Here is a 54,778-nt window from a genome sequence, read left to right as displayed (position 1 = left end):
CCGACAATAGCTACTGATACTCAGAGGACACCGAGTTAATTAGCGGCTTCCTAACGCCCCGATCAAACAGTGAACGTGTTCTCGAGCCAACCGATTCCCTCGATCCCGCTGCGCAAACTGTCGTCGACCGTGATGAACCTCTTTGGAGTGCGAGCATTGCCGATGCCAGAAGGCGTGCCGGTGAAGATGATATCGCCGGGTAGGAGCACGCACACGCGGGAGAGCTCGTAGATCAGGTCGGCTACGCCATAGATCATCGCCGAGGTGCGTGAATCCTGCATCACCTCGCCAGAGAGCGAGCAGGTGATGGCAAGATCGTCAGGGTCTTCGAACTCGTCGGGCGTGACGAGCCACGGGCCGGTGGGGCCGAAGCCCGGGTACGACTTGGCTAGGCTGAACTGGGGGCGCTGGCCCGCAAGCTGGTCCTCGCGTTCCGACAGATCCTGGCCGACCATGAGACCCGCGACATGATCCCAGGCCTCCTCTTTTCTCACGTGGTGGGCGCGACGCGAAATGGCGATGACAAGCTCCACCTCCCAGTCGACAGAACCCGGCGGCAGCTCGACGACGGCGTCCGGTCCTGTCAGGCAGGTCGGAAATTTGGTGAACGTCACTGGCAGCGAACCTTCGGGGTACCCGGCCTCGGCCTGATGCTCCCGGTAGTTGATTCCAATTGCGAAGACCTGTTGCGGCCGTGGGACTGGCGGGCCGAGCAGCGAGCGGTCCACCGGCTCGCCACCGCCTTCGACGGATTCTGCCCAGGCGACAAACGCGGCCCAATGCTCGAAGAGAGCCTGTGGGTCCGACCCGAACGCACCGCTACTCGCCCGCTCGACATCGACCGCGCTGTCGCCGAAAACCAGCACAGCGCGGCCAGAGAGGTTGGCCAGTCTCACCAGTCGACCCGCTCGGGCGCCGGCTCGCCGTGCGCCTCTTCCCAACTGACGACGTGGTTCTTGAGCGTACCGATCCCCGTGATCTCCGCCTCGATCTGATCGCCGGGCTGGAGGTAGAACTCGAACGGGTTCGTCTGCACTGCGGCAACACCTGAGATGGTACCGGTGGTGATGATGTCGCCTGCGCTGTAGATCTGCGGGGAGTGATATGCCACAAGATGCGGGAACTGGATGCGCGTCTGGTTCGTGTTGCCGTTTTGGCGTACCTCTCCGTTGACTCGGAGCTGCATGGGAAGCTCGTGCATGTCGGGGACCTCGTCGGCCGTGACGATCCACGGCCCGATCGGGCAGAACGTGTCGATGCCCTTACTGAACGAGAACACTCCTGACTCCATCTCCTTGCGCTGGATGTCCCGCGCAGTTATATCGTTGAACACCGTGAAACCGGCGATGTAGTCGACGGCTTCATCGGGGCCGAAGAACTTGCCAGACTTGCCGATGATGATCGCGAGCTCCAGCTCATAGTCGAGCTCTTTCGTGAGACCCTCCGGGTAGACGATGGCGTCATCTGGCCCGATGATCGCGTCGACGTTTTGAAAGAACACGATTCCTTTGTGCACGGGGTGCGACCAGTCGACCGCAGCGAGTTCCTTGTGGTGATCGGCGAAGTTCCCGGCGGTATGGAAGAACTTCTTGGGCTGGATGGGCGCGCGTAGCCGCACATCGCTGTACCGGAGCCGCTCGCCTGTCTCTGTGACGTCGCCGCCGCGCTCGAAGTACTCGCGGGTCGAGGGTACGTCGAGTTCGATGACCACGCCCTCTTCGAGTTCGAGGCGACCAACGCGCCCGCTGTCGAAAGTGATGAGTTTCATGTCCTTATGCTCCTACCATATTGAATCCGCCATCGGCGAGCAGATAGCCGCCGGTCAAGTGTGCCGCTTCGTCGGTGGCCAGCCAGAGGCACGTCCCCGCGACGAACTCGGGAGGGGGAATGACGCCCATTGGAGTTTGGGAAATGAGTGTCTCGCGACGCCCTGACTTCCAGTCTGCGCGGTTCAGCAGTCGCTCGGTCTCCATGAAACCGGGGGCGAAGGTGTTCACTCGTACCGCGGGGGCGAGAACCTTGGCGTACGACTTCGTGATGCCGAGGATTGCGTATTTGGCTGCGGCATACTGCGGGGCGCGGGGCGAGCCGCGCACGATCACGGTCGACCCGACGTTGATGATGTTTCCGCCAGTGGGCTGTTCGAGCATCCGCTCACCAAATTCGTGGGTCATGAGCAGCGTGCCCTTGACGTCGATGTCGATGACCGAGTCGAGAGCCTCTTGTGTGAGGTCGCGCCACGACATCTGTTCGCTGGAGACGTCCCCGACATTGTTCACGAGCACGTCGAGGGTGCCGAAGGCTGCCCAGACCTCGTCAGCCATCTTCTTGATGGCATCCCAGGTGCCGATATCAGCCTGAACTGTGATCGCCTCGCCGCCAATCGCCTCAATTCGCGCGACCGTCTGCTCGGCACCAGTCCTGGATGACCGGTAGTGCACTGCAACCCGGGCTCCTTCTTGCGCGGCTCGAAAGGCGATCTCTGCACCGAAACCGGTGCCAGCACCGGTGACCAGCACGGCCTTACCTGCGAAGCGGGGATAGATCTGTGGTTCTGTCGACATCGTTGGAACTCCTACGGTTCTGTGGTTGAGGCTAGATAAGTGTGCGGCCACCGTCGATGTACAAGACGTGCCCAGTGATGAACGACGCTCGCTTCGACGAGAGAAAGAGGGCGGGGCCGACGATGTCTCCAGGAGATCCGAGTCGGCCTGCAGGCACCAGGTTCTCCAAGCCATCACGCACGCCGGGCCTGGCAAGGTAATTGCTGGTGAGTGCGGTCTCCACATAGCCGGGAGCGATTGCATTCACGCTGACTCCCGAGCTCGCCCACTCTGATGCCATGACGCGCATCATCTGGTTGAGCCCGCCCTTCGATGCGGCATACGGCGCGTGATTCTTGTGGGCAAGAAGGCCGGAGACAGAGGAGAGCACGACTATTCGACCAGCCCTCTCGGCGACCATGTGGCGACCTGCTGCCTGTGTGACGGCGAAAGCGGTGAACAGGTTGACCTTCATGACGTTCTCCCACTCGTCTTCGCTGAATTCGAGAACGGGACGACGGTCGTTGATGCCGACGCAGTGCAGAAGAATGTCGAGCCCACCCATAGCCGCAATGGCTTCGGAAACAACCTCGGCGCCGGCGCCGGGCTGAGTGAGGTCTGCCGTGCGGGTGATCGGAGGCCTTTCGAACTCCGGCTGCGCCGCAAGCTTCGCGAGAGAGTCAGCATCGCGATCGACGATCATCACGGTTGCCCCGGCAGCAGCATAACCCTTGGCGCATTCGCTGCCGATGCCTCCGCTACCGACGACGAGAACTCTGGCGCCGCACAGCCCCAGCCAATCGGAGCCTGTTGGCGACTCGAGCGTGAGTTCATCAGACAGAGGCACGGATGATTCCTTCCTGGGGGGCCTTGGAGCCGGTTATCCACCCGACGACAGAATCGTTGTCGGTTTCATTTGTAGCAATGTCGGCGACCTTGCGACCGCGGTTGAGCACGACGATTCGATCGGCGACCTCGAAGCAGAGGGGCAGATTGTGCGTGACGACGACGACAGCAATCTTCCTGGTGGCCATGCGCTTGATCAGATCTTCGACCTGGCGGGTTTGCGCGTAGCCCAAGGCCGCAGTGGGTTCGTCAAGAAGCAGTACACCTTTGCCCGAGGCATGGGCTCGAACAGCACTTCGCGCGAGCGCGACCACTTGGCGCTGCCCCCCCGACAGCATCTCCACGGGCCGAGAGACCGGAGCAGTGGTTACACCGAGCGCCTCGAGTTCGCTGGCCGCTTCGCGGCGCATCGCCTTCTTATCAAGAATTCCCAGCCAGCCGAGCGGCCCCTTTCGCACCGGCTCGCGCCCCAGCGTCAGGTTTGTGGCGACGTCTGCGGCATCAATCAGGGCGAGGTCCTGGTAAACCATTTGAATCCCCGCGTCACTGGCGTCGCGAGGCGACCGCAGGTCGACGAGCTGACCATCTACCTCGATGGTGCCCTCGCTGGGGCGGTGCGCCCCAGACATGACCTTCAAAAGTGTCGATTTTCCCGCACCATTGTCGCCAAGTACAGCCACAATCTCGCCGGCGCGCACGGTGAAGTCGACGCCATCGAGGGCCTTCACGAAGCCGTAGTTGAGTCCGATGCCGGTGAGCGTCAGGCTTGCAGTGGTGCCTGGCATGTCAGGCCTCCTTCGTTTTGGACGTACGCGGAACGGTGAAGGACGCTGTGGGTGGCGCACCCGTGTCCAGAGTCGCGGTGGGTGCTGGGGCGAGACGTTTGGCAACGGCCGAAGACATGAGCTTCTCGAACGCAAGGGCAAGCACGAGGAGCACACCCGTCACGATCGTGGCCCAGTAGGGCGGGATACCCCTGATGATCAGGGCGCTCGAGATGCTCACGATGATCAATGCACCAACCAGCACCCGTGGCAGGCTGCCGCGGCCACCAGTGAGGGGCATACCCGAGAGGGCAACCGCCGTGAGTGCCGAGAACAGCAGGTCCACGCTGGGATTCGGAGATGCCTGTGTCGTAGTGGCCATGACCAGCAGTCCGCCGACCGCGGCAAAAATCCCCGAGAGAACGAACCCGAGGATTCGATAGCGATCCGCGTTGACACCGGCGCGGCGCACGGCCTCAATATTGCCGCCAACACCGAGAACTCGCGCCCCGGCCCGGGTCTGGGTGAGGAATAGCCAGCCTGCTATGAAGACGATCGCAACCACGAAGACAGGAGCAGGAATACCCAGGTAGCTGGTGCTCCCCATCCACTTCAGCTGGGTGATTCCGGTAACAGGAACGCCTCCCGAGATGACCTGGGCAAGACCTCCCAGCGTCGTCAGCATGGCGATTGTGACGACCAAGGGATTGAGGCCTCGTTGCACGAGTAAGCCGTTGACGATGCCGACAGACGCACCCACCAACAGGGCAATGACGATGCAGAGCCAGGCAGGCGCGCCGGCTTTGATCGAGATCGCCCCCACGACAGCGGCGATGGTCGCCGAACCGGGGATCGAGAGGTCAAGGGCTCCGCTCAGGATGCCGATACCCACCGCCGCACCGAAGATTGCCGCGAGAGCCGCAGCATTGGCAATGAGCCCCGCATTGGCAAGAGTGAAGAAATACGGGCTCGCCCAGAAGGCGAAGAAAATCACCAGAACGATCCAGAGTACGATGATGCCTCGGTCGCGGAGGAAGATCAGCAGCCTGACATTGGAAGATACTCCCGCATCGTCTGCGGAGTTCGCCGCTGTGATCTTCGGTGCCGAGGTCGTAGTGTCAATTCTCATCATCGTGCTCCTTGCGTACTCCGCGGACTACTTCGTGTTGACCTTGATGGGCGTGACCAACTGCTTGCCGGGTGCACTGGGATCGGTCGCCATTTGCTTCAGCGTCGAGTAATTCTGCATGAGGTCGGCCTGGAAGTCGAAGGCGACGTCGGCATAGACCGTGCCGGCCTTGACTGCCGCAAGTGCTTCATCGTTTCCACCGGCCCCCGTGATGCAGGTGGACGAGGTGTCTTTGCCGGCCTGGCCGAAGGCATCGACCGCGCCGAGAGTCGACTCGTCATCTGCGCCTACTACGACGTTGGCTCCTGGGTTGGCCTGCAGTGCGGTCAACACTTGCTGCTGGGAGCCCAATCGATCCTTCGCAACCAGCGTGCTGACAATCGTTGCCTTGGGTGCCCCTGCTGTGAGCGCCGCTTGGAATGCCTTATTTATTGCATCGGTACTCGCTGAACCAGAAGGGCTCTGCTGCCACACGATCTGCCCACTTCCTCCGAGGTTGTCGGCGATGCACTTAGCTGTCTGCTCGCCGAGCGCCTTGCCGTAGGCCGCATTGTCGACGTTGCTGAAGGCGATCCCGGCTTGGCCGTCGTTCATGCCGTAGTCGGCGGGAACGCCCGATGCGAGGACAACGATGCCAGCTGCTTGCGCTGCCGTCAGGGCTGGAGCTACGACGTTGGGCGCCTGAGGGATGACCCAGATCGCCTTGATCTGACCGAGTGAGACCCAAGCTTGAAGTTGCTGAAGCTGAGAAGACGGGTCGCCCTTCGGATCGGCGGTGAGGACGCTGTCGCCCTGTGACTGAGCGACCCCCGTCAGGCCTGTCGCCAATCCCTGAAAGGCGGGAATCTGCAGATTGAACGGTGAGAATCCGATCGCGAGCGGAGCTGCTGAGGTAGATGCGCCTCCCGAGGAGCTGGAGGGCGAGATGCTGGCCGAGGCCGCGCATCCCGAGACCGTGGCGACCAAGCCGAGCGTGGCAACGACGGCGACGGCTTGAAGTGGACGGAGGATCTTCTGGTGTGGAACGTTCATGGGCGGGCACCTTTGCTTCGCTGAGCGGCCTTCTGCTGCTCGTTTGGTAAATGTTTAGCACACATTTCGCCCAATGAAAAATAGTTTTGTCTAGTGAAAGTCTTGAGGCGAGAGGTTGATCCGATTTGGATTGGAATTCACAGCCACGGCGATCTGTCAACGACGTCTGTCATGAATGGCTCCTCTCCGGTGGGATGATGTTGCGTGCACCCGGGTCGATCATTAGACTTTCATTGATCGAAAGTTATTTTCATATATTGAAGCGTAGCGACGACCGGTTGTGGCTTCATCGAACGAAGGCGGCGATTCTTGGCCCCTTTTGGAAGGAACACGCGATGAATTCTTTGACCAACCGCTCAGAGAAAGCGGCAAACCAGTACCGCATCGAATCGCTCTCGAAGGGCTTGCTCGTGCTCCGGCTCTTCAACGAAAGCACAGTCTCGCTGAAGCTCCGCCAGATCTGTGATCTGACGGGCATTCCGATGCCAACAGCGTTCCGCATCGTCGCGACACTCGAAGAAGACGGCTTTCTCGAGCGTTCCGCTGACGGCTCGGTGCAACCGGGGGTGGCCGTGCTCTCCCTGGGTTCGGCAGCACTCCGTGGGTCGAACCTCGTACAAGTCAGCGAGAGGCCCCTGAGGCACCTTGCAGAGACGACCGGTGAAACGGTCAATCTCGGTGTGCTTCTCGGCGACCAGGTGCTCTACCTCGCGCGCATGCGCAATGCCGACCTCGTCACCGCAAACATCCAGGTCGGCTCGACGTTGCCCGCCGCCTACACATCTATGGGCAAGCTTCTGCTCGCCTGGCTGAGTCCAGTTGAACTCGACGAACGCCTCACTACGCAGTCATTCAGCCCCGACGCAGGGCCGAATGCGGTGCGCACCCGCAGTGAATTGGATGCCCGTCTCGAACTTATCCGCAGAGAAGGTTTCTCCATTCAGGATCAGGAACTCGCACTGGGACTCAGGTCCGTCTCGGTTCCCGTCTTCGGTCGAGCACCCGCGCCGGTCGCCGCGATCAACATCGCGGTGTCGTCGGCCCGTCACGATGTGGCATCATTGCGGGGAGTTCTTCTCGATCAACTGCGCGAGACAGCCGACGATATCTCGCTGAGGCTCAGAGCGCTGTGAGACTTCCCCGCCTAACCCCAGACGAGCTCGATAGCGACCAAGCGGAACTCTATTCCGAGATTGTTGGCGGCCCCCGATCGAAGGGCCCGCAGCACTTTCCCCTCAGCGCGCGCGATGGCACCCTCAACGGCCCATTCAACGCATTTCTGTACGCACCAGCACTTTCTCGACCGTTGCAGGCGCTCGGCGCTGCGATCAGATTCGAGACGACCCTCACCGCCCGCGAACGCGAGACAGCGATTCTGATCGTGGCTGCTCGCTGGAACAGCGCGTTCGAGCGCGCTTCACACGAGGCCGTCGGCCGAGCGGCGGGGCTGACCGCCGACGAAATGCTTGACGTTCAGAGTGGTCGGGTGCCGACCCTCATCGACGCCCACGAGCAGGCCGTCGCGACCGCGACGTTCGCGATCGCTCACGGCGACCTGGACGACACGGGGTGGGCCGCAGCATCCGCATATCTTCAAGCCCACGAGCTCGTTGAGCTCACCACCTTGGTGGGTTACTACGCGGCACTGGCATTGCAGTTACGCGTCTTCCGTGTCGACCCCGCACCGACGACGAGCTCCGCGTGATCTTCGGGTGCGTGAGAACCCCTGGCCACGCGCCTAGTCATACTGCGTTCTAATTAGGCGCGTGTAAAGAAGAAGTGCTCACCCGCACGTACTTCGTGCGTCTACCCGTCAGGCATCGTGAGCTTATACGTGGTGCCAGCGGGCACGACGATCCGGATTCGGAAGATGCCGCCAGCGAGCGTCCACGAGCTGATGATTTCTCCGTGTGGCGTCTCAAGGCGACCTTTCGCACTGCTGAGGCCGCCACCCAGGCTGGGCGAAATCTCGAACCGTCGATACCCCGTTCCGTCTACAACGGGGCGGATGCCAGCCACATGCCGGTGCAGGAACGTGATGACGGCGCCCTTCGAGAAGTCGTTGTGCGATTCGTACGGGAGACCGTCTGCGTCCCAGCCCTCCCAACGCTCCCACATCGACGTCGCTCCTTCGTCGAGCAGTGCCAACCACGATGGACGGGTGCGTTGCAGCAGGACGAGCTTCTCGGCTGGGGTGACGCGAACTCTCTGCGGCTATTCGAACTCGGTCTATCCAGCGCACCTTATTCGGCCAGAACTTCTCCAGCACCCGGATGTCGCCGTATGCCTGGTACTGCTCCCAGGGCACCAAGACAATCGCGTCGCCCCAACCGGATGAGCCGTTGTGTGCCGCGCCAGGGCCGTCCTTCAGCTCCGAACGTGGAGCCGGAGCCTGGTTCAGAATCAGCCCGTCGTCGTTCTGATTGACCGCGACAACCCTCATCCGTTGTGTGGAGAAGCCGGCGACGTCGTACAGGTAGGCGGCCGTTGTCACATAGATCTGCCAGTCGCCCGTCCAGCCTGCCCGTTCGCGCACGGGACAGTCAGTCGTCGCGCGTACCCACGATCTCGGTCGAGCCGTCAGCTAACTCAAGGATCAGTTGCGCCAACAGGGCGACCTGGTCGGACACGAGAAAGATCCCGACGCTACCACGGGACCAGCCATCCGACAGCTCGACAGTGAGTGAATTCAAGCCCGCGAACACCTGGTCGGTCACGTCCCAGGTCTGGACCTGCAATCGTTCTCCGTACTCCGGGTACCCGGGTACCCGGGTGTCAATTCGGCGTCACCCGCCCTCTCTATGTCGAGCCAAGCCAAAACACGTCCATACTCGTACCCGCCACTCGATGCGCTGGTAACGATCCGGCAGCGGACCGCTCCAGGGCACGAACGCACACTCCGCCGACTCCACCCGGCCACTTGAACACCGCCGATCCGACAGGGTGGACTGGATTTCATGAGCGAGTTGGGTATCCTCGCCGCCAATCAGCCATGACACACGGGGCGGTTCGGGTCCGACGCCGATAGCCTCATCGAGGTTGTCGTAGCGCAGGCGCGTAGGGGCTGGAATCACGGTGTCTGTGCGATGACCAGCTCCGCTACATAACGTGCATAGACGCGAGCACTCGGCTTGGCGGTGCGTACGAAGGTCTCACGATCAACTTCGTACAGTCCGAAGCGCGGTCCGTAACCGAAGATCCACTCGAAATTGTCGAGCAGTGACCAATGGCTGTAGCCGATGACTGGTACGCCCTCTGCGATCGCCGCTCGCAGCCCGTCGAGGGAAGCCGGGATGAAGTTGGCCCGAATGGAGTCATCGTCGGTACCGACCCCGTGTTCGGTGACGAACACCGGTCGACCGCTCACCTGGTGGGCATACTCGACCGCTCCCCGCAAAGAGCCGGGCTCGACCTCAGCGCCACTGAAATTGCGGACGCCTCCCTCAGCGATGGGGAGGGCGCCATCGGGCCCGTAGTAGATGCGTTCATAGTTCTGCACTCCGATGAAGTCGTCGTCGGCAGCCAGCTTCAACCAGTGGTCATAGAGTTCGGCTCGCTGACGAGCGACATGATCTTCGCCGCCGGCGCGCGACACGTCGTCGACCATGGCGATTGAGACTCCGACCCGAATGTCGGGACGGTGGCGTTTGATCTCGTTCCGGGCGGCAACGTGAGCACTCGTCAAACCACGTTTGAGGGCCGGGAAGTCTTCGGAGTTTGCCACATTGGATGCCACGTAGTGCTGCGAACCCGTCGCTACCTGGGCGGCTTCAAGAGTTGCTCGCGTGAGATCGGAGACAAACGCGGGGAGGTTGAGCGATGCGAGCAGCTCGGGCAGGTTCGGCTCGTTGAGCGTGACAGCAACAGCTATGCGGTCGCCGAAGCGTTCCATCACAACAGAGCAGTACCGTGCGAACAGCACCGCACCCTCGGGGTCGAGCCAGGCCCCGCGCATGGCGAACCAGTGCGGAGTAGTGAAGTGGTTGAACGTCACCACTGGAGCGAGGCCCCGGGCGAGGCATCCGTCTACCAGTGCTTCGTAGTGGTCGAGCGCTTCAGCGGAGAACTGCCCCTCGACCGGCTCAATACGGGCCCACTCCACGGAGAAGCGGTACGCGTTCAGCCCCAACCCTTGTACAAGGTCGAGATCGGTCTCCCACAGCTCATAACTATTACAGGCTGCTCCAGACGGCTCTCGGAAGACGGTGGGTGTGACGTTCTCCAGAAACCAGGTGTCGCTCGTGGTGTTGTGGCCCTCGACCTGGTGACCGGCGGTGGCGACTCCCCAGAGAAAGTCGGATGTGAGGTGATCTTGTGTCATGCAACCATGATGCACCATAATTACACATTGTGAAAGCAACTTTCAATGACAGAAAGCTTTGGATCGCTTCAGACCTGAGCGACGAGGCGGCCCCGCTGTTGCGGACGGAATTCGAACTCGAGAGCGGGCACGGCGCTGTCATCCGAGCGACGCTCGAATTGAGTGCACTCGGCCTCGTCGAAGCGACCATGAATGGCAGGCCGACTGCCGACGAGCTCCTGATCCCCGGGTGGACCAGCTATGAATGGCGGGTGCGGGTGGTCGAGCACGATGTGACTGCGCTGCTCGAGCAGCGTTCCACCCTCGGGCTCACCCTAGGCAACGGTTGGTATCGCGGCAATCTCGGCTTCACCGGTGCTCGTGCTCTGTACGGTGACGAGCGGGCGGCCCTCGCTTCGCTCCGCATCGAGTTCACCGACGGGTTCGTGCAGTGGGTGAACACCGACCGGACCTGGCGCGCGTCGACCGGCGCAACTCGCACCGACGATCTCTACAACGGGCAGACCGTCGATCTCCGGGCACATCAGGAGGGCTGGGACATGCCTGGGTTCGACGATTCCGGATGGGCGGGGGTTCACGTCGTAAACACAGAAGCCGAGCTGGTCCCGCGAACCTCACCGGCGGTGCGACGACTCGCCGAGCTGGCGGCGCATGAGGTGATCACCTCCGCCAGCGGCACAACGATCCTCGACTTCGGTCAGAATCTTGTCGGGTTCGTTCGCGTTCAGGCGCACGGACCTGCCGGAACCGAGCTCACCGTGCGTCACGCTGAAGTCCTCGATGACGGCGAACTGGGTACCAGGCCGCTCCGGCGTGCTCAAGCCACCGACCGATACCTCCTCGATGGTCAGGCCCGAGTTCTCGAACCGACTCTCACTTTTCATGGTTTTCGGTATGCAGAGGTCACCGGGTGGCCGGGCGACGTGGATCCGGCGGCCTTCACCGCGGTCGTCGTCGGCACCGATCTCCACTGGATCGGCGATTTCTCGTGCTCCGATTCCCTTCTCAACCAGTTGCACAGCAACGTTGTCTGGGGAATGCGCGGCAATTTTCTCAGCGTGCCGACCGACTGCCCCCAACGCGATGAACGTCTCGGCTGGACGGGCGATATCAGCGCATTCGCACCAACCGCGACCTACCTGGCTGATGTGCGGACGTTTCTCGGCGACTGGCTCGTCGACGCCGAAATCGAGCGGAGCCACGGTTCCGGCAGGGTACCGGTCGTGGTACCCGACGCGCTCAAATTCCTTGATACTGGCTTTCCGACGCCTCCGGCCACTGCGATCTGGGGCGACGCGGGCGTGTGGGTGCCTTGGGCCCTGTGGCAGGCCTACGGAGATCTGGCAGATCTTCGCGACAACTACAACCTCATGACCTCACATACTCGTGCGGTTGCAGCGGCGCTCTCGTCCGACGACGTCTGGGACACGGGTTTCCAGTTCGGTGACTGGCTCGACCCGGATGCTCCAGCATCAGCACCGGGCGACGCCAAAGCCGATGTCGGCGTGGTGGCAACGGCCTGCGCCTTCCGCACCGCTTCGACCATGGCCGCTGCCGCCGCACTCCTCGGACGAACAACAGACGCCGCCGAATTCGTGGCGGTACGCGACCGCATCCGGGCCGGATTCCATGCCCGATACGTCGATGGCGGTCGCGTGTTCAGCGACTGCACAACCGTCTACGCGCTCGCCATCACGTTCGGGCTTCTGCACGGTGAAGAGACAATCATGGCCGGCGACCGCCTGGCCGAGCTCGTGCGCGAGTCGGGGTACCGCATCAGCACGGGGTTCGCAGGTACGCCCTACATCTGCGATGCGCTGACGACGACCGGCCATATTGAGGAGGCATACGGACTCCTCCTTGAGCGCTCGATGCCTTCTTGGCTCTACCCTGTCACAATGGGCGCGACGACAATCTGGGAGCGCTGGGATTCCATGCTTCCCGACGGCACGATCAACCCTAACGAGATGACGAGCTTCAACCACTATGCGCTCGGCGCCATCGCTGATTGGATGCACCGTACCGTCGGAGGGCTGAGCGCGGGCGAGCCGGGTTTTCGTCGCATCCATATCGCCCCGCGGCCCGGCGGTGGGCTCACGCAGGCGCGAAGTGCGCTTCAGACGCCGTTTGGCCTGGCATCCGTGGAGTGGACGACGAATGGCGCGACCCTCGAGGTCATCGCGGTCGTTCCCGACGGCGTGACCGCGACAGTCGACATACCTGGATTCGACAAGCGTGACCTCGGCCCGGGACGGCACATTCTGAAATCGACCGGCTAAACGAATCGGCCGTCCCGCACATATTGGAGGACCGTCAAAGTCGAGTTGGGATGAATCGGTGACAAGTTTTGCCAAAAGTGCAGCATTCGATCAGGCTATCGCCAACTACCGAAGGAGCGTTTTTCGTGACGAGCATCAACCGCCCCGCGATCAGCGGATTCCATCCCGATCCCACCCTGTGTCGAGCAGGGACCAGGTACTTCCTGGCGAACTCCAGCTTCGAGTACTTCCCTGGAGCACCCATATTCGCGAGCGACGATGCACTCGCGTGGGATCAGATCGGCAACGTTCTCACACGGCGCACTCAGTTCGCCCGAGGTGACGGCAGACCATCCGGCGGGATCTTCGGGTCGACACTGAGATATCACGACGGCACTTTCTGGTTCATCACCACGAACATGAGCGACTTTGGCGCCGGGCACCTCGTGGTGCACACCGACGACCCGCGCGGACCATGGAGCGAACCCGTATTCATCTCTGGGGCGATCGGGATCGACCCAGACATTGCCTGGGACGATGGTGGCACATGCTATCTCACCTGGTGCGGTTTCGGCCCCACGCCCCAGCAATCGGGCATCGTGCAGGCGCGGGTCAATCTAGAGGAGGGAATTCTGCTGGAGCCGCCGTACCGCGTCTGGCAGGGCACAGGGCTCGCGTACCCCGAAGGTCCACACCTATATCAACGCGACTCCTATTGGTACCTGCTGCTTGCTGAGGGAGGAACCGAACGCGGCCACACGGTCACCATTGCTCGGTGCACATCACCGGCGGGCCCATTCGTGCCGTGCCCGGCCAACCCCATCCTGACCCATCGAAGCTTGCCGGGCGCCGTGCAGAATGTCGGTCACGCCGATCTGCTCGAGCGGGAGGATGGCAGCTGGGTGGCCGCGTATCTCGGCGTGCGGATTCAGGGGAGTTCGCCCGGCTTTCATGTGATCGGCAGGGAGACTTTCGTGTGCGCTATCGATTGGAGCGATGACTGGCCAGTCTTCGTCGAAGGCGGCGTGACGATCCCGACCGTAGATCACTCATTCAGCGACGACTTCGTGGGGGATCTCGACCCGCGGTGGATCTCGCCCTCCGGCGATCCCGCATCCATTGCGCGATCCCCGCTGGATGGCGGTTTGGAACTGATGTCATCGATCGACGGCGGCGATGGTTCGCTGCTGTGCACGCGCGTGAGGGACCTGTCCTGGTCAGCCAGCGTCACTGTCGACGCCGCTGGCGGCGGCGTGCGCATGGTCGTGCGCATAGACGACCGCCACTGGTACGGCGTTGAAGTACGCGATGGGCGGGTACGTGCGATGGGACGAGTCGGAGACCTCACCCAGGAATTCGCGGAACGCGACATACACAGCCCGAGAACTGTCCTGCGGATCTCCACAGTTGTCCCGGTCAACGCCGGTGAACTTGGCGGCAACGTCGGCCCGGACGACATCGTCCTGGGTTTTGACGGCGCCGATGGTTTCGTCGAACTTGCCAGGCTGGATGGTCGCTATATTTCCACAGAGGTGGCGGGCGGCTTTACCGGTCGAATGATCGGACTTGGGGCACTCACCACACATGCCCGCGTGTTGTCGTTCAGCTACAAAGATTCGACCGAAAGTGAATCACCTGATCCTCATGACGTCCGCTAGCAAAACCAACCTCGTGTTCCATTTGCCGAACGAGACGTCATATGGCTGTGGAAATCTCCTTGACGCGACAATCACAGATCTCGACATCTGGATGGGTTGCTGCACCGTGATGGACTGCTGGTCGAGATCCTCCGGTAGCCCGGACGGGCTCTGTTCTCCAGGCGCCCGGGGCGCCCCGGGGTCGGTCCCTCGCCGCGCTCGGATCGGCTCAACCCTCGTCGATTCAACGCCGAACATAGAGAAACAATGACCTCGAATCCCGATCATGCCCAGCCCATCCCATCGCCAGTGATCCGCACGATGGCCGCCCTCGGTAGTTCGTTCGCCGCCGGCCCCGGAATCGAACCGGTGCTCGACTCAGGCGCATTGCGGTCCGGACGAAACTACCCCCACCTCATCGCCGATCGTCTGGGAGCCGAACTCGTCGACCTCACAGTTTCCGGCGCAACAACGGCAACGATTCTGACCGAAACGCACCAAACCATGACCGGCGCAACGTATCCACCTCAAATCGAGGGCATCCCCGCCAACGCCGAGCTGGTCACCGTCACCGCCGGCGGGAACGACCTGCAGCTGCTCGGTTCCATGCTCTTCGCAGCATGGTCGAACCTCGCACCTGAAAGCCCGATCACCCAGATGCTAGCCCAAGGATTCACTGACGGGATTCACGCCGCGACCCAGGCCCAAGTTAACGCGGCATCAGATGGGCTGGAACGCATCGTCGACGCCGCCCGCAATCGTGCGACAGCCGCCCGAATCGTTCTGGTCGATTACCTGACCATACTGAGCGTGGATGCTGCACCAACAGCCGAAGCGAATCTCACGGTCAACTCGCCCTTCACGAGACAACAATTCGACGTGCTTCGTGGCCTCCATGAATCCGTCGCCGAGGCACACCAGCTAGCCCAAGGCCGCTCAGGCGCAGACCTCGTCACCGCATCGGTGTTCAGCCGACGACACGGCGTCGGGTCGGCCAGGCCCTGGGTCTTCGGGTTCGAGCCCGATATGACCCAGACAGTGAAGTCGTTCCATCCGAATGCCGATGGAATGCTCGCTGTCGCCGACGCGGTACTCGAACGACTCCGGCACGGTCCCCACCTCGCAGGCGTGCGTGAACCTCGTGATTTCTGAACCAGACAGATTGAAGGTTCACAAGATTGAGGCTGACTGCCGAGCACCCGAGTGCGGGCAGAAAAACACCCAAGGACGTGCACTTGGGTGATTAGTGGCGGGCTCGCCCTTTTCCGGTTTGGAAGCTATTCCAATCCCACGAGTTCGGTTGGAAACACAGGGCACAACTTGGATCGCGCCTCGCTGCCCGTGACGCGTCACGGATCGTCCGCATCGAGCCCCTATTTGAGGCAGCGACGCCCGGCCGCATCGAACTTCACGGCAAGATTGTGGTCATGCTCTATTTGGCCTTAACTTCGGCGGCGTGGTCGTGGACGTAGTGGTATCGCTCACGGGCGGGGCGTTCGTAGTTGTCTGCGGTCGGGCGAGGCGGGATAGCCACATTGTCGGGGGTGCGCGGTTCATAGGGAATCTGCGTCAGTAGGTCGCTGATCGTGTTGAGTCTCGCGGCGCGTTTGTCATCGCTCTCAATGGTCCACCAGGGCGCAGCGGGGTGGTCGGTGGCCTCGAACATCGCATCTTTGGCCCGGGAGTAGTCCTCCCACTTCGTGATGGATACGACGTCGGTGTCGGAGAGCTTCCAGCGTCGCATCGGGTCGTTCAGACGGGAGTGGAAGCGTTCTTCCTGGACTTCGTCGGAAACGGAGAACCAGTACTTGATAAGAACGATGCCGTCGTCGACGAGCATCCGCTCGAACACGGGCGCTTGCTCTAGGAATCGCTTGTATTGCTCCGGGGTGCAATAGTCCATTACGCGTTCGACGCCGGCGCGGTTGTACCAGGAACGGTCCATGAGCACGATTTCGCCTGCGGCCGGGAGGTGCTTGATATAACGCTGGAAATACCATTGCGTCTTCTCGCGCTCGTTCGGAGTTGGCAGGGCGGCTACGCGGGCGAATCGCGGGTTCAGGTACTGCATGATCCGTTTGATCGCGCCGCCCTTTCCTGCAGCATCACGGCCTTCGAAGATAACGACGACGCGTGCCCCGGTCTCAATGACCCACTGCTGCATGCTGACCAGCTGAATCTGGAGCCTCTCGAGTTCTTCCTCGTAGAGGTGCTTGGGCATGCGCTTCACTAGTGGTTTGCTGCTTTTCGAGTGTGCCATGGGTTCCTCTCGCCCCGGTGGGCTGTTGCGGGAAGGTCGCTGCGGCGATTTAGGTCACCCACGGCATTCTCGGAGGGTGTCCCGTCGGGGTCAGCGCCGGTCTCTGGGTCAATGTGGCCCAACCCTACGTCCAAGTAGGCGTGCCGGCTCGGGCTCGACAAGAACGTGTCAGTAGGATAGGCAAACGCCACTGAGACGAACGTCACTGGCCGCCTATCGCCTTTCGCGGGCAGACCTTCGTCCGAAAGCTCTCGGTCGTGGTCCGATCAACCGCCAGGGTCAATCCCCTGATGGCCGGTTCCCTGTCGTTCCTATCGGCGAAATCCAGGCAGAGACCGACATCGGGAGGCCACTTTTTCTGCGGAGGGCGTGAGATTCGAACCCTCCAAAGACCCGCGCACCCGCCGGGATTTTGCCAAAAATCCCCGGAATCATGCCGCTTTTGGGTCTATCCGACCCTTCGTGAATCACATCGTTTTTGTTGCACTTGTGGGCAAAGCGTGGGCACGCCCAAATAAATTTCCAGACCCAGTCAGCCGACGAAAACGAGCCCGTGACTCAGACTGATGCGCTCTGGGTCTGATGGAGACTCGGGCTATTTGATTTCGACTGGCTCGTTGAGGGTCGTTTGTTCAGCATAGAACGTGTGCTCGTACTCGGCGGGTGGGATGTCGCCGAGGTAGCCGTGCAGGCGTTGGTTGTTGTGCCAGTGCACCCATCCGAGCGTTGCCAACTCGAGGTCCTCCACCGTCTTCCAAGGTTGTGATCGGGTGGGCCCTCGGACGAGTTCTGCTTTGTAGTACCCGTTCACCGTTTCAGCAAGAGCGTTGTCATACGAATCACCCACGGTTCCGATCGAGGGCGTCGCACCGATCTCAGCCAATCGTTCGCCGTAGCGAATTGACGTGAATTGACTGCCTGCATCGCTGTGGCAGCGCAGATCCTCGTGGTGGGTACCGCGTCCCCAGCGAGCCATCTCGATCGCGTCGAGCACCATCTCGGTGCGCATGTGCGGCGCGCATCGCCACCCCACGATCATTCGTGAGTAGGCATCGATGATGAAGCAGACATACGCGACACCGGCCCAGGTCGGCACGAACGTCAGATCGGTTACCCAGAGCCTGTTCGGTGCCGTCGCAGTGAACTCCCGCCTTACTAGGTCCGGGTGCCGGGTCGCTGCCGGATCAGCCCTTGTCGTCTTCACCCGCTTCGAGCGGGTAGCACCCTGAATGCCAGCCGCGCGCATCAGCCGGGCGACCTGGTCGCGGCCAATATCGATGCCCGCTCGGCGGGCCGTCTTCCAGAGCTTTCGAACACCATAGACGCGGTAGTTCGACTCCCACAGCTCGACCAATCGTGGCATCAGCGCCGCGTCGTTGGTCGCACGCGACGATGGAGGACGATCTTTCGCGGCGTAGTACGTGCTCGGAGCCACCTGCAATACAGCGCAGATGGGCTCGACTCCGAGCCGGCGACCCTCGACGATATCGTTCTTGTTTCGGTCGATGAACGCGACTACTTCTTGTGTTGGCGGTCGAGCTCCGCCCCGAAGAAACTGGCAGCTCGTTTCAGGATTTCGTTTGCCCGGCGCAGCTCTCGGTTCTCCTGCTCGAGCTCACGCACCCGACGCGCTTCGATCGTGCTCACGCCGGGAGTGACACCGTCGTCGACATCGGCCTGCCTGACCCAGGTTCGCACCGACTCGATCCCATACCCGAGCTGCGTGGCGACACGCTGCACAGTCCCATGATCGGTGCCGAGCTCGGCGCGGAGAGTCCGGACCATCCGGACCGCGGCGGCCTTCTCCTCCGGTGAATAGCGACGCGTCGTCGGCTTCGCAACAGATTGTTCTTTCGACATGACTCAATCCTCGTTTCCAAGGTCAAGAGTCTCCATCAGACCCAGAGCGCATCAGTCTTGCGTCACGGCGGCGTGCGGAAGGTCTTCAGCTCCTGCCAAGCACCCTCGACTCTGAGACCGACACCGCCGGTTACGTGTTCCTCGATGTTGATGACACCATCATCGAAGTACACGGTCAGAAACAAGGCTCCGGCTCAACGCTATCCTCACGACGGTGAAAACGGACGCTTCCGCGCCGATCATCGTCGGTCAGCGTTTACGGCGGGGCGCGTGCGGATCACCGCGCGGCGCCGCCGGAATGGTCCGCGACGCCCTCGCGACCATCCAACAACTCAATGGCATCACGGTAGGCGCCGAGGTGCCCTTCACCGTGTTCAGCTCGAAGGCGAAGAAGGACCGTGTCCAAGGGCGTCTGATCGTGCGACGCATCCCGGAGCTGACCTCGAGCGCCCGACCCTGTTCGACACGCACCGGTTCCACGCCCTCTTCACCACGCCCGCCCTCGACACGGTCACCGCGGACCAGGTCCACCGCCGGCACGCGATCATCGAACAAGTCCACGACGACCTCAAGTGTTCAGCCCTGGCGCACCTGCCCTCGGGCCGGTTCACCGCGAACGCGGCCTGGCTGGTTCTCGCCGTCATCGCGTTCAACCTCACCCGCACTGCCGCCACCATCACCAGGCCTGACCTCCCGACGATCCGCCGGAAACTGATCACCGTCCCGGCGAGGATCGCGTCTTCCGGACGACGCATCACGTTGCACCTGCCCCGCGCTTGGCCCTGGGAAGCCGCCTGGACAACCCTCTTCAGCCACGCTCTCGCGCCCCCACAAAGCTGAGCACCCCGACCGACCAGCCGACAAGGCGCGAGCAGAAACACACAGTGGAACACCCTGGGCCGAAAGGCCCACGGCTCCGCCGCGCCCACCCAGCACCACCAGCTCAAACAGAGATCGGCAGCCCTCACCTTAGAACATCGGTGGAACCAGGTTTAGAGTATGCGGAGTTCGCGCTCCATCGGGGTCTGACCTCGCCTGACCGCCCGGTTGAGCGGCCGCGCTAGGAGTAAGAGAACGAGTGTCATCGGGCCAAGGTTCGGCGAAACGATGCTTAATGCCAGCGCTACTACGGTGAGGCTTGACGTGATCCAATGGGCCCAGAGATACCGCTCGTCCGGTCTATAGCCGGGCTTGAAGCAGTTCGAACGCAGGAGAAGTAATTCCTGTATGCGCACTCCCACCTGGGAAACCAGAATCGTGAACACGCACATCGCAGAACCCAGCGCGTCAGCATCTGGGTTGCCGAGTATCAGAACAGACGGCACAGGCAAGAAGATGATGCCGGCCACCCACATCAGGTTTCCGATGATGATGCCGATCACGTCGGCCGCCATCAGGATGTACTCAACGGGGTGTAGGTGGATGAAGGAGTCCTGCATCTTGACGTCGAACGCCAAGATGGCGCCGACGACGAAGAGACTGCCTGTTCCGAGGCTCATAGTATTTTTCTGCTTCCGTGGCTCACGGTTGGTCCGCTGGACTTGAGCCAGAATGGTTGACTAGGCGCCGCGGTTGCCCGAAACCTCGGACGACCCGGGATCACTTGCGCGGCTTCGAAGTGCCAGGTTGTCAAAATCGCCCGCTTACCCCGGATAGCTCCAACGGGAAGCCGCGCGGGACATTTACCCTATCGGCAGGCTCATGCCGGTTCTTCAAAGTCAAAATTGGGTCGTCATCTCTTCCCAACGTCAAGCCACTCGACTTTTCGGCGGCGGCTGCCGGGGGCAGTCGCGATGGCTAGTGAACTCGCCGAGGTCAGTGCGCCGCATTATTCGTCTGATCGGATGCTGAAGATAGGGCTTGGCAGCTGCAGGCATGGGGCGTTTGATGGTTCTTTAACGTTTTGTTGATTGAACGGGCTTCGATGTGGAGGTTGTCATGACGTGGTGGGTGTGGTTGATCGTGATTGTCGCGGTGCTGATCATCGTGGCGATCGTCATATACCTGGTGCGGAGGCAGAGTCGATCCGCGTTGGAAGCGAAACGTCAACGTGCCGGAGAGCTTCGTTCCGAGGCAGAAGATTCAGACCTAGAAGCGCGGGAGCGAGAAGCGGCCGCCTTGCGGGTTCGAGCAGATGCACAACAGGCTCAGGTCGACGCTGATCGACTCGCCAGGGAAGGCGAAGCACGCTCGGCAGACGCCCAAACCGTTCGGGCGGCAGCTGAAGAGCGTGCCCGCCGCGCTGACGACATCGACCCTGACGTAGACACGAATCGGCGCTGAGCCGACGGTTCTGGGGTTCCGCGAGCCGGCGACGTGAAAACCACGTCGCTGGCATATGCCCGCGACTCTCCCGCAGCACGTCACAGGCGCCCGTGTCGAGCCCGCACGAAGCTGTACAGACCGTACGCAATCAGTGCTGCCCCGATGGCAGTGAGGATGATCGTTCCGAAGTGAAGTGTCCGCAGTGGCTCCAAGGCGCCGTCCAGCCCCGTCGCCTTTTGGGTATTCGCCGCAGACCGGCGGGTTATCGGGCCTCTCGGCCACGAGCACGGTGAGCTGCGTGTAGTGCAGTAACTGGTCGAAATGGAGGCGCCCGATCGAATCCGACCCCGATCGATTGGGTTCTGTGGTTCGCCGTGTGACCAACGAGTTGCTCGCCCGGCTCATGCTCACAGGCGCGAGCTATCAAGAGCTCGTGACAATCAACGTCTCAGCGTGCGGCGCGCTTGGGGTGTTCTCTTCTTCCCTCGTTCGACCAAGGGGATCGAAGGATTCCGAAGCGACGATGCGCCTGCTCTCGAGACGCACTTCGGCGGTTGGGTCGGAAGCAGTGGTCAGAATGCTCCCGCGAAGCCCTTTCTCCTCCTCGAGGTCCTCGTCAATCCCTTTCTGTGCATCCCGTCTTCGCGTAGACCAGAAGCATGCGAGCTCTCACCTTTCAAGGAACCCAGAACGTCTCCGTCGAGACCGTACCTGACCCGATCATCCAGGAACCGACGGATGCGATCATCAGGATCACGTCGTCGGCCATCTGCGGGTCAGACCTGCATCTCTACGACGTTCTCGGCGCCTTCATCAACAAGGGTGACATTCTCGGCCACGAACCGATGGGCGTCGTGGTCGAAGTCGGCGTAGGGGTGAAGAACCTCGCAGTCGGCGACCGTGTCGTCATTCCCTTCGTCATCGCCTGCGGCCACTGCTACATGTGTCAGCGAGGTCTTCACAGCCAGTGTGAAACCACGCAGAACCGGCACAGCGACAGCGGGGCATCGCTCTACGGCTATACCGAGCTTTACGGCGCGGTGCCCGGCGGCCAGGCGGAATACCTGCGCGTGCAGCTGGCAGACTTCAACGCGCTGAAAGTCGGAACGGACCTGCCCGACGAGCGGTACCTGTTCCTCAGTGACATTCTCCCGACGGCGTGGCAGGGCGTCGCCTATGCCGATGTTCCGGAGGGTGGCACCCTCGCGGTGCTGGGGCTCGGCCCGGTCGGTCAGTTCGCCAGCCGGATCGGAACGCACCTGGGCTACCGCGTGATCGGAGTCGACCCGGTTCCCGAACGCCGGTCCATGGCCGAACGTCATGGTGTGCAGACGCTCGATCTGGATGACGACATCCTGGCGCGCCTGCGGGACGAGACGGATGGCCGTGGCCCCGATTCGGTGGTCGACGCTGTCGGCATGGAGGCGCACGGCAACCCGGGTGCATCATTCGCCCAGAAGGCTGCCGGGTTGCTGCCCGATGCGGTGGCGCAGAAGGTCATGAAGACCGCTGGTGTCGACCGGCTGGCAGCAATGCACCTGGCGCTCGACGCGGTGCGGCGCGGTGGAACGGTTTCGCTCAGTGGTGTCTATGCCGGCGCAGGGGACCCCCTGCCGATGATCCACATGTTCGACAAGGGCATCACCCTGCGTATGGGCCAGTGCAATGTGCAGAAGTGGCGCGATGAACTGGTGCCTATCATCGAAGACCCGTCAGACCCCCTCGGCACCGAAGATCTCACCACTCATGCCGTGCCGCTTGAACGTGCCCCAGAGATGTACCGGACTTTCAAGGAGAAGAAAGACGGCTGCATCAAGGTGGTCTTGAAGCCCGGCCTGGAATTGTGAGCTGGCGACGATCGCAGAGGAAGACATGTCAACCAATCACCGCATTCTGAAGTGTTCGCCCGATGATGTGTTTGCCGTCATCGCGAACGGCTGGTACTTTCCCACCTGGGTTGTCGGAGCGTCCCGCATGCGAGACGTCGATGCGTCGTGGCCGCACACAGGCTCCCGGCTGCGACATTCGTTCGGGTGTGGCCAGCATTGATCAACGACGCGACCACGTCTTTGCAGTGGGATCCGCCGCGTCGAGTCGTGATGCAGCCGAAAGGCTGGCCCATCGGGGAGGCTCGGGTCGTGATCGAGGTCGAGCCGCACTCGGCCGGGTGTCGAGTGACGATCGTCGAGAACGCAGTGAAGGGGCCGGGCACACTGGTGCCGGGCATCCTGATGAATGCCCTGTTGTTCATCCGCAACATCGAGACGCTGCGCCGGCTTGCCTTCATGGCTGAAGCGCAAGCCGGCGGTGACCTGCCCTCCTCCCACACGCCGACAGAGGATGATCGGACCCCGCCGAAGCGCGCATCGAGGGGCACTCTGCGTCGCACTCTTCTCTACGGTCTGGTGGCCGTGGTGTTCTTCGGTGCCGTCTCGGCGATGACGCCTCCGCAGAACGGTTCGCGGCGCAGAAGGGCCCACTGAACGAGGCACGGTATGCGCTGGTGCGGGGGCTCGGCGCCGGCCCGCGATCTGCCTTGTTGGCGGCGAAGTTGCTACTATCTTTAGAAGGGATCAACACCCATGCCCCACATGGCGCCCGCCTTGCCCTCTGGCGCCAGGGTCGCGCCGACGACGAAAAGGAAAACGCCCGTTCTGAGACGGATAGTCGCGTTTTGCTTCGGCAGCTTATGGCGGGCTCGCTTGAGGTGAGCAGGAAATGTTGACTAGATGCGGCGGTTGCCTGTCAGGAATCGCAGGAGAAACACGATCAATGCGATAGCGAGGAGCACGACTCCGACCCAGATCAGGAAGCTGAGAGTGTGAGCGATTCCTCCGGTGATGAGGAGGATGATCGCGATGACGGCGATGATAGCCACCAGGATGTTCATGAGCGTGTCCTCTGTTCGGGCGCACTCGCTGAGATCGAGTGTGCTGAAAGTGGCTTCCGATGAGAAGTTACCTGACGTTAGCAACTCGTTGATTGGTAGAGCAATCCGCTTGACAAGCAGCCCCGGATGGGGCGTCGGTGAAGATTTATGCGAGTCCAAGCTGATCGACAGTCGGCTTAGTGAGGGCAACACCATCTCAGTTTGCCGTCGTGGATGCGCGTCGCTGTCGAGCTGCGCCATGCCAGCTGGAATGACGACGACGTGTACCGGCTGCTCGAGCAGCACCATGCCGCGTACTGCGTGATGAGCGGGGCGGGCCTGGCCTGCGTCATCCGCGCTACCGGTGACATCGTCTACGTCCGGATGCACGGGCCTGACCAAGCCAACCTGTACGGTGGCTCCTACTCCGACGACGACCTCGCCTGGTGGGCAGACAGGCTACTCGAATGGCACCACGTCGGCCACGAAGTGTACGTCTACTTCAACAACGACGGTGACGGCAACGCCATCCGCAACGCCCGCACACTCACATGGATGCTCGGCCCGCGAAACTGACCGCTACCATCCTGCGATATCGCATCGCGCCGGTTGGATTTCTGCCCAGAACGTTGCCCAGGGTTCAGATTGGGCACGCCGGAAGGGATGGTCATGCACCGGGAGCTGGGCTGTCTGTTGGTACCGCTTCTGGCGCCGGCAACAGCCCGGCGTCCTTGGCGGACTTGTCGAACTGAGCTCGTTCTCGCTGGTCTTCTTCGTGTTCCACCGCGTCGAGGTCGCGATCGTCAGAGGCGGATGTGGATGTGGATGTGGGCTGATTCATGACTCAAGAGTATGTCGGAGGGGTTCTCCTCATCCACCCCTTGCGAGAGGCTTCGGGGGCGGAAAAAAACCGTGACGAGATGCTATGTCCGAGCCAAGGGTCAGGTGTTCGCGTGATCGGCAGCCCCGGCCACCCCGAGGTGGGCGTTCACCGGGAACCGCCATTCTCGAGCAAAATCCTCGGCGGAATCAGTCAGAAGGCCGCGCAAAGCCGCGTGCAACATCATCTCCGAATTCTCAGCATCGCCAGCCGGGACGACGTGCACGACGCGTGACCCGGCCCGTGAGACGAAAATTAGGTCAGCTAACTCCGATGACTCACGACAGAAGTCGAAAACGGAGCTGTCAGAACTTCTTACCGCCCGTCGCCACGCCCCGGGGGTGCGCGCACGAAGCTCGACCCACCACAACTCCGCGGCTACCGTCACGACCTCAGTTCATCACTCCCGCGGTCAGAACGCAGCCCCTTGCCATGCTCCCACGCTCGTGCGTGGAGGTGGCTGACCTTTCCGATCACACCGAGGACAAGCATGCACGGCAACCCGGGTACCGCGGTGTAGACGCCGACGCAAACGGTAGTTATCGATGGGCGGGATGTTGAGCTGCCCGAGCACTGGCCGGTCTCCAGGCTGCGTGGCCCGAACAGGTACCTGGGGTGCTCGCTGACATCGGCGCCGATCAGGTGAGCGCAACCTTCGCACGACCATTGACGACCAAGGGTTGCGCCGTCTATGCGGGTGGGTCCAGTTGCGTCGAGATATCGAGTTCTCCGCCGTTCGCGGTCCTCATCAACGCTTCGATCCACTCCCTGTTCAGCGCGGGGCGCACAGGGTCATCGAATCCGAACCGGATCTCGATAGCAGGATGTAACCAAATAGTGTTGCGTCCCGGTACGTCGCCTAGAGCATTCACCCACGACAAGGTGAACTTCTCATCACGGCGCAGCTTGTTGATGATCACGACTTTGATATGAGCGAGGAGCCGGTCCTCGACTTCGATACACGTTTCGTTCGCGCCATAAAAGATCTTCCCCACGGCGCTCTCCAATTGATGTTGGTACTTCGTTCACGATAGCATCCGCCGCGTAGAGAAGCTGCTTATTCTGGGCGGCCCGGTCCCTGTGAGGATTCGAAGAAATGGTCACCGGCACGCACTGTTACCAGAGACGCTCAACCGTACGGTCGGGATTGTGCCTACCATCCAAGAGCGATCACCGCGGCGACGCGTCGAGTACCAAACGTGGCGACTGAACAACCTCGGATGGATGCATATCGCTGTCGTATCAGTTGTTGGTGTCGCCGCGCTCGGTCTTGCAGCGTTCGCCGTGACCGTTCGATAGATTGCGACGATCACCCTCGATGTCCAGTTCGGTCGAGTGACTCGGTCGTTGATGTGGACGAGATACGTCGGAGGGCCGGGTCGGCACCGATAGTTGCTGGTGCGCTGATGGTCAGATCCTGATGGTTGTGGCGCCGGTCAGACCGGCGCCTACGTCGTCTCGTGTGATTGCGTTCCCGGTTGACGAGTCCACATCGGTTCGCCCGCCCGCACGAAGGCCGGTCCGGAATCGGTGTTGAACCGTCGATTCGCCTCCACTATTTCGTGCTGCAGGATTCAGCTTCGCGAAGGGTGGGGGTTCGTTCTGAAGTTCACGGCTTTGTGTGTTCCGTCGCAGAACGGTTTGATCGACGAGACTCCGCAGCGACATAGCGCCACGGTTGCCCTGGTTCGCTCGATCGGGGCGCCAGATTGGTCGACGATGTCGACATCGCCACGCACGAGCAACGGACCGTCGGTGTATGCCTGGATCGATGCGCGTTCCGAGGTCATCTCGTTCTCGTCTCGACCGAGTCCGGCAGGGGCAGGCGGAGGGATGATCGCTGAGAGGTCCACGCGTTGAGGATGTGCTCGCTTGCCCAACCGTCGACGGTGAGGCAGGCGCTGGCTCCGAACATGATGTCGGCGAGAAGGGCCGGCTGGTCTTCTGCCAGAGCGCCGGCGAGGTCTCGGCCGGCGATCTGTTCGTGAACTGCGTCGGCCTCGACGTGTTCGTCGAAATACTCCGTGACGTCGGGGCCGTAGCCGAGCCGTCGGAATCCGTTGCCATACTGCCGGCTGGGGATGGAAGAGGTCATTTCGAAGGCGGCCAAATGGCCGACGATTGCCCCGCGGAGACGCCTGTTCAGCCCGAACATCGACATCATGTTCATGGAGGAGAGGATGATCGCGGGTACATTGTCGAGGTAGCTCGCGTAGCGGGCGTCGAGGCCGAGTCCGCGCATGGTGCGGGCGAAGATCGCGGAGTGCATCCGCTCGGGTCGACCGCCACCGTATTCATCGGCCTGGATCTCGACGAGCGCAGCTTTCGGACGCCCGGTCAGCCGCGGTATTGCCCACGAGTGCGGATCGGCCTCCTTGAGGGTGTAGATCGAGCGCTGCACGAGAAACTCGCGGAGTTGTTCGACCGTCGCCTTCTTCGCGACGAACCGGGCGAGGCTGGGACCGGTTTCGTGACTGGTCAGTTCGAACAGGGCACGGGCGACCGACTCCGCGTCGCTTGACGGCAGTTCGGGATGCGGCACGACTGCACGCAGCCGGTCTTCGAACCGGCTCTCGATCGAGGTCCGTCCCGCGATCAGCGAGGTGTTCCATTCCCAATGCTCGTCGCAGTTCACGACAGACCCGTAAAACAATCCGTACAGAATGAACAGCGTCAGCTGCACATCGTCATCGCGCAGAACGTCGCCTGTTAAGGCCAGCGCCGATACAAGCGCGGCGTGGAACTGGGCAAGAACGTCATCGGCATCGTCTGCCTGGCCGGTTAAGGCGTTCAGCAAGGCCCGGCTCGCGGGACCCCGATCGGTGAAGTGCGGTGAAGCGAATGTTGGTCGGTCGACCACGTTTGAGCTGTACATGAATTCACGATCCGTCATCGACTACCAACCGGCAAGCCCTTGTGTTTGCGGGAATGGTCTGCCGCCAGCACAGTGTCGGGGAACTCCGGGGGCAATTCTGAACAAACGTCGTGCCTTTGCGTCGGGTACGCAGGCCGAAGGTGCCACCTGGGTGAACGGCCGGAACGAGATCCCGACGCGGGCTCAGTGACACGGCCGGTGGCGATGAGCGGGTGTGAGGTGAATCGCTAGGTCGTCGTACCGTGCGGTCTCTGATACCGACTACTCGATCGGCGAGGTGCTGTCCGATGAGGACGCCATCGATCACGTCTTCAACGATGAGCTGCCAGGCGTGAACGGCCCCCGCAATATCGGGACTTTCGCGGCGACGTCACGACGAGTACCGCACTACGATCAAGAAGCTTGGACGTTCAACGCGTATCCCGCAATCCCTTGGACTGTGCAGGTGTAGTGGGTACCTTTCGAGAGTGAAGCCTCACAGGACACCTGAACCGCCGCAGCGGAGGGTTCCGCGTTTGGCACGTTTCGCGCGCTGGTGGGCCGTGGACTATGTCTTCGCGGCGTACTGGCAGGGGCGAGCGATCGTCGGGGCGTCCCATCCGGAGAAGTTTCAAACGGGGCATCTGAACCCTGTTGTGATCATTCCGGGCATCTGGGAGACGTGGGCGTTCATGCGCCCGCTCGTTCAGAGACTGCATGACGCCGGGCATCCGGTGTTCGTTCTCACCACGCTTGGTCGTAATGGCCGCCCTGTCGCGACGTTGGCGGGACTTGCCAGCAGGTACATCGTTCAGCATGACTTGCGCGACGTGCTCATTGTGGCGCACAGTAAAGGCGGCCTCATCGGCAAATACGCGATGGCGTTGCTCGATGACACAGGGCGCATTTCAGGAATGGTCGCGGTGTGCACCCCGTTCGAGGGCTCCCGCTACGCCCCGTACCTTCTGCTGCCGTCTCTGCGAGCGTTTTCGCCGCGCGACGCAACCACGTTGTTGCTTGCCGAGAATCGTGAGGTCAATGCCCGAATCGTTTCGGTGTATCCGCAATTCGATCCGCACATCCCGGGCGGCAGCGAGCTTCCGGGCGCTCACAACGTCGAGCTTGCTACCGGCGGTCACTTCCGGATCCTTGCTGACGAGCGGATCATCAAAATTGTGCTCGGTCAACCCTCCGAAAGAACCCTCTGATGGCCTTACATCTCCACTTCGGTGCGGCTATTAGGATGAGCATCAGCCGGGATTGGCGCAAGGTCGTTCACTCACTCCCCACCACGTGGCCGGGGAGATCAGCCGAGTCGTCGAAAACGCTTCAGCCTCAACGAGTAGTCCAGCAGCACACCGGTGACGAGACCTCCGCAGCCGGCCGCATCTGGCGGGCGACGACGAACGGTTCCGTTGTGAGCGTGGAATCGGCGTACAGTGAAAGGAGATCGGATTCTTCACCGGTCTCGAGCCTTCATCCCCGGACCCCGGATGCGACACGGAACGTGAAGCCCACCACTAATCCGGAGCCGAGGTTTCATGCAAATTCATAAGGTCCACGTTGACGGTCAGACGTTCATTCTGACTGCGGGGCAAGACGTCTCGGCACTGAAGGACAGCATCGTCGGGGCGTTGAAGGACGGCGCGGGGTTCGTCGAATTCGAAACCGTGGGGCGTGGCATCGTTGCCGTACTGATCACGCCGAATCTCCCGGTGCGTTTCGAGACGGTCGAGCGGACCGTAGACCAGGTTTCCGCGTGGGAAGAACACCCGCCGATGATCGAAGACAGTCAAAGCTTCGATTTCGACAGCTTCTTCGACCATCTCTCCCCATGACCGCTCCGACCGATGATCCGGTGGCGGTCACCTCTGCGCTGTTCCGCGTAGGGTGAGGGAGCCTTTGATGGGCATGTTGATGTACGGCAGTCCCAGCATCGAGTTCAGCTTCGATGACCGTGCTCTCGCTCACTTGCAAATCGTGATCACCGCGAAACTGCGGCGCCGCGAGAGTTTCGCTTTCTCCTGGGCTGACTCCCCCGACATTGGTAGCGGTCGCAGCTCCATCTGGCTGGACCCGTCGAGCACACTTTATTACCGGTTCTATGGCAGCCGCGTTCCCGCCATCAACCGGGACTGGATCGACGTCCTGATGGACTCCGCGAGCAGCGGCGGTGGCCTGCACCTCACGGCCGAACCCGGCACAACAGCGCACACCGCGCAGCAGCACCGTTGACTCCTCTCTGTCCGTTGGCATGGGTTAGTCCGTTCAGGGGTTATCGCGGGTGCCGGCGGATTCGCGTAGGCGACGACCGACCGCGATGTCTTCTTGTTTTTTCTTTTCGGCTTTATCGCTCTTGCGGGTGTCTCGGGGGGGCAACTGAAGGGTTTCTTCGGCCTCGATGCCGGCTTGCAGCTGCCGGCCGCGTTCGAGTTCGGCGTCAAATTCGGCGCCGAACAGCAGCGCCATGTTCGCGATCCACAACCAGAGCAAGAAGATGATGACACCGGCGACCGAGCCGTAGTTCTTCGCATAGTTCGCGAACGTGGTCACGTAGAGCCCAAACGCCACAGAGGCAACGAGCAACACAAGCAGGGCGAGTAGCGCGCCGAGGCTCATCCACCGGAATTTTGGTTGCTTCGCGTTCGGTGTCGCGTAGTACAGGATCGCGATGATCAATACAACGGCGGCGGCGAGCACGGGCCACTTGACGATGGACCACACGATCTTCGCCGCGTCCCCGACCCCGAGTGCGTTTCCGACCGAGTCGGTGATCGGTCCAGACACGATGAGAATCAGGGCGATGATGACGATGAGCACGATCGCGATGACCGTGACGAGCAGTTGGATGGGCTTGAGTTTCCAGAACGGGCGTCCCTCCTGAATGTCGTAGATGCGGTTCATTCCGCGGCTGAACGCGGTCACGTACTTCGACGCCGAGTAGACCGCCACAACAATGCCGACTACGAGCGCGAAACCGGCGGCCGGCGAACTGGCGAACTGCTCAAGCGGCCCACGGATGGTGTCCAGTGTCGAGGCGGGCGCCACACCGCTGAGGGTGTTGAACAACGAGTCGATGACCTGCTGGCCTTGCCCGATCACGCCCAGAATCGATACCAGCGCCAGAAGGGCCGGGAAGATCGAGAGAACCGCGTAGTAGGTGAGCGCGGCGGCGATGTCGGTGCACTGGTCCGTTCCGAATTCTCGGATCGTTTTTCGCAGAACGTACTTCCACGACGGTTTCTTAAGCTGGGCTGGGGAGTCAGGCTCGCGTTGATCGTCAGGCCAGACGCGGTGGCCTCTTTTTCGCTCGTGGACTTCGCGGCCATAGAAACTTCCTCGTCCTTCGGGGTGCATGCGGTGGGCAGGGTCGCAGCATCCGCGGCCCTGCCCACCGGTGATGTTTTTTCGAGTGTTTAGCTGTTGCCCTGCAGGACGTGTTTGGACTCGGCTGCTTGATCTTTGACATCGGCGACGGCGCCGGTCGTTTCGTCTTTAACGGTGGCGGCGGCGTGGGTGAGGGTGTCATTGACGGCAGCGGCGGCATCCTGGGCTGGCTGTTTGAGCGCGTCGGCGGCCTCTTTCGCGGCGTCTGTGACCTGGTCGACGAGCGGTTGGGCTTTGTCTTTCAGATCGGCGGTGAGTTCTTTCTCCTTACTGGTCGCAGGGATCAGGGAGGCTGCGAGCAGTCCGACGCCGAATGCGATGAGGCCCACGGCGAGTGGATTGCCTTGAGCTTTCGCGGCGACCTTCTGTCCTGCATCGGTGACAGTGTCTGTTGCTGAACCGGCGTTGTCGTGCAGGTCGGATGCGGCACCCATGATGCGGTCTTTGACGCTGCCGAACGCGCCCTTGATCTTCTCCGTCTGGCGCTCGGCGATCTTTGACGGGTCGACCTTGTCTGCCAGAGCATCCACGTTGCCGCTGAGCTCAGCCCGGGTGGCTTCGATGTTCGCGCGGATCTCGTCGGGGTTGTCGCTCATCGGTTTTCCTCATTTCGTTTCAGAGTGTCAGGGAATTCTTTGAGGGTGTCCACGGTCTGCGGTGCACCCTTCACTTTTTTCAGCTCACCGCGGCCACGCGAGTACAAGATGAACCCGACGATCGCCCAGACCACGGCGACGATCAGCGCTGACCAGCCGTTGCCGAGCAGATAGCCGAGCCCCCACCACGCGGCGATCGACAAAAACAAGACGGTGAGGTGGCCGGCGTAGCCTGCGCCGGCGAACATGCCAGCACTTTTGCCTGCCTGGGCGGCGGATTGTTTTAGTTCCGCTTTGGCCAGTTCCAGTTCTTGCCGCATCAGCGTCGACAAGTCCCGGGTGACCTCACCGAGCAGGTCACCCAACGACGTGTTCGCAGCTTTCTGCTCTGACGGCGTGTCTGTCATGCTCGGTCACCGAAATACGGCCGGGTGCCCTCGCTTGGAGAGAGTTCGTCGAACGACGAGCTCTCGACCTCCGTGCCGGTGAGCGGTTCCTGCACCGTCACTGATGGCGGCGTGACCGGGGGCGGTGCGATGTATGTCGGCGTTGTGTGAGAAACGGCCTTCGGGGTGTGGTCGGCCTTCTCGTCGGAAGCGTTGCTGATGAGGCTTTTCGTCAGCCGGCCAGCGACAAGCCCAGCGATCGCGGCGACGGCGATGAACGTGCCCGGCTTGCGGCTGGCATAGGCGCGCACCTCCCGAAGCACGGACCCCGGGTCCCGGTCTTCAAGCCACGTCGCGACGCTACCAGCGCGGTCCGCGGCTTGGTGCACGAGGTCCGCGGCGACGCCGGTGCCGTCGGAGGAGTGGGCCATGCTGACGAGTTCCTCGGAGATCAAACGAAGCCCCGAGGCGACGCGTTTCTGCTGGCTGGCAGCTTGGTCTTTCAACTCCCCCTGCGCCTGCGTAAACAAGTCTTTTGCTTGCACCTTCGCTTCAGACACAACCTTGCCGGCCTCCGTCTTCGCCGTCCCGGCGACCCGGGTACCCGACTCCGTCACCTGGTCTTTCAGCTGACCGGCCTGGTCCTTGACCTCATCGGCCTTCTCGCTGACACCAGACGACGCCGTCGACGCGTCATCAGTGGTGTCCTCTGCCGGCGGGAAGGTCGTGGAGACCTGATCGTATATGTCGCTCATGAGTTTCCTTTCATATAAACCGAACTCGGGCGAAAAGAGAACCGCTAACGCGGTCACAATCCGCGATCGGAATTGATCATCCGCCCGATAAAACTTTCTCGACAGGGCTAGCCAAAACGCGACACGAGAGTTATATCCGCCGAATAGCCAACCGCTTGCTTGCACGGTTCTCCGCAACGACGCAACTACCGCTGGACGGCGGGTGATCTGCCTTAGTAGTCGTCGTAATCGAATCCAGCGGCAGGAGCGTCGACGCCGCTGGCGCTTTTCGGACCGTCATATCCGTCGAACTGTTCGATGACCACGGGAACCCCCGGACTGATCAGAACCGTGATCTGCTGGTCCGGCCTGGTCGGCAACCTCACAAGGCCGCCGCCAGCCCGAATCACGTCAGCGATCGTCCTGCTCAGCTCCTCTGCTGAGGCGTCCGGGGCGAGATAAAACTCATGCCTATCGACCGTCACTTTTAGCACCTGTGTCATCAAACCCGCCTCCGCCTCGCACTCCTCACACCTCACGGTACGCCGCCGCAAACCAGCCGACAGGGGTTGACAGCTCGGCTAGACCGGATCAGGCTGCACAGCAACCTCATCCAGACGCTCTCGGTGTCTGCATATCCCACAAGCCCGGTTCATGTCGAGCCCGCGCCGCGCCTGGCCACTGGGGTTTAGGGTCAGGGCATTGTTATGGAAAGGACAAACCATGGACCTCGGATCTCTCGGCAGCTACCGTCTCCCTGCAGCGATCAGGACCGGGTATGGCGTAGTGACCGCCCAGGAACTCGCCGATCAGCTCGGCGTCACGAAACGGCCAGGCCCGGAACTCGTCCGCCAGGCCGAGACCGCGTACCACGCGTTACAACAGGGCAACACTTTGCCCGCCCGCGCTCTGTTGGTCGAGCAGCTCGGCGTCAGCGAGACCTCAGCCGACGCGGCCCTCGCGAAACTACCTGCCCTCTGACAGCCCCAAGGACTCCACGAGCACGGGTGAGGACACGTCCCGGCAGCTGCGTGAGTGAGGGATCCCAGATGCTTCCGGCAGTGCCGTTACCACGTGAATGAAGACGCTGTTTCGGCTTGGATGAAGATCCTCTCACCCTTTGAACGGCAGAGGAACGAGCCGGTACGCTTTGATCGGCGGTTCGCCAGAAGTCGCAGATCGGGTGATCTGAGCCACGTGGTCTGAGTTCGGGGGTGTGATTTGAGACGAGCAAGAAAACCGGTGCGTTCGAAATACTTGGACCGAGTCGGCCCGGTATTCGTGAAGACCGTTAACGATCGGGGCCACGTGATGGGAATGATCGACGCCCTCGAGCAGGCCGGGGGTCGCCCGACGGCGCGCATTTATCGCGACACTCTCGGCGCACGCCGAACCACGATCGTGAGCCTCCGGTTCGGCAGTTACCGGGCCAAAGTCGGCGAGCTGCCGACAGATTTAGTCGGCCGGCTTTGGTGGCGGATCCGATGGAATTCCCTGACGAATCGAGCTATCAGCGTTCCGGCGCGAATCGATACCGACCCGGGCTCGCCGACCTACCTGAGTATCTGGCTGGGAAACAATCTTCCAACAGGGGCTGATCAGCCCTCCACGAACGCACCCGTGTCAGCGAAGCACAGTGTCGACGGCAACGGATGAAGGAACCGTCCGATTGCATTACGACTCGTGTCAGATACCAGCGACCCATCGTTCCGAACTGCCAACGGGTCGACGCCATCACGATTCGGGCGAACAGGAGCACGGGGCACTGACTCATCCCGAATGTTCATCCTCACGCCCGGTTGATCGTCAACCGAGGCAGTTCCCCTCAGGCACATTGAGGAAAGGTGAAGAGCGTAACCCCGTGCGCCGGTCAACCGCAGCAGGCTAGGGAGTCATGAGCAACAAATCGGCTGGGGTGTGTCATGTAGCCGGTTTTCACTACTGGGGGCCGTGCTCGCGAATGGGTTTTTCAGAAAACGCGGGGTTGGCTTCATCCGGGCACCGCAAAAGGTGACGGGAAACCGCTCATCGACCGGCTCTTCCAATGGAACAGAAGTGGCTATGTACATTACACACCTCCAACCGACGTGAACATTGGTGCGGGGCCGGGAGGCGTCGGCCCCACACCAATTCTTTGTAGGTTTCCGCCTCGTTTGTTTGGCGAGCGGTTGTTATATGTCCCGGTGAGTATTTCTGTTCGTGCGGGCGAGGCCCGTGGCGATGAGGTAACCGATCGTGAGGAAAACGATGTACTGCATCGCCTGGGTGGCATCGAATGGGTCCGGGCCAGTGGTGTGGGATCCGTCGCTGTTCGTCACGGTTGCCCCATCGACGACCGAGGAGGTGATGATGACAGCGAGGACGATGATGACGTAGACGATGAATTCCGGGGTGAGGAATCCGCCGATCAGGTCACGGGCAGCCCGGCGAGTATCGACCGTGCTCCCGGTCAGAGGGCGGGTAGGTTCGCGCGGCACGCTCATCAGCTGTCTCCTCGGCTTCGGGGAACTACAGTGTTCCCAACGACTTGTCCTAGCGGGATTCCACCCACCGGCGGTCACCGCATCCATACTCACACCCCGCAACGTGGGAGGCTTGACAACACGACAATCAGGACACAACTTGCAAAGAAAGGGTGCACCGAACCGGCGGGCGCCGCTAGAGGGTGATGGCTTGTGTGAGGGTGTCGATGAGTGCTTGTCGGCTTTCGTTTCGGAGTTCGAGTTCGTTGATGACGACAGCGGCGAGGTCCTTCATGGTGTGGATTTCGTCGTCGGTGACAGTACGGGGTTGAAAGTCGAGTACGGAGAGGGTACCGAGGTTGTAGCCGTCTCGGGTGCGTAGCGGTACCCCGACGTAGAACTGCAGCCCGAACTCGCCGTCGACGAGGGAATTCGGGTGGGCGCGGGAGTCGGTTCGGGCGTTCTCGATGATCCAGGGTTCGTCGTTCATGATCGCGGACGAGCAGAGCCCCGGCTCTCGGTCTATCTGGTCGATGTCCAGGCCGTGGTGTGATTTCAGCCAGATCCGGTCGTGATCCACGATGCTGATCAGCGCGACAGGGGTACCCATGACCCGGGCCGTCAGCGCGGTGATCCGGTCGAATGTGGCGTCTTGTGGGGTGTCGAGGATGTGATAGCGGTGCACCGCCTGGAGGCGTGCTGGCTCGTCGTGTTCGGTGGTGTGGGTGTCGGCGGAGCGGTGCCGGCTGGTCTCGGTGATCACGATCCGGCGGAACGCGTCAACGAGGTCTCCGCCGAGCGGCCGTGCTTCGGGCTCCGCCGAGGTCATCGCTCGCAGAAGAATCTGCCAGTCAGGCGATAGCCAGGACGGTATCGCTGGGTCCTGGCGGAGCCGTGCGATCGCTGATTCGGTGGGGGTGCCGGGAAAAGCGAACTCTCTGGTGAAGCATTGCAGCAGCACCAAACCGAGGGCGTACACGTCTGTTGCCGGGCCGACGGGAAGTCCGCGGGCCTGTTCGGGGCTGAGATACGCTGCCGTCCCGGTCGTTACGCCTTTCGCGTAATGCTCGACGCCAGTTGTCATGGCGATACCAAAGTCGGTGAGTTTCGCTCTGGCCCTGGAACTGTTGCTGTACGGTGCGATCAGAATATTCGCGGGCTTCACATCCCTGTGGGTCACGCCGTGGTCATGGATGTATTCCAAACCTTCCGCGAGGTCGTAACCGATCTGAGCGATGTGCCGCGACGAAATCTGTTTCTCCGTGAGCCACTTCTTCAAATCTGTCCCACCGAGCAATTCCATCACCAGATAAACCCATAAACGGGCCGGGTCGGAGTCGTCTATGCCCGCATCGTGCAAAGTCACCAGACTGTGATGGTTCAAACTGGCGAGAATTTTCGCCTCCTCAGCCTTCCGGGTTGCCTCCGCCGGGTCTGACGGGTCCGAATCAATCAGCTTCACAGCCACGTCCCGGTCCAACCGCAGATCGCGGGCGCGATACACTGACGCCATCGCACCCTGCCCGACGAGTTCCACCAACTCGTACCGTCCCTGCAAAACACTGCGACTCGTCACCGTCACCGACCCTTCATCAGGAAGTATAAACGCGACCGTCCCTGAATCCAGACACCTGAAAGACCACAGCAGGAACGCAGTACCCGTGCACGGTTAGCGGTAGTTATCAGGCCGCCAAGCACCCTCGGCGGTGCCTTTAGACTCGATATATTTTTTGAAGTTCCGCAGGTCCTTCTTGATCGCGTGGTTATCGACGCCGAGGGTGGCGCCGAGCTTCTCGAGAAGTCCCTTTGGTTCCCAATCCAGTTGCACGCTGACCCGGGATGTGCTTTCGCTGAGCTTGTGAAACGTCACAACTCCAGCGTGGTCAACTTCCCCACCGGTACTTGTCCACGCAACCCGTTCATCGGGATGCTGTTCCGTGATTTCCGCCTCGAACGTGCGTTCCACGGTCCCGACCTTCACGACCCACACGGTGAGCGTGTCCGTGGGTTGAGTGATCGATTCAACCTCGTCCAAAAATTTCGGGAATTCTTCAAACTGGGTCCACTGGTTATAGGCGACCGAGACTGGCACATCCACATCAATGGTTTCGATAACACTAGGCATCGCCCCGCACCTTTCTTTGGACTTCTGACACGGCAACCGTAGGCAGGTCAGGGCTATATCGGGTAGCCCTTCCCTGTCGCTGCGTCAAATGGTAGGGATATCAGAACCAGCCAGCAGTGCAGAGCCACGGGTAACGCGAGTTCCACCGCTGGGAAGCGCGGTCGAGGACCGCGTCGCAATCCCCGCGGACTCGGGTGGGTGCCGGGCCGCGAACGGCACCGATCCCGCACACCGAATACCGGCAAGTGCTCGGCCGAGCAGACCGGCGGCTTGCAGATCAGGGTGCCGTAGAGTACGTCGCGTGGGCAATGACGCTGGTTTCTGGTTTTTGAGTCGCGCTGAGCGCGGCAACGTGGCCACAGAGGTGCACGCCGGGCCGCGCGGTTCGCTTCCGTGGTCAGAGGGCAATCTCGTCCGGCCGTTAGTTCACGGGGCAACGTATTTCGCCCGGTTGTACGAAGAGTTGTCGGCCTTACGTGCCGGCGACCGGGTGTGGTTCACCGACTGGCGTGGCGATGCCGACGAGCGATTGCTCAATGAGGGCCCCACGGTCGGCGATCTGCTCGCCAGCTTGGCACAGTCCGGAGTCGAAGTGCGCGGCCTCATTTGGCGATCCCACGGTGAGCGCGTCTCGGCCCCAATCAGTGGTCGTTCGAATGAGCTCCTCGGCCGCCGAATCAACGAGGCCGGAGGGGAGGTTCTGCTCGATCAGCGCGTACGCCTGTTCGGGTCACATCACCAGAAATTCTTCGTCATCCGTCACCGCGACGACTCGTCACGTGATGTCGCGTTCGTCGGCGGCCTCGATCTCAGTCACAGCCGTCGAGACGATGCAGGCCATACGGGCGACCCGCAGGCAGTGAGCATGGATTCGCGATATGGGAAGCGGCCACCCTGGCATGACGCAGCTCTCGAACTGCGTGGACCTGTGGTTGCTGACGTGCTGGCGGTGTTCGCGGAACGGTGGAACGACCCGCATCCACTCGATCGACGAACCCCGTACCGGATGCTGCTGCAACGCCTCGCTCACATGCCACGGCACCCCAAGCCGCTCCCCGAAAGCACGCCCCCTGCTGCGCCTGTCGGTTCGCACGCCGTACAGTTGCTGCGCACCTACGGCGTGAAACATCCGCCATTCCCATTCGCACCCGCAGGAGAACGCAGCATTGCCCATGCTTACGTCAAAGCATTTGCCCGCGCCCGAAACCTGATCTACATCGAGGACCAATACCTGTGGTCCACGGAAGTCGTGACCGGGCTCGCCCGCGCCCTCACCAAGAACCCGGAATTGAAAGTGATCGCGGTCGTACCCCGCTACCCTGACGCTGACGGTCCCGTGGCGGGACCACCGAGCAGGCTCGGCCAACTACGCGCCCTCGAAATGTTGCATCGAGCCGCACCAGACAGAATCGGAGTTTTTGATCTGGAGAGCAACGCGGGCACGCCGATCTACATCCACGCCAAGATCTGCATCATCGACGACACCTGGATGACGTGCGGCTCAGACAACTTCAACCGTCGATCATGGACGACTGACAGCGAACTCAGCTGCGCCATCTTCGATGCTTCCAGCGCCGACCAGACAGCAGATGCCAGCGACTCTGACGGCAAGCAGCGCGGTAACATCGCACGCGATCTGCGCATAGAGCTCTGGGCCGAACACCTTGGACTTGATCTCGACGATCCGCTCCTTCTGAATCCTGCGGAAGGGCTTGTGACGTGGAACACCGCGGCCGATGCTCTAGACCACTGGCACGAGGCGAAGACAGCATCAATCCGACCCGCTGGACGAGTGCGTCATCACGCTCCTGAACCGGTCTCGCGTGTTCAACGACTCTGGGCCACACCCCTCCTCCGCTTCGTCATTGACCCCGATGGCCGGCCCCGGCGCTTGCATGGAACGGCACAATTCTAGAACGGCATCTGCACACCATGAGGCTGCCCGTCCGCCCGAAGACAGTTCGCACCGCAGCTCTCGAACGCGCGTCGGTAGGTGACACTCACGGACGTCAACGCTCTGCTCCCCCAGTCTGTAGTGCCTGCGAAAACCTTTTATTACCAGCAAGGGTGCGGAGGAGCAACACGATGAAGCGACGACGTGGAGATGCCCCCGGTGATGACTAGGAGGACAGCGATGAGTATGTGCATGATTTCCTCCGATTCGAGTGAGGCCTTCGTGGCGCCAGCGTAGAACCGGCCATGTTCCTTCAGCACGGCTGTCTTCAGGGGGTGGCGCTGGGCGTGGCGGCAGGCTCGGTCGTGGCCGGTGCCAACCCCGGTGTCGCAGTAGGTGTTGGCGTGGGTGTGGGTGTGGGTGTTGATGTGTCTCTAGTGCTCTGGCGTGGGAAGGGGAAGCTGTCGCCTCCGGCGCCGTCGGCGGCGGTCTTGTAGAACTCTTTCCACACGTAGAGCCGGGAAAGTCCGCTGTAAACATCGGTGCCGTTCCCGCCGGTGACGACTGTCTTTCTCACCGATACGTTGCCGGTGACGTTTCCCACCCATGATGCTGAGACGAGTTTCGTGGTGCCTCCGACGAGCCAGACGTCTTTCTCGGCGTCCGTTGTGCCTGTCTTGCCGAAATGCGGTGTGTCATCGTTCGGGTCGGCGCGAGTCGCTGTCCCGTTCTGGATGACGCCGTGCATCGCGTAGAGGGCTGTCTGTGCGATGGCGGGGTCGATGGCCTGAGTACAGGTGCTCTGCGGTACGGCGACGTTCGCTCCGCTGGAGTCGGTAATCGAGGACAAAGCGATCGGTGTGCAGAACACCCCGTTGTTCGCTACTCCAGCGTAGGCGGCGGCGAGGGTGAGAGGTGCGACTTCGTTGCCACCGAGCACGCTGGCGTACAGACCGGTCTGCATGGGCTGCTTGTCCGCCCGGTGCATCCCGAATGCGCCGGCTATCGCGTTGATGTCGCAGAGGTCAAGTTTTGACGCCATGTTCAAGAACGCGTTATTGACGGAGTTTTCGAACTGGCTGAGGACGGAAGCGCGCCCGCCGGTCTCGCCGGTGTCGTTACCGGCAACATACGGGCCGCTCACAGTGTCACCGCAACTGTTCGTGAGCTTTTTCGCAGTGAACGTCTGATTGTTCGATCCGTCGACGGTGTCGTAAAGGGAATGCCCTGTTTTCAGCCAATCGAGAAGAACGAAGAGTTTCTCGGTTGATCCGTTCTGAAACCCTGTCGACCCGCCGTAATCGGAGTCAGTACTGTAATTGATCGCGGTGTTCGTGGCCTGATCGGCGGCCGGATCTTGGCTGTAGCTCTTGTTCTGCGCCATCGCCAGCACCTTGCCAGTACCCGGCTGCACGGTCACGAACGCGCCGCCGATATCGATGCCGGGCATCGAGGAGGGAACGTAGTCGGACTCGGCTTTGTTCGCCGCCGCCTGCAAGCCCAGGTCAAGCGTCGTGACGATCTTGTAACCGCCCGTAGCCAAGGCGTGATCGCGATCATCCGGTGATGCACCGAAGGCAGGATCGTTCTCAATAATGTGTTTGACGTAATCGCAGAAGAAACCCGCACCATTCACGGCCGTCTGGCATCCCGTCGAGGGCGGCGTGATCACCGGTGTCACCGGTGTCGCCACAGCAGCGTCGAACTGCGCCTTCGTGATCGCGCTCGCCTTCAGCATGGACGACAGCACGTCTTTATCACGGCGGGCCTTGTTCGCGTCGATATTCGCTGGATCATCGATGCGAAGCCCTTCCGGCTCGTTCACCATCGCTGCGAGGCTCGCGGCCTGCGGTAACGACAGCGCATTCGCGTTGACACCGAAGTAGTACTGCGAAGCGGCCTGGATTCCGTAAACCCGCCCACCGAACAATGCGATATTCATGTAGCCGAGCAGGATATCGTCCTTGCTGTACTCCTTCTCCAGCCCGATCGCGAGTTTCATCTCCTTCAGCTTGCGGTCCGTCGACGTCGCCGTGGCATCCGCATACGCCGCCTTCTCGGAGACAGGGTCAGTGATCGCCTCGGCACGCTGGACAAGAATGTTCTTCACGTACTGCTGCGAAATCGTCGAAGCGCCAGAGGTGATACCCCCGGTGAGGGTGTTCGCTATCAGGGCCCTGAGTGTGGACTGAACATCAAGGCCGCCGTGAACGTAAAAGCGTGGATCTTCGGTCGAAACGATAGCGTCTTTGACGTACTGCGAAACATCATTCCAGCCGACTTGCTGCCGATCTTGGTCAAAAAACGACGCGAGAAGAGTCTGCGAGCCGTCCGCGTTCTGCGCGTAGATGCTCGACGTCTGAGACAGAGCGTCCGGTTTGATGTAGCTCGGCAGATTCTCGAACACACTCAACGAACCATTCACCGCCATACCAGTCGCCGCCAACGTCGGAGTAACCAGCGCGGTCACCAACATGCCAGCCACAGTGCTCAGGCTGACAAGCCCGACAATCGTTCCCAAGAGACCAGATTTTCTCCCCTTATGCGCTGCCACAATAACCCTTCTCGGAAACTCGCATCCATGAACAACAGGAATGCCACGACCGGCCCCATGTTACGTGCCCGGTTGACCCGGGTCAGATTTTGGGCCACCATGAACACGTGAGCCGGACTGTGGCAGGGACGGAGATGTCTTGATTTCGACCAAGCGATCTCAACCCCGGACGTGGGTGAGCGGTTCGTTGAGTCACGGAGTCGGATCGTCGTGAGTGAGGCTGCGGCTGGCGACGAAGCGGACCGCGATGTGAGGCCCCCAATGAAGGCGTTGTTCGTGGCCGCGCCGACGCTTTCGAGGCGTTTTCTGACACACGGATGGTAACCGGTCTTGATGCATGATCGTGCGGTCGTTCCGCCTCAAAAAGGGATAGCGCCGCTGTACGCGGCGGGTTTCACAACCGCGTTCGGGGCACACGGAATTGCGGCGGGTCTCGGAGCGGAGGCAGACGGTGATCGCTGCTTCAGGATTTGTTCTGATCGTGGTGTGGCCGACACCGGTGACTCTGTACCTTTCGGCCGCGCTTCTCGGGCTCGGCATCGGGATCGCGACGCCGCTGGGGTTCGCGCACCTCGCAGCGACCATTCCTGCGGAGAGGATGGGCCGGAGCATGGGAACAGCCGAGCTCGGCCGAGAACTTGGAGACGCCGGAGGCCCTCTCCTCATCGGTGCTGTGGCGACCGCCGCGGGTGTCACTACAGGTCTCGGGGTTCTCGCCGGCGTCCTCGGCATCATCGCAGGAACCACTGCACTAGCACTGCGACACCACAGCCCCTCGAAACCAGACACGGCACCCCGAAACACGCCATAGTTCTCGTGACCGCGGCTCCTCAGGCACAGAGCAGGTTCAGGAGTTTTCGACGCCAGCGGAGGGTGGATGAGCTGCGGGGCCAGTTTTTGGCGAGGGTTGCAAGTCCGCGGACCATCCGCAGTCCGAAAGTCTGAGGTTGCTGGAACGGACGGAAAGAAATCTCTACCCTGTTAGCGGGATCGTAGGCAATGTGGTGGCTCGGGGTGAGGCGAATGGTGAGGTCGAGATCGTCATGCACTTTCAGGCCTGACCGGTGCACAGTGTCCGCAACGGGCAGCCAGGCTGTGCGGCGGAGGAAGAAATTTGACCCGAACAAGGGTGTCGTTGCCAGCGCCAGGCGAAATGTTGTGAAATAGGCGCCGAGGTAGAGTTTCGCCAACACGGCAGAGCAGTAGCGTGGCCCGTCGTAGAAGCTCGCGGGGCCTGTCACCGCATCGATCGAGGGGTTGTCATGCAGATATTGGATACCTTTTCGTATCCAGTCGGGTGAGGGGATGGTGTCCGCGTCGAGGCGTCAGATGATGTCGCACCGTGCAGCGTCGTATCCGGCGCCGGCGGCAGCAGGTATCCCTGGCACGATCTGAGCGAGAACGCGGGCGCCTGCGATTCTGGCGACGTCGGCAGTGCTATCAGTGCTGGCATTGTCGATGACGATGATTTCGTCGGGCCGCCGCGTTTGTCGTTCGAGTGCTTCGAGGCAACGCGCCAGCGCAACGGCGTCGTTCTTCGCCGGAATGACAACAGAGACACTCAACGCCGATGATGCTTCAACGGTCTTCGTTCTCCGCTCATGGCTTCGCGGGCTGACGGCGGCGGCCAGCGCCCACCCGGCTGCGGCGATCGCAGTCATTCCCGAGAGAGCATCCGAGCTCGCACACGGTCGCGCCCGGTTGCGGGCGGCAGTGACTGCCACCGCGCCGAGGAACATCACGCCGATTTCATCCAGGATCAACCCGGCATGAAGTGCCGTCAGGTGGGCGCGAGCGGACCCCTGGCTCTTTTCGCCGCCTGTCACGGGGCGGCCGAGGTGAGGGTGTCCGCGAACCGGACGATGGGCTGAACTGTCTCTGTCGGGGAGGAGTGTACGACGTTGTGTCGGTACCGGCTCGTCCGGCGGGTGTGTCCGTCGCTGACTTGAGTGGCGAGCCAGGTTGCCCAGTGCTGGTCGGCGATCGGGTCGTTTCTGCCCCGGAGTACCAGCAGCGGCCGGGTGAGGCGCTGGATGCGTTCGTGGGTGGGGTAGGCGAGCATCGCGCGCGTCTCGGCGAGGAACCATACCGGTCCGCAGCGGGCGTAGTCGAACAGGACCATCAGGTTCGTGGACAAGGGTTCGAGTGCGGCATCGCGGAGAAGTCGAAGTCCCTGTTGCCAGAGCGTTCGCCGCCGAGGGTCAACGACCGGGCCGATCATCACGACCCCGCTGACCAGATCGGGCCTGGTGATAGCGAGCTCGAGAGCAAACTGGGCGCCCATCGAATGACCAACCGCGATCATCGGCCCCATTTGGGTGCGATCAAGCACCGCGGCCACACCGTGCGCGTAGTCCCTGACGCTCAACGGCCGATCCGGGCGGGGTGTACCGCCGAACCCGGGGAGGTCGATCGCGATGACGTCCCCGTGCTCGACGAGCAGTTTCGCGGCCCTCGTAAAGGCGCGGTGAGAAAGCCCGATGCCGTGCAGGAGCAGGAACGTGGCCTGTTGGGTGCCAGCGCCGCGGGGCATCCGGAACACTCTGTACTGGTTCAAGTCAGTGTTCTTCAGGCCGTATCAGCGGGAACACGGACCGTCAGCGCGCCGGGCTCGATCCAGGCGTTGAAGGCGGTGGCCTTACCGAAACCGTCACCATCAAGTTCGATTTCCTCGGGGCGAGAGAGGCGGACCACGAATTTCTTAGCGGTGCGGTAGTGCAGCTCGGCATCGTTCTTCTGCTCACCGACCAGCGCCTTCCCGGCCTTGGTGCGGCGGACGATGCCGTTCAGCCAGGCCACTTTCGCCCATACCCGGATCCAGCCGAGCACTCCCCCGGGACGCATTAGAAGGAGATCGAGCAGCCCGTCGTCGAGGACGGCGTCGGGCATGAGAAGGATGTTCGCCGGCAGGGACCCGCAGTTGCCGAGGATGACCGTGTGAACCGTTGCCCGTTTGGCCGGTTCGTTGTCCAGCTTGAACCGCAGGTGAAGCTCGTTCGGGTCACGCAGCGACTTCGTGATCGCCCCAACGTACGCGGCGATACCCGCCTTGGCTTTGAGGTCATCGTCGGTGTTAGCGATCATTTTCGCATCGATGCCCATACCAGCCATGACGACGAAAACGTGCTGGTCCCGGGTCTTGTCGATACGTTCAATGTCGATGACGCCGAGATCGATGGCCCGGTTAACGCCCGTGAAGGCCGAAATCACAGATTCCGGTACGTCATTCAGAGTGAGTTTCAGGTTACGGGCGAGGAGATTTCCGGTGCCGGAGGGAAGCAGGGCCAACGGTATGGCGGTTCCGCGCAGAGCCTCAGCGACCGCGCGCACCGTACCGTCACCGCCAGCAGCGATGATCAGGTCAACACCGAGATCGACTGCCTGCCTGGTGACGCCTTGGCCGACATCCTCGACGGACGTTTCGAGCCAGAGCGTCTCGCCCCAGCCCGCATCGGCAGCTGACCGGTTCACGACGTCACGGAGCGCGTCGAGGTCGACCTTTGTGGGGTTATAGATGACCGCAGCAGTCCGGGACGAGGGTTCAATCATGCCGCCAGACTACGGCCAACCACGCGACCGTTTCCCCGATGAGTCGGGGGCTTGTGGGCACTGCATAAACCTGCGTGCACGGCAAGCCACTGTAAACCGTGTGGTCGCTCGGGCACGCTTAAACCATCCGCGATCGCGGCATCCGTCAACGGCCTTCACAGGCGGCAGGAGCCTCACCACCATGTCACATTCGAAAAGCTCGTCCGCCCCTCTCGTCAAACGAATGCCGAAACATCTCTACGAAGAAGACCTCGAACGGCTGCAGATTCAACTCGTCAGCATGCAACAGTGGGTTATCGAGACCGGCGCGCGCGTCGTCGTGATCTTCGAGGGCCGAGACGCCGCGGGGAAGGGCGGCGCCATCAAACGCATCATGCAATATCTGAACCCGCGTGCGGCCCGCGTCGCAGCGCTGCCCACCCCGGATGAACGCGAAAAAGGCCAATGGTACTTCCAGCGATACATCAAACACCTGCCCACCGCGGGCGAGATCGTGTTGATGGACCGCTCCTGGTACAACCGCGCCGGCGTTGAACGCGTGATGGACTATTGCACGCCCGAGCAGTACCGCCGCTTCTTACACCAGTGCCGACATTCGAGCAAATGCTCACCGAAGAAGGCATCATCTTGATCAAATACTGGTTCTCCGTGTCCGACGCCGTTCAGGAGGAACGCTTCCATTCCAGGCAGAACGACCCTATGCGACGCTGGAAACTCTCCGACACCGACGTGGTCTCTATCACCAAGTGGGAGGACTACTCCCGCGCGAAAGACGCCATGTTCGAGGCCACCGACCACGCCTACGCCCCCTGGTGGACCATTGAAAGCGACGACAAACGTGCCGCCCGGCTCAACACCATCAGCCACCTCCTCTCGCAAGTGCCCTGGGAACCACGCCAACCCCCGAAGGTCGACATCCCGCCCCGACCGGCAGCAGATGACTACGACCGCCCCGACCGAGATCGCTACAAGTACGTACCCGACCACGCCGCCGACGTCGGAAAAAAATAACGCATGCTGCTCATCTTCGGCACCCGACTCAGCGAAGCCATCATCAACATGGTCTCCTTCGTCTGCGGCTACTGCCATCAGCACGCACCACAAAATGTCATCCGTCGCCGCCACCGCTTCACCCTTTTCTTTGTCCCCCTCTTCTCGGTCTCCACGAGATACGTCAATGAATGCACACATTGTGGCGGCCTGACCGGATTGACCGCCGGGCAAGCGAAACACAGCCTCGCCTGGTCCGAGGAACGCCACTGAACAGCTCGGCACAACCAAGGGACCGTCGAGTGCCCCTACCCATCGATGGACTAAATGCCGGGTGATGGCCCCGAAGCCGCAATCCTGTAGCGCGGGCGGGTGTGGACGAAAGGGGTTGCGCAAGGCCTTGCGTCCGCTGTGGCAGGGGTGTCGACTGCAGGCATGGATTCTGTTCCCCCTGATAACGGGCACCGGCGGCCGCCCGGCGCGACTGACGAGACGATTCGCGCGCTCGGTAAATTGTCTGAAGCATTCGAAACGGTCGAGCATGCGCGCGGGTTGCTGCATGGATTTCACCGGCTGACCGGAGCGGCAGACCTCGCTCTGGGTGAAGCGGTCGGCCTGCTGCGTGAGGCGGGACATGTGCAGATAGCCGACACTCTCGAGCACGACATGGTGGGCCGCAACGTGATTGAAGGGCGCTGGACCTTCCAGATCGTTGAGGACTACGACGCCACCTATTATCGCGTGTTCGAGGCGCTGGAAGAACGAGCCCGGAACCAACTCGTCGGAGGCCGACGTCACCTCCTCGAAGCCGAGATGAAGGAAGACCGCCGCACCCCCGGTCTCAGGCACCACGAATCACGCCCGAACGAATGAATCGACGAGAACCCGCGTTGAGGCGCACGCCCACGATTCGGCGAACCCGGTTCGAAGGCGAGTTGGCGGCGATACTGAAAAGAATTTTGGAGCGACAGCCCTCAGCGGCCGCTCAGTGCGGCGCTTCGCAGAGCTCGTGCGGGGCGAGGGACATGCAGGACGTGTGACTGGATGAGTGTGCGGTTTGCACGTCGGGATGGAGCTACGACCATTGGAACGGGGTGCTCTACGCCGAGGGCCTCCCCGTTGGCGGCGGCTCGACGCCTACACGGCAGAGTTCAGCACCGTTGAACTGAACGCGAGTTTCTAACGCTGGCCCAACGACGCCGCCTTCGCGAGGTGGCATCAACGCCTGCCCGAGAACTTTCATATGTCAGTGAAAGCGCCTCGGGGTCTCACCCATGGCAAGAAGTTGTACGCCCCGGAGATCTGGGTGCAACGAATGACGTCGGCATGGCATGAACTCGGAGACAACCGTGCCGTGCTTCTTGTGCAGTTACCGCCAACCCTGCGCCGCGATGACGAGCGCCTCAGGTACTTCCTCGGCACTTTGCCGTCGTGGATGCGCGTCGCCGTCGAGCTGCGCCATGCCAGCTGGAATGACGACGACGTGTTCCGGCTGCTCGAGCAGCACCATGCCGCGTACTGCGTGATGAGCGGGGCGGGCCTGGCCTGCGTCATCCGCGCTACCGCTGACATCGTCTACGTCCGGATGCACGGGCCTGACCAAGCCAACCTGTACGGTGGCTCCTACTCCGACGACGACCTCGCCTGGTGGGCAGACAGGCTACTCGAATGGCACCACGTCGGCCACGAAGTGTACGTCTACTTCAACAACGACGGTGACGGCAACGCCATCCGCAACGCCCGCACACTCACATGGATGCTCGGCCCGCGAAACTGACCGCTAAAGGCCTGCGCGATCGCATCGCTTCCAACCCACACCCCCAAAACGGCTACCTCGAAGACGGTGGGTTCTCGCACCCGAAACGAGCCCGCAATCTGCGGGAGAACGGAATATTCTGAGTCATGGCCGTTGACGCAAACGAAAACACGCGCTCCAGATTTCGGCAGAAGTTCGTCGTCGAAGAACGCTACCTCCCGCTTGAATCCCGAAGAGCCCTCTACCGTGCCGCAGCTGGCTTGATTGCGGTCGGTTTGGCCGGGTTCACCGTTCTGCTCATCGGAGTGCTGACGCACACCGGTCTCGAACAGCTCGACACGCCCGTGGAAAACTGGTTCGACAGCCTGAGATCAACTGACGTGACGGTGTTCATGATCGTGCTCGCCTTCGTCTTCGGCCCCATCGGCATGCCAATCATTATTCTGATCGTGACGGTGCTGTGGCTGATCCTGGCCAAACACGCGTGGCGGCCTTTGGTTCTAGCGGTGGGTATGGTCACAGGGGTGATCCTTGCCCAGGTGCTCGCTCCGATCGTGCAGCACCCCCGGCCCCCGATCGGGCTGATGCTGGCCGGCCCCGACACGAGCTTCTCGTTCCCGTCAGGTCACGTTCTCGGGGTCTCAGACTTTTTCCTGATCACCGCATTCCTCTTGGCAAGCCGCAGGCGCGAGCACCGGTTCACGGTTGCCGCGTTCACCGTGGCCGTTCTGGCCATCCTGCTGCAGGTATTCAGCCGGCTCTACCTCGGCTACCACTACATCAGCGATACGACCGCCTCGATGGCGCTGTCGCTGATCATCCTCGGCACCGTCATCGCCGTCGACACTCACCGCACCGTGAGAATTCCCGGCGAACCCGTTGAAGGTAAGCATTCGCAGATTGAGAGGGACGGCACATGAACTCCACAGGTGTACGGTCAGCCGCAAGCCGCGCAGGCCACAGCCGGGCTCTGACTGTTCTCGCGCGCGTCGGTTTCGCCATAAGCGGCCTGATCCACATCCTGATCGGCTACTTCTCCATCCCTGTCGCTCTGAATCAGTCCGCAGAGGACGACCAGTCCGGCGCTCTCACCGAGGTCGCCTAGCTCCCAGGCGGCGCCATCATCATCTGGTCGACCGTCGTAGGGCTCTTCGCCCTCGTTCTCTGGCTGGTCATCCAGGCGGCCCTAGGCATCGGTTCGTCGTCGAAGAAGCGGTGGGTGCGAAGCGTCGTCTCGGCCGCGAAAGCTGCTGCGTATCTGGCCGTCGGGTGGACGGCGCTCACCACCGCCCTGGGGTCCGCAACGACTAGCTCGTCTTCTTCTCAGCACGCCAGCGCCTCAGTATTCGCCCTGCCCAGCGGCCAGATTTTCCTCGGCCTCGCCGGGCTGGTGGCTGCCCCCGTCGGCATCTACTTTGTCATCAAAGGGGTACGCCGAAAGTTCCTCGACGACGTCGCCACCCCACCAGGAATTCCGGGAAGAGCCGTGGATGTCTAGGAGTTCTCGGCTACGTGGCCAAGGGCCGTGTTCGTCGTCGGTGTGCTGACCATCATCGCCGACCTCACCCTCGACCCCAGCAAATCATCCGGTCTGGACGGTGCCCTCAAATCCCGTGCCACGCTTCCGTTCGGCCAGATCATCCTGATCACTGTCGGAGTCGGCCTGATCTGCTACGGAGTGTATTCCTTCGCGAAAGCAAGCTTCGCGAGAATCTCGCTTCGGGCAGCCTGCGCTGATGATGTCAACCCAGTTTGGGCTCACCGAGGCCAGGATGCATTGGGCACCAAAGTGGTCCAAAGAACCGATCGAGTTCGGACGACTGCAGGACCGATCTGTGCGGTGAGTTGGTCTTCGAGTTCACGCCGGGAGGTCTCTGAGTCAATGGCGAGAAAACAGAGAAAATATGGGGCTTTGGTGATCTGCTGAGCGAGTTCTGAGTCGGGCGAGTTCAGGGCATTGGCGAAATTGCTGCTCGCCTCGCGTTCGCGTTCATAGAGGCGCGTCGCCATCTGGTGGACGAGTACTACTCGGCTCCAGTCCTGATGGACGTCTTTGCCTGTGTACCAGTTGCGCAGAGCGAGATCGTCCAGCTTGTCGAGGAGGGAGACGATGTGACTCCATGGCAACTCTCCAACAGGCTGTTGGAGAATTGCGTTGTCGCTCCATTCCAAGCGAAACGACGCATGTCGGCGACGTTGGCTAGCGAACGCCTTGCATCGACGGAAACTCGGTGCGCAGGTCAGTGGCAAGCCAGCCCAGAACCCCGCTCCCCCAACGATTCGATCCGCTGCCGGGCAAAAGTCGTGTCGCTTATCCGCCGATACAGCCCGAGCATCTCGGAATTGGCTTTTCGTTGCACGGTGAATCGCACCTCGTGAACCCGTCGCTTGAGCAAGGCGAGAGCTACCGCGTAACGGTCGAGCTCTATCTCGGTCACGAACCTCCTTGAATCAACAAGCTCCAACACGTTGTTGGAGACTCACCGGCAGCCGAGACGAGCAGGGTCACCATCTACTGTTGCGAGTCTGCCAAGCCTCGGCGGGTTCATCGGCCTCCGTCGCGGATGCTGGCGACGACGGTCGGTAACGCGCAAACGATTCTGAATTGGGCAAGATGCGCCGCACACTGCGCAAAGGTGAAGCCTCACTTTCCCAACTGCTGGCCGACTCGGACGTCGGTGAACATACCCTTCGGTGGTTCTCTGTAGGGCAGCGGTTCGCCGGGCCAGTTTTGGTCTTGTGAGTCTTCGAACGGACCATCTGGGCTCACGAGAATGGGCATGTGATGGTCGAGGTGGTCTCGCCACCAGACGCTTGATCCGGTTGCTCCGTCGAGACGGAGATGATCTTCGAGATGGGTGCGGGTGCGGGTGCGGGTAAGATGGTTCGGCGCGTCCCAGGCGGTTCTCCCCCGCCGACGCCTGAGGCAAGGTCTGGTGGCGAGTTGCTGAGAAGTCCGTTGTCGTCGATTGCTTTTTCGCGGTCGTTGAGATTCAGTTCCGCGAGGGCTTCTAGTTCTGCGTCGGGTGCTTCTTCGACGGCGATGAGTCGGTCGTCTGCTCCGGGCATTGCTCGGAGAATCTCGTCGAGTTTTCGTTGGGTCGCTGATTGTTGCCGTGATTGGGTGTGCTGAATCGCGAACACCATGATCAGAGTCACTGACGAACTGACGATGTAGAGCACGTTGTCCCACCAGTCGGGGAATCTGGTGAAGATGCCAAAGGCGATCCACGCGAGGATCGCTGCGGTGGCTATCAGTCCCGCGGCGGAGTGTGAGCTTGCCTGTCCGATGGTGTGCAGCAGCCTGCTCCCCCGTGACCGGGTCGCACCGCCCGGTGCCGATGACGTGACCGTATTCGTGATCGAACCGAACAGGCCGCGCCGCCACCGGCCGAGGGTCGATGTTGGGTTCATAGTGACACCACGTGCACGATCATTCGTTCGCTGCGACGTAGTCATCGGGATCCTGGTCGTGGGGGGTGATCCCTGATGCGTGTTCTGCCTCGAAGGCGCAGAAATCCACGGCGATCGTGTGGCGTTCGTCTCGGCTGACGTGGCGCCGGAAGTCGGTGAGTCCTTCGCGTTCCTCCTCCGCCATGTGGTCGCTGTTGACCTCGTTGACCTTCGAGACCGCGCGCTGCCACGAATCCGAGCCGACGGGGTTGCCAGCTACGGCGGCGATGGCGTCTCGAATCTCGTTGTGGTCATGGATCGCATCTGTGGTCTCCGCTTGCGGTGTCTCTATGTTTATGCGGTCCTGCTGCAATTTCAGAAGCCGCGGGTAGAAAAGCAGCTCCTCTGCTCGGGCGTGAACTTCGAGCAAAACCTTCAGCCGACCCCAGACCGAAGCGAGGGCATCGGTGCGCTCTGCCGGAATCTCTTCCAGCAGGGCGAACATTCGGCGTTGTTCGTGATGATCGGTGAGGATCAGATCGGTGATGTCCATCATTTCTCCTGTTCGAGCAGATTTCGTTGAATTCTCGGTTTGCTGACAAATCGCGACCCGGTTCAGCTCAATCTTTGACCTGCCGATGGGTTGGGCGGGCGTGGTTAGTGCGAGGACAGTCCGGAGATGAGGTTGATCGTGGTCGCGAGCACCAGGGCACCGAGAACGTAGGAGAGGAGTGCGTGGCGGAGGATAGTTGCCCGGATGAGATGGTTCTTTATGTCGGTGTCGGAGACTTGGAAGGTCATTCCCACGGTGAACGCGAGGTACGCGAAATCGCTGTAACGCGGCTTTTCGTCTTCGTTGAAATCAACTCCGCTGCCAGCATGGTAGTACTGTGCGGCGTAGCGGAGCGTGAAGAGGGTGTGAGTGATCAGCCACGACAGTGCAATCGTGAAGAGCGCCAACAAGATGATGCCGGCCTTGGCAACGCCAGTGGAGTTGGTGGCTTCGATCAGGAGCAGTGCGACACCCCCGAAACTGGCGATCGTCGCGATGAGGGTCAGCACGTGTGAGGCGATCCGGCTCGGGTCTTCACGGGTGGCGTGTTCGGCCGTGGATTCTGGGCTCATCTTGCCGATCACGGCCCAGACCCAGACGAGAAAGGTGAGCGCAGCGGCAGACCAACCGAGCGCGGGTGCGTAGGTCCATGATGCGAAGAACCCGACCCCGAGTCCGACAAGCAGCCCGACGGCGGCCATCGCGCCCACCCGACTGCCGGCACGGTATCCGAGGGTGTTGTAGGTGCTGGTGGTCATTTCAGTTGTTGCCTTTCGTGCAGGTGACTTCGGCGGCGGTCTGACCGGTGACAGCGGGCGGCAGTACCGCAGCTGTCGGTATCGGTGTACTGGTGCTCGACGCGGTGCCACTCTGCGTCGGCGCGGGTGTTGTGGTTAGGGTGGGTGTTGGGGTCGGTGTTGTGGTTGGGGCGATCTGCGTGGCGGCACCTACGGTGCCGCTGAGCTGCAGGGGTTGGTCAGCTTTCAGCGCCTTATCCAGCGCCGCGGCAGCGCTAGCGTTGGCGACGACCCGGTTGGAATCGTTCGGGTCCGCTGCCGTCGGGTATTGCACGAAGACGACGTTGTCGAGGCTGATGTTTTTCAGCGCCAACGCGATCGCGACCATGGTGGCCGGGCTTGTCAGAGTGTCCGACAGGGTCATGTTCTTCGTCGCCGCGTTGGCGAGCGAGAACAAGGTGACAGGGTTGTTCAGAACGTCGCCGCTTTTGATCTTCCGCACTAATGCGGAAAGAAAAAGTTGTTGGTTACTGATGCGGCCCAGGTCACTTCCATCACCGACACCGTGCCGGCTGCGGACGAACGCAAGCGCGGTGTCGCCGGTAATGGTCTGCTGACCGGCGCTGAGGTGCAGGTTCGCGTAGTCGTCGTTGACATCGGTCGCCAGACACACGGTCACGCCGCCGACAGCGGTCGCCATGCTGCTGACGCCGTCGAAGCTGATCATCGCCGCATATGGGATGCTCAGCCCGGTGAGCTTCTCCGCCGTCAACACCACACAGGACAGGCCGCCACGAGACAAGGTGGTATTGAACATGCCGTAGTCCGTTGCCGATACGGTGCCCTTCCCGTCGGGGCTCGGGCAGTCGGGGATCGGCCCCATCAAGTCCCTCGGGATACTGATCACTGACGCGCTTTGGTGGTCGGCGGAAATGTGTAAAACCATGGTGACGTCGTTGTTGCCTGTCCCGGAACTGCTGGCGAGGTTCGCGGAGTCAGAGAACGATGAGCCCTGACCGGTTCTCGTGTCCGTTCCGGCCAGCAGCAGGTTCACGCCGCCCTCGATCGCCCCGACTCCCGGCACCGGCGGCGCGCTCTGGCCGGGCAGCAGCGCAAGATGCACACCCTGACCCACATTGCCGGTGAGCTGCCACACAGCGATACCCGCGATACAGCCGACGCTGACAAGCACCACCGCCAAACCAGTGGCAACAGCTTTCGCGACCACCAGTACGGGGTTGCTGCTCGGGACGCGACCGTGCCGCATGCGGGGTACTGCTTTCATACCCGATAGTAACAAGCACCCCCAGCGAGGACCTCCAGATCCGGACCCGCAAGGATGTGAAAGCTTTCAGAATACGCGTGCACGGGCGAGGCTCGGCCCGGACCGGCACTTTTGCTCATACTCTCGCACTCATGAGACGCAGAACATCTTCCGGGCGCTGGCTGTGGGCGCTGCTCGCGGTGCTGTATCTGCTGATGAGTGTCGATTCTGTCGCCCAGATCATCCAGAACCATCAGGCGTGGGGTGGCGTGGTGCTTCTGGCGGCAAGCCTTGCCATGACCACACTCTCCGTGATCGGCTACCGCCGGCCGGGCAGCCGCAGCCGCAGGACCAATAGAACAACGATCACCGTCCACGCCCCGAGTGCTGACGCGTGGGCCGCCGAGATGGAACAACGTCTCCGATCAGAAACCACCACCATCACGAACGAACGGCGTCGCACATGGTGACCCGTACCCGGTCGACCCAGAAAACCCGAAACACGGGCGAAGCGAAGGTGCGGAGTGGCCCGCATTTGGCGTCTAGTCGGGTCGAGCAGAAAGCATCTCAGGGGTTTCGGTCAGCTCAAATCTTCCTTGGTAAACCGATGCGGATGGTGTCATCGAATTTCTATCTACTGTTCGGCGTGACCGTGTTCATGGTCGCGTTGGGGTTGGTCATGGTGCTCTCCTCGTCCTCGGTCGGCTCGGCGCTGGACGACAACAGCTCCTTCAGCGTGTTCCTTCGCCAAGGCAGCTACGCCCTCATCGGGATCCCGCTGCTCCTCGCCGCGTCCCGTCTCCCATCGACGTTCTGGAAACAGTCAGCGTGGCTGGTGCTCGCCGGCGGCAGCGCACTGCAATTCCTGGTGATCGCCACG

Annotated in this window: 62 protein-coding genes, 8 pseudogenes and 1 other annotated feature (2 of these 71 only partly in view); of the genes and pseudogenes, 29 read left to right on the top strand and 41 right to left on the bottom strand. The window is 61.6% G+C overall.

Annotated features, from left to right (window positions below; all coding sequences use genetic code 11):
• Window positions 1-17 carry the end of a LysR family transcriptional regulator gene (locus JOE66_RS01445; RefSeq protein WP_205106380.1) on the top strand. The gene continues 910 nt to the left of window position 1, outside the view, so only the last 17 of its 927 coding nucleotides appear in the window; its start codon lies beyond the left edge, outside the window; it ends in the stop codon at window positions 15-17.
• 45 nt (window positions 18-62) lie between these two features.
• Here JOE66_RS01445 and JOE66_RS01440 read toward each other — a convergent pair whose 3' ends face one another.
• From JOE66_RS01440 to JOE66_RS01410, 7 genes are read right to left on the bottom strand one after another with little or no spacing between them, the layout of a single operon-like run.
• Window positions 63-896 carry a fumarylacetoacetate hydrolase family protein gene (locus tag JOE66_RS01440; RefSeq protein ID WP_205106379.1) on the bottom strand — a complete coding sequence of 278 codons (834 nt, stop codon included), beginning with the start codon at window positions 894-896 and terminating at the stop codon, window positions 63-65.
• A complete protein-coding gene (locus JOE66_RS01435; protein ID WP_205106378.1) occupies window positions 893-1,768 on the bottom strand; it encodes a fumarylacetoacetate hydrolase family protein in 876 nt (291 codons plus the stop codon). Before JOE66_RS01435 ends, JOE66_RS01440 begins: the two co-directional genes overlap by 4 nt.
• Before the next feature lie 4 nt (window positions 1,769-1,772).
• The gene (locus JOE66_RS01430; protein WP_205106377.1) at window positions 1,773-2,564 is read right to left on the bottom strand and encodes an SDR family NAD(P)-dependent oxidoreductase; all 792 of its coding nucleotides are present in this window, start codon (window positions 2,562-2,564) and stop codon (window positions 1,773-1,775) included.
• 31 nt (window positions 2,565-2,595) lie between these two features.
• Complete coding sequence (locus JOE66_RS01425; RefSeq protein ID WP_307826996.1) at window positions 2,596-3,390, bottom strand: SDR family NAD(P)-dependent oxidoreductase; 795 nt, start codon at window positions 3,388-3,390, stop codon at window positions 2,596-2,598.
• Window positions 3,377-4,174, bottom strand: a complete 798-nt coding sequence (locus tag JOE66_RS01420; RefSeq protein WP_205106376.1) for an ATP-binding cassette domain-containing protein — start codon at window positions 4,172-4,174, stop codon at window positions 3,377-3,379. The genes JOE66_RS01425 and JOE66_RS01420 overlap by 14 nt, the downstream gene beginning before the upstream one ends.
• 1 nt (window position 4,175) lies before the next feature.
• Window positions 4,176-5,282 (bottom strand): ABC transporter permease, encoded by a 1,107-nt coding sequence (locus JOE66_RS01415; RefSeq protein WP_205106375.1) that lies wholly within the window; start codon window positions 5,280-5,282, stop codon window positions 4,176-4,178.
• Between the two features lie 27 nt (window positions 5,283-5,309).
• On the bottom strand, window positions 5,310-6,314 hold the full coding sequence (locus tag JOE66_RS01410) for a sugar ABC transporter substrate-binding protein (protein ID WP_205106374.1): 1,005 nt from the start codon (window positions 6,312-6,314) through the stop codon (window positions 5,310-5,312).
• A 335-nt stretch (window positions 6,315-6,649) separates the two neighbouring features.
• Between JOE66_RS01410 and JOE66_RS01405 the strand changes: the two genes are divergently transcribed.
• On the top strand, window positions 6,650-7,447 hold the full coding sequence (locus JOE66_RS01405) for an IclR family transcriptional regulator (protein ID WP_205106373.1): 798 nt from the start codon (window positions 6,650-6,652) through the stop codon (window positions 7,445-7,447).
• Complete coding sequence (locus JOE66_RS01400; protein WP_205106372.1) at window positions 7,444-8,019, top strand: carboxymuconolactone decarboxylase family protein; 576 nt, start codon at window positions 7,444-7,446, stop codon at window positions 8,017-8,019. The genes JOE66_RS01405 and JOE66_RS01400 overlap by 4 nt, the downstream gene beginning before the upstream one ends.
• A 101-nt stretch (window positions 8,020-8,120) precedes the next feature.
• Here JOE66_RS01400 and JOE66_RS01395 read toward each other — a convergent pair whose 3' ends face one another.
• The 5 genes and pseudogenes from JOE66_RS01395 to JOE66_RS01380 all read right to left on the bottom strand — a co-directional run bounded on the left by JOE66_RS01395 (window position 8,121) and on the right by JOE66_RS01380 (window position 10,635).
• Window positions 8,121-8,486: an alpha-L-rhamnosidase C-terminal domain-containing protein gene (locus JOE66_RS01395; RefSeq protein WP_275576838.1), complete on the bottom strand. Its 366-nt coding sequence runs from the start codon at window positions 8,484-8,486 to the stop codon at window positions 8,121-8,123.
• 94 nt (window positions 8,487-8,580) lie between these two features.
• Window positions 8,581-8,808: pseudogene (locus JOE66_RS17755) on the bottom strand (alpha-L-rhamnosidase-related protein); the annotation flags it as partial.
• A 49-nt stretch (window positions 8,809-8,857) separates the two neighbouring features.
• Window positions 8,858-9,094 carry an alpha-L-rhamnosidase N-terminal domain-containing protein gene (locus JOE66_RS01385; RefSeq protein ID WP_307827272.1) on the bottom strand — a complete coding sequence of 79 codons (237 nt, stop codon included), beginning with the start codon at window positions 9,092-9,094 and terminating at the stop codon, window positions 8,858-8,860.
• A 6-nt stretch (window positions 9,095-9,100) separates the two neighbouring features.
• Window positions 9,101-9,388 (bottom strand): glycoside hydrolase family 78 protein, encoded by a 288-nt coding sequence (locus JOE66_RS17885; protein WP_443741664.1) that lies wholly within the window; start codon window positions 9,386-9,388, stop codon window positions 9,101-9,103.
• Entirely contained in the window at window positions 9,385-10,635 is a 1,251-nt protein-coding gene (locus JOE66_RS01380) for a glycoside hydrolase family 1 protein (protein ID WP_205106369.1), read from the bottom strand. The genes JOE66_RS17885 and JOE66_RS01380 overlap by 4 nt, the downstream gene beginning before the upstream one ends.
• Window positions 10,636-10,664: 29 nt before the next feature.
• Between JOE66_RS01380 and JOE66_RS01375 the strand changes: the two genes are divergently transcribed.
• From JOE66_RS01375 to JOE66_RS01365, 3 genes are all read left to right on the top strand, one after another.
• Window positions 10,665-12,914 carry an alpha-L-rhamnosidase gene (locus JOE66_RS01375; protein WP_307826995.1) on the top strand — a complete coding sequence of 750 codons (2,250 nt, stop codon included), beginning with the start codon at window positions 10,665-10,667 and terminating at the stop codon, window positions 12,912-12,914.
• Window positions 12,915-13,039: 125 nt separating this feature from the next.
• Entirely contained in the window at window positions 13,040-14,551 is a 1,512-nt protein-coding gene (locus JOE66_RS01370) for a glycoside hydrolase family 43 protein (RefSeq protein ID WP_205106368.1), read from the top strand.
• Window positions 14,552-14,797: 246 nt separating this feature from the next.
• Complete coding sequence (locus JOE66_RS01365; RefSeq protein ID WP_205106367.1) at window positions 14,798-15,682, top strand: SGNH/GDSL hydrolase family protein; 885 nt, start codon at window positions 14,798-14,800, stop codon at window positions 15,680-15,682.
• 280 nt (window positions 15,683-15,962) lie between these two features.
• Here JOE66_RS01365 and ppk2 (JOE66_RS01360) read toward each other — a convergent pair whose 3' ends face one another.
• Window positions 15,963-16,751: a polyphosphate kinase 2 gene (ppk2, locus tag JOE66_RS01360; RefSeq protein WP_205106366.1), complete on the bottom strand. Its 789-nt coding sequence runs from the start codon at window positions 16,749-16,751 to the stop codon at window positions 15,963-15,965.
• Between the two features lie 634 nt (window positions 16,752-17,385).
• Window positions 17,386-18,650, bottom strand: a protein-coding gene (locus tag JOE66_RS01355) for an IS3 family transposase (protein ID WP_239518181.1) whose coding sequence is annotated in 2 segments (ribosomal slippage) — window positions 17,386-18,347 and window positions 18,347-18,650 — 1,266 coding nt in all. Because the reading frame shifts where the segments join, the coding sequence is not laid out codon by codon here.
• Window positions 18,217-18,351, bottom strand: a sequence feature (AL1L pseudoknot). (Overlaps the previous gene by 135 nt.)
• 119 nt (window positions 18,651-18,769) lie before the next feature.
• On the opposite strand from JOE66_RS01355, the pseudogene JOE66_RS17020 reads away from it, so the two are divergent.
• Window positions 18,770-19,490, top strand: a pseudogene (locus tag JOE66_RS17020) (transposase); the annotation flags it as partial.
• Between the two features lie 152 nt (window positions 19,491-19,642).
• Here the strand turns inward: JOE66_RS17020 and JOE66_RS01345 are convergent.
• A complete protein-coding gene (locus JOE66_RS01345) occupies window positions 19,643-20,149 on the bottom strand; it encodes a hypothetical protein (protein ID WP_205106365.1) in 507 nt (168 codons plus the stop codon).
• Between the two features lie 439 nt (window positions 20,150-20,588).
• On the opposite strand from JOE66_RS01345, the gene JOE66_RS01340 reads away from it, so the two are divergent.
• A complete protein-coding gene (locus JOE66_RS01340; protein ID WP_205106364.1) occupies window positions 20,589-20,933 on the top strand; it encodes a hypothetical protein in 345 nt (114 codons plus the stop codon).
• Window positions 20,934-21,013: 80 nt separating this feature from the next.
• On the opposite strand, the gene JOE66_RS17015 is transcribed toward JOE66_RS01340, so the two are convergent.
• Window positions 21,014-21,181 (bottom strand): DUF1206 domain-containing protein, encoded by a 168-nt coding sequence (locus JOE66_RS17015; RefSeq protein WP_307827271.1) that lies wholly within the window; start codon window positions 21,179-21,181, stop codon window positions 21,014-21,016.
• 393 nt (window positions 21,182-21,574) lie between these two features.
• Here JOE66_RS17015 and JOE66_RS01330 point away from each other — a divergent pair, with 393 nt between their 5' ends.
• Both JOE66_RS01330 and JOE66_RS17545 read left to right on the top strand, forming a co-directional pair.
• Window positions 21,575-22,762, top strand: a complete 1,188-nt coding sequence (locus JOE66_RS01330) for an alcohol dehydrogenase catalytic domain-containing protein (RefSeq protein WP_205106363.1) — start codon at window positions 21,575-21,577, stop codon at window positions 22,760-22,762.
• Between the two features lie 249 nt (window positions 22,763-23,011).
• A complete protein-coding gene (locus JOE66_RS17545; protein ID WP_307826993.1) occupies window positions 23,012-23,398 on the top strand; it encodes a hypothetical protein in 387 nt (128 codons plus the stop codon).
• 242 nt (window positions 23,399-23,640) lie between these two features.
• On the opposite strand, the gene JOE66_RS01320 is transcribed toward JOE66_RS17545, so the two are convergent.
• Window positions 23,641-23,805 carry a hypothetical protein gene (locus JOE66_RS01320; protein ID WP_205106362.1) on the bottom strand — a complete coding sequence of 55 codons (165 nt, stop codon included), beginning with the start codon at window positions 23,803-23,805 and terminating at the stop codon, window positions 23,641-23,643.
• Window positions 23,806-24,003: 198 nt separating this feature from the next.
• Here JOE66_RS01320 and JOE66_RS01315 point away from each other — a divergent pair.
• Window positions 24,004-24,360 (top strand): annotated as a pseudogene (locus tag JOE66_RS01315) (DUF72 domain-containing protein); the annotation flags it as partial.
• A gap of 91 nt (window positions 24,361-24,451) precedes the next feature.
• On the opposite strand, the gene JOE66_RS01310 reads toward JOE66_RS01315, so the two are convergent.
• A complete protein-coding gene (locus tag JOE66_RS01310; RefSeq protein WP_205106360.1) occupies window positions 24,452-24,625 on the bottom strand; it encodes a hypothetical protein in 174 nt (57 codons plus the stop codon).
• Between the two features lie 112 nt (window positions 24,626-24,737).
• On the opposite strand from JOE66_RS01310, the gene JOE66_RS01305 reads away from it, so the two are divergent.
• Window positions 24,738-24,899, top strand: coding sequence for a hypothetical protein (locus JOE66_RS01305; RefSeq protein ID WP_205106359.1), 162 nt, complete (start codon window positions 24,738-24,740; stop codon window positions 24,897-24,899).
• Between the two features lie 454 nt (window positions 24,900-25,353).
• Here the strand turns inward: JOE66_RS01305 and JOE66_RS01300 are convergent, their stop codons facing one another.
• The 3 genes from JOE66_RS01300 to JOE66_RS01290 form a co-directional block, all read right to left on the bottom strand.
• Window positions 25,354-25,659 (bottom strand): DUF7882 family protein, encoded by a 306-nt coding sequence (locus JOE66_RS01300; RefSeq protein WP_205106358.1) that lies wholly within the window; start codon window positions 25,657-25,659, stop codon window positions 25,354-25,356.
• Between the two features lie 579 nt (window positions 25,660-26,238).
• Window positions 26,239-26,454, bottom strand: coding sequence for a CDGSH iron-sulfur domain-containing protein (locus JOE66_RS01295; protein WP_205106357.1), 216 nt, complete (start codon window positions 26,452-26,454; stop codon window positions 26,239-26,241).
• Complete coding sequence (locus JOE66_RS01290; protein ID WP_205106356.1) at window positions 26,451-27,539, bottom strand: iron-containing redox enzyme family protein; 1,089 nt, start codon at window positions 27,537-27,539, stop codon at window positions 26,451-26,453. Before JOE66_RS01290 ends, JOE66_RS01295 begins: the two co-directional genes overlap by 4 nt.
• 515 nt (window positions 27,540-28,054) lie before the next feature.
• On the opposite strand from JOE66_RS01290, the gene JOE66_RS01285 reads away from it, so the two are divergent.
• From JOE66_RS01285 to JOE66_RS01275, 3 genes are all read left to right on the top strand, one after another.
• Window positions 28,055-28,726 (top strand): esterase/lipase family protein, encoded by a 672-nt coding sequence (locus tag JOE66_RS01285; protein ID WP_239518179.1) that lies wholly within the window; start codon window positions 28,055-28,057, stop codon window positions 28,724-28,726.
• 333 nt (window positions 28,727-29,059) lie between these two features.
• Complete coding sequence (locus JOE66_RS01280) at window positions 29,060-29,356, top strand: hypothetical protein (RefSeq protein WP_205106354.1); 297 nt, start codon at window positions 29,060-29,062, stop codon at window positions 29,354-29,356.
• 67 nt (window positions 29,357-29,423) lie between these two features.
• On the top strand, window positions 29,424-29,753 hold the full coding sequence (locus JOE66_RS01275) for a DUF7882 family protein (protein WP_205106353.1): 330 nt from the start codon (window positions 29,424-29,426) through the stop codon (window positions 29,751-29,753).
• A gap of 33 nt (window positions 29,754-29,786) precedes the next feature.
• Here JOE66_RS01275 and JOE66_RS01270 read toward each other — a convergent pair whose 3' ends face one another.
• The 5 genes from JOE66_RS01270 to JOE66_RS01250 form a co-directional block, all read right to left on the bottom strand.
• A complete protein-coding gene (locus JOE66_RS01270) occupies window positions 29,787-30,875 on the bottom strand; it encodes a YihY/virulence factor BrkB family protein (protein WP_205106352.1) in 1,089 nt (362 codons plus the stop codon).
• 59 nt (window positions 30,876-30,934) lie between these two features.
• Window positions 30,935-31,501 (bottom strand): DUF3618 domain-containing protein, encoded by a 567-nt coding sequence (locus JOE66_RS01265; protein ID WP_205106351.1) that lies wholly within the window; start codon window positions 31,499-31,501, stop codon window positions 30,935-30,937.
• A complete protein-coding gene (locus JOE66_RS01260; protein ID WP_205106350.1) occupies window positions 31,498-31,908 on the bottom strand; it encodes a phage holin family protein in 411 nt (136 codons plus the stop codon). The genes JOE66_RS01265 and JOE66_RS01260 overlap by 4 nt, the downstream gene beginning before the upstream one ends.
• A complete protein-coding gene (locus JOE66_RS01255; RefSeq protein ID WP_205106349.1) occupies window positions 31,905-32,642 on the bottom strand; it encodes a hypothetical protein in 738 nt (245 codons plus the stop codon). Before JOE66_RS01255 ends, JOE66_RS01260 begins: the two co-directional genes overlap by 4 nt.
• Before the next feature lie 212 nt (window positions 32,643-32,854).
• Window positions 32,855-33,124 carry a hypothetical protein gene (locus JOE66_RS01250; protein ID WP_205106348.1) on the bottom strand — a complete coding sequence of 90 codons (270 nt, stop codon included), beginning with the start codon at window positions 33,122-33,124 and terminating at the stop codon, window positions 32,855-32,857.
• 220 nt (window positions 33,125-33,344) lie between these two features.
• On the opposite strand from JOE66_RS01250, the gene JOE66_RS01245 reads away from it, so the two are divergent.
• Window positions 33,345-33,602, top strand: coding sequence for a hypothetical protein (locus JOE66_RS01245; RefSeq protein WP_205106347.1), 258 nt, complete (start codon window positions 33,345-33,347; stop codon window positions 33,600-33,602).
• A 300-nt stretch (window positions 33,603-33,902) separates the two neighbouring features.
• Window positions 33,903-34,277: a hypothetical protein gene (locus JOE66_RS01240; protein ID WP_205106346.1), complete on the top strand. Its 375-nt coding sequence runs from the start codon at window positions 33,903-33,905 to the stop codon at window positions 34,275-34,277.
• Between the two features lie 515 nt (window positions 34,278-34,792).
• Here the strand turns inward: JOE66_RS01240 and JOE66_RS01235 are convergent.
• The 3 genes from JOE66_RS01235 to JOE66_RS01225 all read right to left on the bottom strand — a co-directional run bounded on the left by JOE66_RS01235 (window position 34,793) and on the right by JOE66_RS01225 (window position 37,208).
• Window positions 34,793-35,104, bottom strand: a complete 312-nt coding sequence (locus JOE66_RS01235) for a hypothetical protein (protein ID WP_205106345.1) — start codon at window positions 35,102-35,104, stop codon at window positions 34,793-34,795.
• A gap of 175 nt (window positions 35,105-35,279) precedes the next feature.
• Window positions 35,280-36,620 (bottom strand): protein kinase domain-containing protein, encoded by a 1,341-nt coding sequence (locus JOE66_RS01230; protein ID WP_307827269.1) that lies wholly within the window; start codon window positions 36,618-36,620, stop codon window positions 35,280-35,282.
• Window positions 36,621-36,752: 132 nt separating this feature from the next.
• Window positions 36,753-37,208: an SRPBCC family protein gene (locus JOE66_RS01225; protein ID WP_205106343.1), complete on the bottom strand. Its 456-nt coding sequence runs from the start codon at window positions 37,206-37,208 to the stop codon at window positions 36,753-36,755.
• Window positions 37,209-37,509: 301 nt separating this feature from the next.
• Here JOE66_RS01225 and JOE66_RS01220 point away from each other — a divergent pair, with 301 nt between their 5' ends.
• Window positions 37,510-39,123, top strand: coding sequence for a phospholipase D family protein (locus JOE66_RS01220; RefSeq protein ID WP_205106342.1), 1,614 nt, complete (start codon window positions 37,510-37,512; stop codon window positions 39,121-39,123).
• A 307-nt stretch (window positions 39,124-39,430) separates the two neighbouring features.
• Here the strand turns inward: JOE66_RS01220 and JOE66_RS01215 are convergent, their stop codons facing one another.
• A complete protein-coding gene (locus JOE66_RS01215; protein ID WP_205106341.1) occupies window positions 39,431-41,623 on the bottom strand; it encodes a transglycosylase domain-containing protein in 2,193 nt (730 codons plus the stop codon).
• A 484-nt stretch (window positions 41,624-42,107) separates the two neighbouring features.
• Here JOE66_RS01215 and JOE66_RS01210 point away from each other — a divergent pair, with 484 nt between their 5' ends.
• Window positions 42,108-42,467, top strand: a complete 360-nt coding sequence (locus JOE66_RS01210; RefSeq protein ID WP_307826992.1) for an MFS transporter — start codon at window positions 42,108-42,110, stop codon at window positions 42,465-42,467.
• A gap of 19 nt (window positions 42,468-42,486) precedes the next feature.
• Here JOE66_RS01210 and JOE66_RS01205 read toward each other — a convergent pair.
• From JOE66_RS01205 to JOE66_RS01190, 4 genes and pseudogenes are all read right to left on the bottom strand, one after another.
• Window positions 42,487-42,966, bottom strand: a pseudogene (locus tag JOE66_RS01205) (glycosyltransferase family 2 protein); the annotation flags it as partial.
• Between the two features lie 15 nt (window positions 42,967-42,981).
• Complete coding sequence (locus tag JOE66_RS01200) at window positions 42,982-43,482, bottom strand: glycosyltransferase family 2 protein (protein ID WP_307826991.1); 501 nt, start codon at window positions 43,480-43,482, stop codon at window positions 42,982-42,984.
• Complete coding sequence (locus JOE66_RS01195) at window positions 43,479-44,213, bottom strand: alpha/beta fold hydrolase (RefSeq protein ID WP_205106339.1); 735 nt, start codon at window positions 44,211-44,213, stop codon at window positions 43,479-43,481. Before JOE66_RS01195 ends, JOE66_RS01200 begins: the two co-directional genes overlap by 4 nt.
• 11 nt (window positions 44,214-44,224) lie before the next feature.
• On the bottom strand, window positions 44,225-45,205 hold the full coding sequence (locus JOE66_RS01190; RefSeq protein WP_205106338.1) for a diacylglycerol/lipid kinase family protein: 981 nt from the start codon (window positions 45,203-45,205) through the stop codon (window positions 44,225-44,227).
• Window positions 45,206-45,428: 223 nt separating this feature from the next.
• Between JOE66_RS01190 and ppk2 (JOE66_RS01185) the strand changes: the two are divergent.
• From ppk2 (JOE66_RS01185) to JOE66_RS17750, 8 genes and pseudogenes are all read left to right on the top strand, one after another.
• Window positions 45,429-46,216: pseudogene (gene ppk2, locus JOE66_RS01185) on the top strand (polyphosphate kinase 2).
• 3 nt (window positions 46,217-46,219) lie between these two features.
• Window positions 46,220-46,468 carry a zinc-ribbon domain-containing protein gene (locus JOE66_RS01180; RefSeq protein WP_205106337.1) on the top strand — a complete coding sequence of 83 codons (249 nt, stop codon included), beginning with the start codon at window positions 46,220-46,222 and terminating at the stop codon, window positions 46,466-46,468.
• A 162-nt stretch (window positions 46,469-46,630) separates the two neighbouring features.
• Entirely contained in the window at window positions 46,631-47,068 is a 438-nt protein-coding gene (locus JOE66_RS01175) for a hypothetical protein (protein WP_205106336.1), read from the top strand.
• 167 nt (window positions 47,069-47,235) lie between these two features.
• A pseudogene (locus JOE66_RS01170) lies at window positions 47,236-47,972 on the top strand (DUF72 domain-containing protein).
• Between the two features lie 125 nt (window positions 47,973-48,097).
• The gene (locus tag JOE66_RS01165; RefSeq protein WP_205106335.1) at window positions 48,098-48,871 is read left to right on the top strand and encodes a phosphatase PAP2 family protein; all 774 of its coding nucleotides are present in this window, start codon (window positions 48,098-48,100) and stop codon (window positions 48,869-48,871) included.
• Window positions 48,868-49,056: a hypothetical protein gene (locus tag JOE66_RS01160; protein ID WP_205106334.1), complete on the top strand. Its 189-nt coding sequence runs from the start codon at window positions 48,868-48,870 to the stop codon at window positions 49,054-49,056. The genes JOE66_RS01165 and JOE66_RS01160 overlap by 4 nt, the downstream gene beginning before the upstream one ends.
• Window positions 49,057-49,170: 114 nt before the next feature.
• On the top strand, window positions 49,171-49,449 hold the full coding sequence (locus JOE66_RS17420; RefSeq protein WP_205106333.1) for a DUF1206 domain-containing protein: 279 nt from the start codon (window positions 49,171-49,173) through the stop codon (window positions 49,447-49,449).
• 27 nt (window positions 49,450-49,476) lie between these two features.
• Window positions 49,477-49,641 (top strand): annotated as a pseudogene (locus tag JOE66_RS17750) (DUF1206 domain-containing protein); the annotation flags it as partial.
• Window positions 49,642-49,709: 68 nt separating this feature from the next.
• Here JOE66_RS17750 and JOE66_RS01150 read toward each other — a convergent pair.
• The 7 genes and pseudogenes from JOE66_RS01150 to JOE66_RS01120 all read right to left on the bottom strand — a co-directional run bounded on the left by JOE66_RS01150 (window position 49,710) and on the right by JOE66_RS01120 (window position 53,919).
• Window positions 49,710-50,201 (bottom strand): DUF1016 N-terminal domain-containing protein, encoded by a 492-nt coding sequence (locus JOE66_RS01150; protein WP_205106332.1) that lies wholly within the window; start codon window positions 50,199-50,201, stop codon window positions 49,710-49,712.
• Window positions 50,192-50,389, bottom strand: a complete 198-nt coding sequence (locus JOE66_RS01145; protein WP_205106331.1) for a hypothetical protein — start codon at window positions 50,387-50,389, stop codon at window positions 50,192-50,194. Before JOE66_RS01145 ends, JOE66_RS01150 begins: the two co-directional genes overlap by 10 nt.
• A gap of 206 nt (window positions 50,390-50,595) precedes the next feature.
• A pseudogene (locus tag JOE66_RS17540) lies at window positions 50,596-50,742 on the bottom strand (hypothetical protein); the annotation flags it as partial.
• The gene (locus JOE66_RS17005) at window positions 50,718-51,365 is read right to left on the bottom strand and encodes a low affinity iron permease family protein (RefSeq protein WP_205106330.1); all 648 of its coding nucleotides are present in this window, start codon (window positions 51,363-51,365) and stop codon (window positions 50,718-50,720) included. The pseudogene JOE66_RS17540 and the gene JOE66_RS17005, both read right to left, overlap by 25 nt.
• Before the next feature lie 19 nt (window positions 51,366-51,384).
• On the bottom strand, window positions 51,385-51,900 hold the full coding sequence (locus JOE66_RS01130) for a hemerythrin domain-containing protein (protein ID WP_205106329.1): 516 nt from the start codon (window positions 51,898-51,900) through the stop codon (window positions 51,385-51,387).
• Between the two features lie 101 nt (window positions 51,901-52,001).
• Window positions 52,002-52,655: a DUF1345 domain-containing protein gene (locus tag JOE66_RS01125; protein WP_205106328.1), complete on the bottom strand. Its 654-nt coding sequence runs from the start codon at window positions 52,653-52,655 to the stop codon at window positions 52,002-52,004.
• 1 nt (window position 52,656) lies between these two features.
• A complete protein-coding gene (locus JOE66_RS01120; protein ID WP_205106327.1) occupies window positions 52,657-53,919 on the bottom strand; it encodes an LCP family protein in 1,263 nt (420 codons plus the stop codon).
• Window positions 53,920-54,050: 131 nt separating this feature from the next.
• Here JOE66_RS01120 and JOE66_RS01115 point away from each other — a divergent pair, with 131 nt between their 5' ends.
• Both JOE66_RS01115 and ftsW read left to right on the top strand, forming a co-directional pair.
• Complete coding sequence (locus JOE66_RS01115; protein ID WP_205106326.1) at window positions 54,051-54,368, top strand: hypothetical protein; 318 nt, start codon at window positions 54,051-54,053, stop codon at window positions 54,366-54,368.
• Between the two features lie 143 nt (window positions 54,369-54,511).
• Window positions 54,512-54,778, top strand: the 5' portion of a protein-coding gene (ftsW, locus tag JOE66_RS01110; protein ID WP_239518177.1) for a putative lipid II flippase FtsW. Its footprint extends 900 nt past the window's final position; the window shows 267 of its 1,167 coding nt (coding positions 1-267); its start codon is at window positions 54,512-54,514; the stop codon falls past the right edge of the window.

Origin of the sequence: Subtercola frigoramans, assembly GCF_016907385.1 — a bacterium.
Taxonomy (GTDB): Bacteria; Actinomycetota; Actinomycetes; order Actinomycetales; family Microbacteriaceae; genus Subtercola; species Subtercola frigoramans.
This window is presented reverse-complemented; position numbering and strand designations above follow the sequence as displayed.

Excerpts from the sequence above, each read along its gene's own strand:
- JOE66_RS01160 (WP_205106334.1), top strand. The coding sequence starts at position 48,868 with ATGAACTCCACAGGTGTACGGTCAGCCGCAAGCCGCGCAGGCCACAGC.
- JOE66_RS01180 (WP_205106337.1), top strand. The coding sequence starts at position 46,220 with ATGCTGCTCATCTTCGGCACCCGACTCAGCGAAGCCATCATCAACATG.
- JOE66_RS01405 (WP_205106373.1), top strand. The coding sequence starts at position 6,650 with ATGAATTCTTTGACCAACCGCTCAGAGAAAGCGGCAAACCAGTACCGC.
- JOE66_RS01380 (WP_205106369.1), bottom strand. The coding sequence starts at position 10,635 with ATGACACAAGATCACCTCACATCCGACTTTCTCTGGGGAGTCGCCACC.
- JOE66_RS01340 (WP_205106364.1), top strand. The coding sequence starts at position 20,589 with ATGACGTGGTGGGTGTGGTTGATCGTGATTGTCGCGGTGCTGATCATC.
- JOE66_RS01275 (WP_205106353.1), top strand. The coding sequence starts at position 29,424 with ATGGGCATGTTGATGTACGGCAGTCCCAGCATCGAGTTCAGCTTCGAT.
- JOE66_RS01280 (WP_205106354.1), top strand. The coding sequence starts at position 29,060 with ATGCAAATTCATAAGGTCCACGTTGACGGTCAGACGTTCATTCTGACT.
- JOE66_RS01255 (WP_205106349.1), bottom strand. The coding sequence starts at position 32,642 with ATGAGCGACATATACGATCAGGTCTCCACGACCTTCCCGCCGGCAGAG.
- JOE66_RS01365 (WP_205106367.1), top strand. The coding sequence starts at position 14,798 with ATGACCTCGAATCCCGATCATGCCCAGCCCATCCCATCGCCAGTGATC.
- JOE66_RS01265 (WP_205106351.1), bottom strand. The coding sequence starts at position 31,501 with ATGAGCGACAACCCCGACGAGATCCGCGCGAACATCGAAGCCACCCGG.
- JOE66_RS01320 (WP_205106362.1), bottom strand. The coding sequence starts at position 23,805 with ATGAACATCCTGGTGGCTATCATCGCCGTCATCGCGATCATCCTCCTC.
- ppk2 (WP_205106366.1), bottom strand. The coding sequence starts at position 16,751 with ATGCCCAAGCACCTCTACGAGGAAGAACTCGAGAGGCTCCAGATTCAG.
- JOE66_RS01125 (WP_205106328.1), bottom strand. The coding sequence starts at position 52,655 with ATGACCACCAGCACCTACAACACCCTCGGATACCGTGCCGGCAGTCGG.
- JOE66_RS01310 (WP_205106360.1), bottom strand. The coding sequence starts at position 24,625 with ATGAATCAGCCCACATCCACATCCACATCCGCCTCTGACGATCGCGAC.
- JOE66_RS01130 (WP_205106329.1), bottom strand. The coding sequence starts at position 51,900 with ATGATGGACATCACCGATCTGATCCTCACCGATCATCACGAACAACGC.
- JOE66_RS01115 (WP_205106326.1), top strand. The coding sequence starts at position 54,051 with ATGAGACGCAGAACATCTTCCGGGCGCTGGCTGTGGGCGCTGCTCGCG.
- JOE66_RS01330 (WP_205106363.1), top strand. The coding sequence starts at position 21,575 with ATGCGAGCTCTCACCTTTCAAGGAACCCAGAACGTCTCCGTCGAGACC.
- JOE66_RS01120 (WP_205106327.1), bottom strand. The coding sequence starts at position 53,919 with ATGAAAGCAGTACCCCGCATGCGGCACGGTCGCGTCCCGAGCAGCAAC.
- JOE66_RS17005 (WP_205106330.1), bottom strand. The coding sequence starts at position 51,365 with ATGAACCCAACATCGACCCTCGGCCGGTGGCGGCGCGGCCTGTTCGGT.
- JOE66_RS01345 (WP_205106365.1), bottom strand. The coding sequence starts at position 20,149 with ATGAGCCTCGGAACAGGCAGTCTCTTCGTCGTCGGCGCCATCTTGGCG.
- JOE66_RS01260 (WP_205106350.1), bottom strand. The coding sequence starts at position 31,908 with ATGACAGACACGCCGTCAGAGCAGAAAGCTGCGAACACGTCGTTGGGT.
- JOE66_RS01415 (WP_205106375.1), bottom strand. The coding sequence starts at position 5,282 with ATGAGAATTGACACTACGACCTCGGCACCGAAGATCACAGCGGCGAAC.
- JOE66_RS01235 (WP_205106345.1), bottom strand. The coding sequence starts at position 35,104 with ATGAGCGTGCCGCGCGAACCTACCCGCCCTCTGACCGGGAGCACGGTC.
- JOE66_RS01250 (WP_205106348.1), bottom strand. The coding sequence starts at position 33,124 with ATGACACAGGTGCTAAAAGTGACGGTCGATAGGCATGAGTTTTATCTC.
- JOE66_RS01175 (WP_205106336.1), top strand. The coding sequence starts at position 46,631 with ATGGATTCTGTTCCCCCTGATAACGGGCACCGGCGGCCGCCCGGCGCG.
- JOE66_RS01270 (WP_205106352.1), bottom strand. The coding sequence starts at position 30,875 with ATGCACCCCGAAGGACGAGGAAGTTTCTATGGCCGCGAAGTCCACGAG.
- JOE66_RS01410 (WP_205106374.1), bottom strand. The coding sequence starts at position 6,314 with ATGAACGTTCCACACCAGAAGATCCTCCGTCCACTTCAAGCCGTCGCC.
- JOE66_RS01290 (WP_205106356.1), bottom strand. The coding sequence starts at position 27,539 with ATGTACAGCTCAAACGTGGTCGACCGACCAACATTCGCTTCACCGCAC.
- JOE66_RS01435 (WP_205106378.1), bottom strand. The coding sequence starts at position 1,768 with ATGAAACTCATCACTTTCGACAGCGGGCGCGTTGGTCGCCTCGAACTC.
- JOE66_RS01245 (WP_205106347.1), top strand. The coding sequence starts at position 33,345 with ATGGACCTCGGATCTCTCGGCAGCTACCGTCTCCCTGCAGCGATCAGG.
- JOE66_RS01165 (WP_205106335.1), top strand. The coding sequence starts at position 48,098 with ATGGCCGTTGACGCAAACGAAAACACGCGCTCCAGATTTCGGCAGAAG.
- JOE66_RS01430 (WP_205106377.1), bottom strand. The coding sequence starts at position 2,564 with ATGTCGACAGAACCACAGATCTATCCCCGCTTCGCAGGTAAGGCCGTG.
- JOE66_RS01190 (WP_205106338.1), bottom strand. The coding sequence starts at position 45,205 with ATGATTGAACCCTCGTCCCGGACTGCTGCGGTCATCTATAACCCCACA.
- JOE66_RS01420 (WP_205106376.1), bottom strand. The coding sequence starts at position 4,174 with ATGCCAGGCACCACTGCAAGCCTGACGCTCACCGGCATCGGACTCAAC.
- JOE66_RS01225 (WP_205106343.1), bottom strand. The coding sequence starts at position 37,208 with ATGCCTAGTGTTATCGAAACCATTGATGTGGATGTGCCAGTCTCGGTC.
- JOE66_RS01295 (WP_205106357.1), bottom strand. The coding sequence starts at position 26,454 with ATGACCTCGGAACGCGCATCGATCCAGGCATACACCGACGGTCCGTTG.